This window comes from Streptomyces cacaoi (genome assembly GCF_006539165.1).
Classification (GTDB): Bacteria; Actinomycetota; Actinomycetes; order Streptomycetales; family Streptomycetaceae; genus Streptomyces; species Streptomyces cacaoi.
This window is the reverse complement of sequence record NZ_BJMM01000028.1, coordinates 1-55814: the sequence shown is the minus strand read 5'-3', so window position 1 is coordinate 55814 and position 55814 is coordinate 1. Positions and strand designations below refer to the sequence as shown.

The window sequence follows — 55814 nt, the reverse complement described above, 5'->3', positions numbered from 1 at the left end:
GGACGAGGGCGGCGCCTTCCGGCTGGTGTTCGAGTCGGATCTGACGAACGAGCCCGCGGTGCGCGAGCGGGTGGACAAGGTGAGCCTGGACTGCGCCCAGGCCGTCAGCGAGGTCATCGCGGAGGACACCAAGCTGCCGTCCGAGCAGTCGATGCTGCTGGCCGTCGGGCTGTGCGGCATGGCCCAGATCACGGCCCGGTACTGGCTGGGCGCCGGCCAGAAGATCCCCCGGGACGCCGCGGCGAAGCTGATCTCGTCGCTCTCCTGGCGCGGCATCGCCGGCTTCCCCCTCCAGTGACCGGGCGCCGCCCCGGCGTTGCCCGTCTGCCCCGGTGCACGGCACGGCCCGGCGCGGTGTTCGCTGCGGGCGTGGGAGCACGCCACCTCGGTGGGGCCCGGGCGGGCTAGGGTTGCTCCGTACGGCGCGGCTGGCCGCGCATCACACCCCGGCTTCGCCAGGGGAAACGCAGACGTCGGAGGGACATAGCCGTGGAGGTCAAGATCGGCGTGCAGCACGCGCCCCGCGAGATCGTCTTCGAGAGCAAGCAGGCTCCCGACGAGGTCGAGAACGCGGTGAGCGAGGCGCTGGGCCGTGGTTCCGGTGTGCTCAGCCTGGCCGACGAGCACGGTCGCAAGATCCTCGTTCCGGCCGACCGCATCGCCTATGTCGAGATCGGTGAGGTGTCCGGGCGCAAGGTCGGTTTCGGCACCATCTGACCGCGTCGGGCGCCTCTCGTCCGAACCCAGCGGCGGCTCCGGGTGATCCCGGGGCCGCCGCTTCGTATCTCCGGCCGCACACACCGGAACAGATCACTCCCTATCCGGCGGCGCCCGCCGTGCCCACCGTGTCCGCTGGATCCCGCAAGAGCGCCACGGAACGCGCCGTACCCCCTCTGAATACCCCCTCTGACCAGGTACGTCCCCGATTCGGGGCCGAAGGGTACCGGCGGAGGCACCCGGGTTGCGCCAGGAGCACCAACGCGCCCCCGGCACGGGCTCCGGCCGCGTTTCACCCCCCGTTCCGAGGGGGAGACCGGAAACGTCCGATTCGCACCGCGGCCGGGCCCCCGGCCCCGCACCCGACGAGGAGGCCCTCGTGTTCTGGGAGGCTCTCGGCTCCGCAGCCCTCGGCATCGCCCTCGCCCTCGTCGCCGACCGGCGCTTCTCCGGCCGGCTCCCCGACCGCAGGCTCGTCCTCGCGACGGGCCCCGTGGCGGCGCTCGTCGGCGGGCTCATCACCCACGTCGTCCTCGGCCCCGGGCACAGCCTGGTGGCGCTCGCCTGTGCGCTCGGAGTGAGCGCGGCGCTGCTGTCCCTGCTGCTCAGGGACGAGAAGCCGGCCCGCAGGCAGTGGCGGCAGGACCCGCTGCGCATCCCCTGACACCGGCGCCACCGACAGCATTCCGGCCGGGCTCCCGGCGGCTCACCACAGGCCGCCGGGGGCCCGGCCGTCGTCGTGCGGCGGAGCCGTCCGGCGCGCGGTCAGGCGGCGAGGCCGAGGGCGGCCATCCGCTTGGTGTGGGCCTCGGTGATCCGGGAGAACATCTTTCCGACCTCTGCCAGGTCGAAGCCGTCCGCGACGCCGCCGACGAGCATCGTCGAGAGCGCGTCCCGGTCGGCCACGACCCGCTGGGCCTGGGAGAGGGCCTCCCCCATCAGCCGCCGGGCCCACAGCGCCAGCCGGCCGCCGACCCGGGGGTCGGCCTCGATCGCGGCGCGCACCTTCTCCACGGCGAAGCTGGAGTGCCCGGTGTCGGCGAGGACGCCCAGCACGAGATCGCGGGTGTCGGAGTCCAGCCGGGCCGCGACCTCGCGGTAGAAGTCCGAGGCGATCGAGTCGCCGACGTACGCCTTGATCAGGCCCTCCAGCCAGTCCGAGGGCGCCGTCTGGCGGTGGAACTCGTCCAGGGCCGCGGCGAAGGGCTCCATGGCCGCGGTCGGCTCGGCGTCGATCCGGGCCAGCCGCTCACGCAGCTTCTCGAAGTGGTGGAACTCGGCCGAGGCCATCGAGGCCAGCTCGGCCTTGTCCGCGAGCGTCGGGGCGAGCTTGGCGTCCTCGGCCAGCCGCTCGAAGGCCGCCAGCTCCCCGTAGGCCAGCGCGCCCAGCAGGTCGATGACCGCCGCGCGGTAGGTGGGCTCGGCGGACGCCGTCTCCCAGTCCTGGGCGGCGATCCCGGTGGGCCCGGGCGCGGCCGCACCTTCTTCTGCGGCGGCCCCGTCTGCTGCGGCTGATCGGGCTGCTGCGGCGGCGGGCTTGTCAGACGTCTCCATACCTCGCACGATAGCTTTCGTCACCAGGCAGGGAAGCCCCCGGTTCCGGCAGCGCAGCCTGTACCGGGTGCTCCCGGGAAACTCGTACACAACAATCGCCCCGGTACACATGCGCGGATCCGGGGTACAGTGATATTGGGCCCGCCACATGAGTGGGCTCGTTCGAGATATGCGGATGCCCGGTCGGTGGCCCGATCGGCTCCGACCCGACAGCCTTTCGCCTGGCCCGTGCTCCCCGGCACGGGCCGCGTTGAGAGGGACCGCTCGCGCGAGTGGGGCGCTTCGAGCGAGAGCCAGAGGTCCCGCGCCGCCAGGCGGGCCGAGTACGGCGAGTGCATCGAGTACGGCGAGGACACCGTTCCTTCGAGTACATCGGGTGCATCGCGGACACGGCCTCCGCGGCGCGGTGGTGACCCTCTCCCGCTCCGCTGGACCGCCCGACGCCGGCGCCCAGGCTCGCGCGTCACACAGAAGAGGCAAGCATCCTGTCCACCACGTTTCGAGATCTCGGGATTCTCTCCGAGACGGCCGAGGCCCTGGAGGCCGTCGGCATCACCACACCGTTCCCGATCCAGGAGATGACGCTTCCGGTGGCCCTCGCGGGCACCGACGTCATCGGTCAGGCGAAGACCGGCACCGGCAAGACGCTGGGCTTCGGACTTCCGCTGCTGGAGTCGGTCACCGTCCCCGCCGATGCCGAGCTGGGCCGTGCGCGGCCCGAGGAGCTGACGGACGCGCCGCAGGCGCTGGTCGTCGTTCCGACCCGCGAGCTGTGCCAGCAGGTCACCAACGACCTGCTCACGGCCGGCAAGGTGCGCAATGTCCGGGTTCTGTCCATCTACGGCGGCCGTGCGTACGAGCCGCAGATCGAGGCGCTGAACAAGGGCGTCGACGTCGTCGTCGGCACGCCCGGCCGGCTGCTGGATCTCGCGGGCCAGAAGAAGCTGCGTCTGTCCGAGATCCGCACGCTCGTGCTGGACGAGGCGGACGAAATGCTCGACCTGGGCTTCCTGCCCGACGTCGAGAAGATCATCGAGATGCTGCCCACCCGCCGGCAGACGATGCTCTTCTCCGCGACGATGCCGGGCCAGGTGATCTCGCTCGCCCGCCGGTACATGAGCCAGCCCACGCACATCCGGGCCACCGCGCCGGACGACGAGGGCCAGACGGTGGCCAACACCGAGCAGCACGTCTACCGGGCGCACTCGCTCGACAAGCCGGAGATGGTCGCGCGCATCCTCCAGGCCGAGGGCCGCGGGCTCGCGATGATCTTCTGCCGGACGAAGCGCACCGCTGCCGATGTCGCCGAGCAGCTCTCCCGCCGCGGCTTCGCCGCCGGTGCCGTCCACGGCGACCTGGGCCAGGGGGCGCGCGAGCAGGCGCTGCGCGCCTTCCGTAACGGCAAGGTCGATGTGCTGGTGTGCACCGATGTGGCGGCCCGCGGTATCGACGTCGACGGCGTCACCCACGTGATCAACTACCAGACGCCCGAGGACGAGAAGACCTATCTGCACCGCATCGGCCGCACCGGCCGCGCGGGCGCCTCGGGTACCGCCGTCACGCTGGTCGACTGGGACGACGTCCCCCGCTGGCAGCTGATCAACAAGGCGCTGGAGCTGGACTTCAACGACCCGGAGGAGACGTACTCCACCTCGCCGCACCTCTTCGCCGAGCTGGGCATCCCGGAGGGCGCCAAGGGCACGCTGCCGCGTGCGGAGCGCACCCGGGCCGGACTGGCGGCCGAGGAGATCGAGGATCTCGGCGAGCCCGGCGCCCGGCAGCGCGGCAAGGGCGCGCGCACCGAGCGTGAGCGCCCGCAGCGCAAGCCGCGGCAGCGCCGGCGCACCCGGGGCGCGCTGCGCGAGCAGGACGCCGAGGGCACCGCACCGGCGGCGTCCGCGGGCGAGGGCTCGGCGGCGGCCGAGGAGGCGACCGCGACCGCCGAGGGCGCCGCACCGCGCAAGCCGCGGCGCCGGCGCACCCGCTCGGCCGGTTCCCACCCCGCGCGCCCGGAGAGCGCCGAGGCCGGATCCGCCCCCGCGGCCGAGGCCGCCGGCGGCGGCACGGCGGGCGAGGGCGAGGCCGCCGGTGAGGCGCGCAAGCCCCGCCGCCGCAGGACCCGTTCGCGCTCCCGCTCGGGCGGCGCGGCCGCGGCCGCCCCGGAGCAGCAGGAAGGCTGAGCCTCCGTGGGCCTCCGGGAGCCCCTGCGGGGGTTTCCCGTAGGGCCCGGCGGCCCCGCGTGACGTCCCGAAGGCCCCCACCCGTCGTGGGGGCCTTCGTCGTGCCACGGGTAGCGTCCTCGTATGAGCAGGCCGCCGTTCCTCACCCTGCCGCCGTGTGCCCGGGCGTACCGTCTGGCCACCGAGCGCGGCGAGTTCGCCGTCCACGACACGGGCGACGGGGGCGCCGCAGGCCCCGGGGCGCGGCCCGTGGCGCTGCTGCTGCCGGGGTTCACCGGGAGCAAGGAGGACTTCATCGGCCTGCTGGAGCCGCTGGACGCCGCCGGGTTCCGGGTGGTGGCGGTCGACGGGCGCGGCCAGTTCGAGTCGGGCGGGCCGCGGGCCGAGGCGGCCTACGCGCAGGAGGAGCTGGCCCGCGATGTGCGGGCGCTGGCGGCGGCCCTGGGCGCGGGGGCCGGCGGCCGGCCGGTGCATCTGCTGGGGCATTCGCTGGGCGGGCTGGTGGCGCGGGCCGCCGTACTGCTCGGTCCGGAGCCGTTCGCCTCGCTGACGGTGCTCAGCAGCGGCCCGGGCGCGGTCTCCGCGTCCCAGCAGCACCGGGTCGAACTGCTGCTGGGCGCGCTGTCGTCGATGGGCATGGCACAGGTCTGGGAGGCGATGCGGGCCCTGGACCAGTCGCCGGGTGCCGCGGGGCAGGCCCCGTACTCCGAGGCGGAGGCGGCGGGGACACCGGCCGAGGTGGAGGAGTTCCTGCGGCGCCGCTGGCTGAGCACGGTGCCCGAGCAACTCGTCGCCACGGGACGGCAGTTGCGCGAGGAGCCGGACCGGGTGACCGAACTCGCCGGGCTGGCCCTGCCGTTCCATGTGGTCTCGGGCGCGGAGGACGACGCATGGCCGGTTCCGCAGCTGGACGCGATGGCGCGGCGGCTGGGCGCGCGGCGCACCGTCGTGCCCGGCACCGGGCACTCCCCCAACGCCGAACGGCCCGGGGAGACGGCGCGCGCCCTGGCCGGGTTCTGGCGGACGGTCTCCGGCTGAGCACCCGCCCGGGCCGGCCGCGTCTCATCCCTCGCCGTGGATGAACCGGGTGATCCCGTTGGCGATCTGCTGGACGGCGATGGCGGACAGCAGCATGCCGGACAGCCGGGTGACCAGCACCACGCCGCCGTCCTTGATGACGCGGATGATCAGCAGCGAGTAGCGCATGGCCAGCCACAGCACCACGTGCATGGCGGCGATCGCGGACCACACCGACAGCTGCCCGCCCCAGCCGTGCGCGTGCTGGACGGCGAGGATGACGGAGACGATGGCGCCCGGCCCGGCCAGCAGCGGCATGCCCAGCGGGACGAGGGCGACGTTGACGTCCTTGGTCTGGGTCGGTTCGTCGTTCTTGCCGGTGAGCAGGTCCAGGGCGACGAGCAGGAGCAGCAGCCCGCCCGCGACCATCAGCGCGGGGACGGAGACGTGCAGATAGTCGAGGATCTGTTTGCCGCAGATCCCGAACAGGGTGATCACGCCGAGCGCGACAGCCGGGGCCTGCCAGGCCATCCGGCGCTGCACTTTGGCGGGACGCCCGGAGGTCAGCCCGAGGAAGATCGGCGTCATTCCGGGCGGGTCCATGATCACGAACAGGGTGAGGAAGACGGAGCCGAAGAGGGCGAAGTCGAACACGGTGGTGCCTTGCTGGGGTTCGGGGTGGGTGGGGGAAGGGCGGGACGGAACGGACGGAGGGATCCGGCCGGGGCCGGGCGGCTGCGTCCGGGCCCGCCCGGCCCGCTCCGTCCGGCGACGGGCGATCGACAAGTCGACAGGTCGTCACGGACGGGTCGGCCGGGGCTCATGGGCGGCGGATGGCGCGGGCGTTCTCCTGCGCACCGCGCGACGCACCCGCCCGGCGTGTGCCGGACGGGTGCCGTGGGTCAGTGGGGGCTCAGGCGCTCACTGCCCCGCCTCGCCGGCTGTGACGGGCCGGGCGCCGGAGCCGCGCGCCGCGATCTCGGCGTAGACGTCGGGCGCCGTGGTGAAGGCGCCGAGCCGGACCTCCTTGCGGCTGCCGTGGTAGTCGCTGGAGCCGGTCACCAGCAGGCCGAGGTCGGCGGCGATGCCGTGCACCCGGGCGCGGGTGGCGGGGTCGTGGTCGGTGTGGTCGGCCTCCAGGCCGTCCAGTCCGGCGGCGGCCAGCTCCCCCAGGACGCTCTCGGGCACGCACTGGCCGCGCTTGACGGCCAGCGGGTGGGCGAAGACGGCGACGCCGCCGGCCCCCTTGATCAGCCGGAGCGCCTCGAAGGGGTCCAGTTCGTGCTTGTCGACGTAGGCCCGGCCGTCGTTGGCGAGCCACTGGTCGGTGAAGGCGTCGGAGACGGTCTCGACGACGCCGCTCTCCACCATGGCGGCGGCGATGTGCGGGCGTCCCACCGAGCCGTCTCCCGCGATGCGTTCGACCTGCTCCCAGGTGACCGGGACGCCGAGTTCCTGAAGCTTGCCGACCATGGCGCGGGCGCGCGGCAGCCGGTCGTCGCGCACGAGTTCGCGCTCGCGGGCCAGTTCGGGCTCGTCCGGGTCGAAGAGGTAGGCCAGCATGTGCAGGCTCACCTCCCCGAACCGGCACGACAGCTCCGCGCCGGGGACGAGCGTCAGCCCCGCGGGCAGCGCGGCGGCGGCCTCGGCGTGGCCGGCGACGGTGTCGTGGTCGGTGAGCGCCACCACGTCCAGGCCCGCCGCCGCGGCGTTGTGCACCAGTTGGGCGGGGGTGTCCGTGCCGTCCGACGCGGTGGAGTGGGTGTGCAGGTCGATGCGCACGGCGGCGGACTCTCCCTCTGCGTGGACTCTCGGGCGGACGGTCGGCGCGAGCGGTTCGCTGATGTGTGACGGGCCCAGGATAGCCGCCGTCCGGGTGACGGGCTCCGGCCGCTCGGCGGCGGCGGGCGACCTCAGGTGAGCAGCCGCGGGCAGAGCGCACCGCAGGGCAGGAGGTCGACCTCGGCGCCGGCGTCGCGCAGATCGGTGAGGACGAGGTCGTCGTGGAGCAGGAGTCCGGCCTCCTGGGGCCAGACGATCGCCCACAGCCACAGCCCGCGGGCCTCGCCGGCGAACACGGCGCGGTCCTCGGGCACTCCGCCGACCTGCCACAGCGGCGTGGGCCGTCCGGCAGCGAGGACCTTGACCGGGGGCGGGGTGTCCACGCGCATGCCGGGGCCGGGGTCGGGGCCCTCGACGCCGGCGTAGCGCGCGCCGAGGCCGACGCCGAGTTCCTCGGCCACCAGGAGCAGTTCGCCGGGGCCGCCGAGCGGTCCGGGTCCGGAGCAGGCGACGACGGTGCCGCGCCCTCCGCTGCGGTCGTCGCCCGCGCAGGCGACGCCGGTGAACAGCCAGTTCACCGGCAGCGGCCAGGGCATCCACACGGGCACCCGGGTGCGTCCGACGACGACGGCCAGCGCCTCGACGCTGGGCGGGATCACGGGCTGCAACGGATGGACGGCGCCGTGCACGCCGCACTGCCAGGTGTCGGCGAAGAGGCCGGGCGCCCGGACCCGGCCACCGCACTTCGGGCAACTGGGTTCGCCCCTCATGGGCCTCACGGTCCTACCGGGCCGCCGTCCCGTCAAGGACGATCACTCGCCTTCGGCCCGCGGAACGACGGGCCGTAGGACCGCCGGGACACGGCGCCGCAGGTGGGGCGCGGGATGCGCCGGAGATATAGATGTAACTTGCAGTAGTTAGCCTCTCTAACTTATCGTGTGCATACACCAACGACTTTCCGGGACCGCAGCGAAGGAGCGACAGGCATGAGTGGCGATCCGTTCGACGACTCAGGAGGGGGCAAGGCGGGCCTCCTGCGCCAGCCGAAGGCCGTGTGGGCCACAGCGGGAGCCTCCGTCGTGGCGTTCATGGGAATCGGTCTGGTCGACCCGATCCTCCCGTCCATCGCCGAGGGACTGAAGGCCACACCGAGCCAGGTCTCCCTCCTGTTCACCTCGTACTTCCTGATCACCGCGCTGGCGATGCTGGTCACCGGCTTCGTCTCCAGCCGGATCGGCGGCCGCAAGACGCTGCTGCTCGGCCTCGCGCTCGTGGTGGTCTTCGCGGGGCTGTCCGGCACCTCCGGCTCGGTCGGCGAGCTGGTCGGCTTCCGGGCCGGCTGGGGCCTCGGCAACGCGCTGTTCGTCTCGACCTCGCTGGCCGTGATCGTCGGTGCGGCGGCCGGCGGCAGCGCCGCCGCCATCCTGATGTACGAATCCGCGCTCGGCCTCGGCATGGCCTGCGGCCCGCTGCTGGGCGCCGTGCTCGGCGACGCCAGCTGGCGCTTCCCCTTCTTCGGCACCGCGGCGCTGATGGCGATCGGCTTCCTGGCCATCACCACGCTGCTGAAGGAACAGCCCAAGCCCGCCCGGAAGACCTCGCTGCTCGACCCCGTCAAGGCCCTGGGGCACGGCGGGCTCGCCTCGGCGGCCGGTTCGGCGTTCTTCTACAACTACGCCTTCTTCACCGTGCTGGCCTTCACACCGTTCGTGCTGAACATGTCGCCGTACCGCTCCGGCGCCGTCTTCTTCGCCTGGGGCGTGCTGCTCGCCGTCTTCTCGGTGCTGGTCGCGCCCCGGCTCCAGGAGCGGTTCGGCTCGCTGAAGGTGCTGGGGGCCTCGCTGGTGCTGATGGGCATCGACCTGGCCGTCCTCGGCTACGGCAACCACACCACGGCCATCGTCTGCACCATCGTCTCCGGCGCCTTCATCGGCCTGAACAACACCGTCTACACCGAGCTGGCGCTGGGCGTCTCGGACGCTCCCCGGCCGGTCGCCAGCGCCGGGTACAACTTCGTGCGCTGGTTCGCCGCCGCTGCCGCGCCCTATCTGGCACCGAAGATCGAGGAGTGGACGGACATCCACACCCCGTTCGTGGTCGCGGCCCTCGCCGCGCTCGCCGGCGCCGGCATCGTCGCCGTCCGCCGCAGGGCCCTCACCATGGAGGCCGAGGAACTGCTGCCCGTGCACGAGCGCGAGGACGCCGGCGGGACGGCGGCCGAGCCCGCCCCCGCGAACTGACGCACCCCTCCCTCCCCGGCCGCGAGCCGGGGGGCGCCCGACGGCGGCCCGCCCCGCGGTCCGTCCCGGCGCTCCGGCTCAGTCGGCGAGCCGGACGCTCCTTCGGGCCGGGTCCCGCAGATCGGTGCCGAAGCGCAGCCACCGCTCCTGGAGTGCGTCCGCGCCGTGCACCCGCTTCCAGGCCGCCTCGTTGTCCGTCATCGGCAGCACGGGCAGGAACCGGACGGGCTCGCGCGGCGCCTCCAGCTCCAGATCGGGGACGAGCCCGCCCGGCTCGGCCACCAGGACGGCGCCGAACGGCGCGCCGGGCCACAGCGGTTCACCGGTGTCCAGGGAGCTTCCGGGCGCGACGACGACACCCTCGACCTGCGGGGAGGCCGCGAGCACGGCGAGCGGGCGCAGCACCTTGTCGGTGTCGGCGATCCCGGCCCGCACGGTGAGCAACAGCTCGGCGCGCGGCCCCCGTTCGGGGTCGGCGAACGGGTCGGCGGGGTCGGTCATGGGCGCGGCGGCCATCCCGAGTGTGGCGTACCGCACGGTGCCGGCCGACGCGTCCACGAAGCGGAGCACCTCGATGCGTTCGGTGCCCAGGAAGGTCACCGAGGCCCGTGCGTCCGGCTCGCCCAGCGTCCCGGTCAACCGGTCCTCGACCTGTGTCAGTACGTCAGCCATCCCGCGAGCATAGAGCGCGCCCCCACGCCCTCCGGCAGGCGGCGGGAGCCGGCCGCTCCGGCCGCTGGGTGAGCCGCGCGACGACGGGTGGGCGGTACCACAGGGACGCGACACGTGCGCGCTCATTCCAGTGATACCGTTGACTGCCGGTCAAGGCATGTTCACGACGTCCCCCACGGGGGCCCGGCCGGAGGAGGTGGGACTCATGGATCCGAGTCGACCGTGCAGTACCAGCCGCTCTTCCGTTCCCGCCGCGGCTCGTCGGCGCTGCCATCCCTGACGGACCGTTTCCCGCACACCTGCCGGTGACCCCGTACCGGCTCGTATCGGCCCACCGGCCGTCCCGGGCGGGCACCCCGGTCCCCCGGGTGTGTACGACGGAAGAGCGTTCCGGTTCCGCATCCTGCACGTTCACTGCTTTCCGTCCCCGCATGCCGTCACCGCGGCTCGTGCGTGGTGCCCGCTTTGCGGACCTCCGGCCGGCTCGCCGGCTTCCGTAGGTCCTCGTTCCGGGCAGCACGGCGCCCGCACCCGGCGGCGTGACACGGCACCCCGGGAGGGGCCTCATGTCGATGATCCGAGAACTGCGTGCAGCCGTCCGTCCGGCGCTGCGCAAGGACGCCCGGCACGGATACGAGGGCGCCGGCACCGTCGCCTGCTCCGCGAGCAGCGCCGTCGTCGACTGCGGCGTCTACGTCGAGGGCCGCCGCCAGACCCGCCATGTGAGCCCGGGCGAGGCCCTGCGCAGGGTGCGCTCGGGCGAGGGCCGCGACCACGGGGCCTTCGTCTGGATCGGGCTGCACGAGCCCACCGAGGAGGAATTCGCCGGTATCGCCCAGGAGTTCGGGCTGCATCCGCTCGCCGTGGAGGACGCGGTGCACGCACACCAGCGGCCCAAGCTGGAGCGGTACGACGAGAGCCTGTTCACCGTCTTCAAGACGATCCACTACGTCGAGCACGCCGAACTCACCGCCACCAGCGAGGTGGTGGAGACCGGCGAGGTGATGTGCTTCACCGGCCGGGACTACATCATCACCGTCCGGCACGGCGGCCAGGGCTCCCTGCGCGCCCTGCGGCACCGGCTGGAGGACGACCCGGAGCTGCTGGGCAAGGGCCCGTCCGCCGTGCTGCACGCGATCGCCGACCAGACCGTCGACGGCTATCTGGCCGTGGCCGACGCCGTGCAGGACGACATCGACGAGGTGGAGATCGAGGTCTTCTCCGACGAGCCGGGCAAGGCGCGGCGCGGCGGCGACGCGGGCCGCATCTACCAACTCAAGCGCGAGGTACTGGAGTTCAAGCGGGCGGTCTCCCCGCTGCTGCGGCCCATGCAGCAGCTCAGCGAGCGCCCGGTGCGGCTCATCGACCCGGACATCCAGAAGTACTTCCGCGATGTGGCCGACCATCTCACCCGCGTCAACGAACAGGTCCTCGGCTTCGACGATCTGCTCAACTCGATCCTCCAGGCCAACCTCGCGCAGGCGACCGTGACGCAGAACGAGGACATGCGCAAGATCACCGCCTGGGCGGCGATCTTCGCGGTGCCGACGATGATCGCCGGTATCTACGGCATGAACTTCGAGTACATGCCGGAGCTGAAGTGGAAGTACGCCTACCCGGCCGTTCTCCTGCTCATCCTCGTCATCTGTTACGGCATCCACCGCGGCTTCAAGCGCAACGGCTGGCTCTGAATCCGCGCCGGTGCCGCCCCGGTCCGGCACAGGTGCGGTGCCGGTCGGGTGCCCGTCGGGTGCCGGCTCGGCGCCCGTTCGGCACGGGATCCGCGCCGGACGGGAGCCGCACCGGCGCGCTCCCGCCGCGGGCGCGCGGGTAGCCTGCTGCGCATGAGCGTGACGCCGGACAGCCCGCGGCCCACCCCCCGAGCCGGATCCGCGGCGCGGCAGGAGGCCGCGCCCGGCGCCGGGCAACAGCCGCTCGACCGGGCGCTGATCGAGGAGACGGCCAAGAAGTCGGGGCTGGTGTGGGTGCGCGGCCCGGCCGGGCCCTCCCGCGCGCTGTGGCACGTGTGGCACGAGGGTGCCGTGTGCCTGGTGGGGGACGGGTCGCTGGAGCAGCCGCTGGCGGACCTCGGGCTGGCCGACGGCGGCAGCGCCACCGTGACCGTCCGCAGCAAGGACAAGGGCGCCCGGCTCGTCACCTGGCGGGCCCGGGTGCGCGAGCTGGCCCCGGACGGCGAGGAGTGGACGGCGGCAGCGGCGGAGCTGAAGGGCAAGCGGCTCAACGCACCCGACGCGGAGACGATGACCGGGCGCTGGGCCCGCGAGAGCCGCGTCCTGCGGCTCGAACCGGAGGGCGCCCCGCTGGAGAAGCCGGGCGCGCAGTCCGACGCCTCCCACGCCGCGGCCCCCGTGCCGACCTGGGCGACGACCCGCCGCCCGGCGCCCGCCGGGCTGCCCCGGCTGCTGTTCGGACGGCGCCGCCGCCGGTAGCGCGGTCACCGGGGCCCGCGGCGGGCCGGGCCTCAGCCCTCCGGGGAGATCTTGTGCCCGTAGTCGACCGTCTCGTTCTTGGCCGGCGCCTTGAGCGGGACGCTGCTGTTCCAGCCGGTGAGCCGGACGGTGCCGGTGTCGCCGCCCCGCTTGATCCGCAGCGGGTAGGGCGTGCCCTTGAGGGAGACGTCCATGGTGCCGCCGCGGCCCTTGTCGGCCAGCACACGGATCGTCCTGGTGCCGCCCAGCTCGCCGCGCTCGCCCGTCTCCCGGCTGCCGTCCATGGCCAGCAGCCCGTCGAGCAGCACCCGCATGTCCGTGAAGCCGCTGAACTGCTGGTAGGCCGGGTCGTCGTGCGGCACCTTGACGTACTTGCCGTCCAGCTTCCCCGCCGCGGCCGTGTCGCTCTTGCCGGGCTTCCCGCCGTCCTTGCCCTGGCTGGCCCAGAAGTCCGTGCCGGCCTTGAGGTAGAGGTCCTTGCGCACCCGCAGCAGCTCGAAGGTGGAGCCGCCCCGGGAGGAGACCTCGCCGGTGCCGCCGTCCTCGGTGAGCTGCATGGTGAGCCGGTAGCTGCGGCCCTTGCTGACGACGTTCCCGGAGACCTTCACCGACCGGGCGCCGTCCGCCGCCGCCCGCGCCTTCTTCTCGATCTTCGCGGCGGACAGCTTGCCCACGCCGTTGGTGCCCGCGTCCGGATCCTCGCCACCGCACGCGCTGAGCACGGTGGTCGCTGAGGCACAGACGACCGCGAACAGCGCGGCACTCCGGGGTGCGCGGGCGCGTCCAGTCACGGGGGGATCCTCCTGTGGTCGGCGGCAGGACCGCACCATATCGGGGCTCGTCCCCCGCCACGGAAGGCAGCCGTCCGGACCACCTCGCAGGGCGTGCGTGAGGCGGGTCACGTTAGGCTGAACCCGTCAAACGGCAGAAAGCACCCATTCCCCGCAGGGGGCTACGAGCAGGTGCTTTCCGCCGTGTACGACGTACGGCGCAGCGGCACGGTGCGGCCGGCGCCCGACGAGGAGGGCGGATGGCAGCGGGCGCTTCCCGGGTGTTCGTCTCCCACCTGGCCGGAGTCGCCGTCTTCGACCCGGTCGGCGACCAGGTCGGGCGCGTGCGCGACGTGGTCGCGCTGCTGGGCGGCCGGCGGCGGCTGCCCAGCGTCCTCGGGCTGGTGGTGGAGGTCGTCAGCCGGCGCCGGGTCTTCCTGCCCATGACGCGGGTGACGGGCGTGGAGTCGGGCCAGGTCATCACGACGGGCGTGCTCAACATGCGGCGCTTCGAGCAGCGCCCCAACGAGCACCTCGTCCTCGGCGAACTGCTGGACCGCCGGGTCGAACTGGTCGACGGCGACGACCGCGGCGAGGAGGTCACCGTCCTGGACGTGGGCCTCGCCCGGCTGCCGGCCCGGCGCGAGTGGGAGATCGACCGGCTGTTCGTCCGCCGGGGCCGCAAGGGCGGCGGGCTGCGCAAGCGGCGCGGCGAGACGTTCACCGTCGACTGGGACTCCGTCACCGGTTTCGCGCTGGAGGAGGCCGAGCAGGGCACCGCCAATCTGCTCGCCACCTTCGAACAGCTGCGCCCCGCCGATCTGGCCAATGTGCTGCACCATCTCTCCGTCAAGCGCAGGGCCGAGGTCGCCGCCGCGCTCCACGACGAGCGGCTGGCGGACGTGCTGGAGGAGCTGCCGGACGACGACCAGGTCGAGATCCTCGGCACCCTCCAGGACGAACGGGCCGCCGTCGTACTGGAGTCCATGGACCCGGACGACGCCGCCGATCTGCTCGGGGAGCTGCCCGAGGACGAGAAGGACCGGCTGCTCGACCTGATGCAGCCGCAGGAGGCCGCCCCCGTGCGCCGGCTGCTCTCCTACGAGGAGGGCACGGCGGGCGGCATGATGACGACCGAACCGATCGTGCTGCGGCCGGACGCGAGCGTCGCCGAGGCGCTGGCCCGCGTCCGCCAGGAGGATCTGCCCGCACCGCTGGCCGCGCAGGTGTACGTCTGCCGGCCGCCGGACGAGACCCCCACCGGCAAGTACCTCGGCGTCGTGCACTTCCAACGACTGCTGCGCGAGCCGCCGTTCACCCTGCTCGGGCAGCTCGTCGACACCGATCTGCGGCCGCTGCCGCCCGGCACCGCGCTGCCGGCGCTGGCCGGCTATCTGGCCGCCTACAACATCGTCTCGGCGCCCGTCGTGGACGAGGGCCGGCATCTGCTCGGCGCCGTCACGGTCGACGACGTGCTCGACCATCTGCTGCCCGACGACTGGCGCGAGGAGGCCGCCGCCGAGGGACTGCCCGGCCTCGCCCGGGACGGCGCGACCGCGCCGCCGGGCGCCCCGGGCACGGCTGCGGCGGCCGGCGCCCGGAGCGCGGACGGGAACACGACGGACGGGGAGGCGGTGCGCGATGGCTGAGCGGGAAGGGCCCCGGCTGGACGTCCCCCGGGCGCCCCGCCGGAGCCTGCTGCCGGAGTACGACCCCGACGTCTTCGGCCGGGCGTCCGAGCGGATCGCCCGGTTCCTGGGCACGGGCAGATTCCTGGTGTGGATGACGGTCGTGATCGTCATCTGGATCGGCTGGAACATCGTCGTCCCCGACCAACTGCGCTTCGACCGCTACCCGTTCATCTTCCTCACGCTCGCCCTGTCCCTCCAGGCGTCCTACGCGGCCCCGCTCATCCTGCTCGCCCAGAACCGCCAGGACGACCGCGACCGGGTCAACCTGGAGCAGGACCGCAGCCGCAACGAACGCAGCATCGCCGACACCGAGTTCCTCACCCGGGAGATCGCCGCCCTGCGCACGGGCCTGGGCGAGGTCGCCACCCGGGACTGGATCCGCTCCGAGCTCCAGGAACTCGTGCGGGAGCTGGAGGAGCACCGCGAGCGGGAGCACGGGCCGGAGGGCGGGTGAGCCGGGCCGCGCCCGGCCCGGCGCGCGCGGGACCGCCCCTGCCCCGCCCCTTGTCCGTCCCGCTCCGCACCGCCGTACCATCGAGTCATGGCTACCGAGACCCAGGACTTCACCCCCACCGAGGACGCGGTGCGCGAGGCGCTCGCGACGGTGGACGATCCGGAGATCCACCGGCCGATCACCGACCTGGGGATGGTCAAGTCCATCGCCATCTCGCCGGACGGCGCCGTGGACGTCGGGGTGTATCTGACGGTCTCCGGCTGCCCGCTGCGCGACACCATCACCTCCCGTGTGACCGAGGCGGTCCGCCGCGTCCCCGGCGTCACCGGCGTCAGCGTCGAGCTGGACGTGATGAGCGACGAGCAGCGCCGCGAGCTGGCGGCCTCCCTGCGGGGCGGCAAGGCCGAGCGGGAGATCCCGTTCGCCCAGCCCGGCTCGCTCACCCGGGTCTACTGCGTGGCCTCCGGCAAGGGCGGCGTCGGCAAGTCCTCGGTGACGGTCAACCTGGCGGCCGCGCTGGCGGCCCAGGGCCTGAAGGTCGGCGTCGTCGACGCGGACATCTACGGGCACTCCGTGCCCCGCATGCTGGGCGCCGACGGCCGCCCCACCCAGGTCGAGGACATGATCATGCCGCCGTCCTCGTTCGGCGTGAAGGTCATCTCGATCGGGATGTTCACCCCGGGCAACTCCCCCGTCGTCTGGCGCGGCCCCATGCTGCACCGCGCCCTCCAGCAGTTCCTCGCGGACGTCTACTGGGGCGACCTGGACGTCCTCCTGCTCGACCTGCCGCCCGGCACCGGCGACATCGCCATCTCGGTGGCCCAGCTGATCCCGAACGCGGAGATCCTCGTCGTCACGACGCCGCAGCAGGCCGCCGCCGAGGTCGCCGAGCGGGCCGGCTCGATCGCCGTCCAGACGCACCAGAAGATCGTCGGCGTCATCGAGAACATGTCCGGAATGCCGTGTCCGCACTGCGACGAGATGGTCGACGTGTTCGGCACCGGCGGCGGCAAGCAGGTCGCCGAGGGGCTGACGCGGACCACCGGCGCCGAGGTCCCCGTCCTGGGCGGCATCCCCATCGACATCCGGATGCGCGAGGGCGGCGACGAGGGCAAGCCCGTGGTCCTCAGCGACCCGGACTCCCCCGCCGGCGCCGCCCTGCACAAGATCGCGAGCAAGCTCGGTGAGCGCCAGCGCGGCCTCTCGGGCATGTCCCTGGGCCTGACCCCGAGCAACAAGTTCTGACGGCCTCCCCGAGGCAGCCGAAGGGCCCCGTACGCCGATGTGTGCGTACGGGGCCCTTCGGCTGCGGTGCGGCGGGCCGGGCCCGAGCCCGGTCAGCGCTCGTAGGCGGTGAGGTCGTCGACGACGGAGAAGCCCAGGCCGTAGGCGCTCATACCGCGGCCGTAGGCGCCGAGGTGCACCCCGTCCCGCGCGGGCCCCGCGAGCACCCAGCCGTACTCCGACTCGCGGTAGTGGAAGTCCGCCGGCTCGCCGTCCACGGGCAGCGAGAGGGTGCGCCAGCCGGGCCCCTCCAGATCGTCCGCCAGCTCCCAGGCGACGCCGGTCTGCTGGTCCAGCCAGTCCTGGCGCAGCGTGTGGTCCATCTCCATCGGGAAGGTGCAGGACAGCAGCCCCGAACCGGCCAGCCAGGCGGCCGTGGAGACGGAGGTCGCCTCCAGGGTTCCCGTGCCGTCCGCGCTGCGCCGCACCGGGCGGCTCGCGACCGTCACCACGACCGCGAAGCTCTGTTCGTCCGGGCTGGCCTCCACCCGGAGGGAAGGCTCGTCGCCGTGCCCCGTGGACCCGTGTTCGACCGTCCCGTCGGCCGCCGTACCGACCTGGAGCAGCCAGCGCGGCCCGGTGAAGGCCGCGTCCAGGCCGTACCAGGGAAAGGCGGCCATCAGAAAGCCGTCCACCGCCCGCCGCGCGCCGGGCACCCCCTGCGCGGCGGGCCCGGATTCCCCGGCTAGCCGACTCGTCGTCTCCATCTGTGCGACGCCTCCTCATTGCCCTGTGTCATGGGCAGCCGAATCTCTCGTGGAGGGCTTCCCCGGACACAGGGAGGATAGCCACAGGGATGTGCGGCGGCGGGCATGGCTGTGGCATCGCACCCCTATGCGGGGGCGAGATGGACGGCAAACGCCTCAGATGTCCCAGGTCGTGGACGGCCGGGAAGGGGCACACCCGTACGGGCTGACACGCCCTCAGGTGGCGTCGGCGTCGAACGGCGGCGGGTCGGCGGGGCGCTGCGCGGCCGGGCCCGAGCCCTCACCCGCACCACCGGAGCCGTTCTTCTTCTTGGACATGTCGATCTTCGTGCTCGGGGCGGGGGCGCCCTTGGACAGGCTCAGCTTGCCCTCGTCCGTCCCCTCGGACCCGGAGCGCTCGGTGCCGTTGACGGCGTCCGTGACCTCGCCCAGCTCCTTGCGCAGATCGAAGCTGTTGCGGATCTCCTTGATGCCCAGGTCGTCGTTGTTCATCAGGTGCTTGCGCGCGAAGGTCTTCGGGTTCAGATCCTCGAACTCGAAGTCCTTGAACTCCGGCCCCAGCTCCGAGCGGATGTCTTCCTTGGCGTTGTCGGAGAAGGCCCGCACCTTGCGGATGAAGGCCGCGACGTCCTGGATCACCTTGGGCAGCTTGTCCGGGCCGAAGATGAGCACGGCGAGGACGATGAGCGTGACCAGCTCCAGCGGTCCTATGTCGAAGAACACCGTGCAGCTCCCTCACTCCGTCCTCAGCCCTTGCGGCCAGATGTCACGGTACCCGCCCGTGCCCCGTGAGCGGGACCCCGCCCTCGCACCCCGGTGCCCGAGGAGCGCGGAAAGCGGCCACGACGGCGCGTCGCCGCCTCATCCGGTGGCCGAGCCCAGCCGCACCGTCATCGCACGTTCCTTGCCGCCCCGGCGGACGGTCACCTCCAGTTCGTCGCCCGGACGGTGACTGCGGATCCGGACGATCAGCTCCTCGGCGTCGTGCACCGGCCTGCCGCCCGCCTCGGTCACCACATCGCCGTCCCTGAGCCCCGCCTCGTCCGCCGGTCCGTCCTCCGCGACCCCGCGGCGGCCGCCGGCGGGCGCGGCGATCCGCGCGCCCTCACCGCCGTACCCGGTGTCCAGGGTGATGCCCATCACCGGGTGGGTGGCCCGGCCGTCGTTGATCAGCTCTTCGGCCACCCGCCGCCCCTGGTTCACCGGGATCGCGAAGCCGACGCCGATGCTCCCGCCGCTCTCCTCACCCGGCAGGCCCGAACCGCCCCCGGGCGCCTTCATCGCGCTGTTGATGCCGATCACCCGGCCCCGCGCGTCGACCAGCGGCCCGCCCGAGTTGCCCGGATTGATCGGCGCGTCCGTCTGGAGCGCGTCGACGTAGCTCATCTCGCTGCCCGGCTCCTCGCCGCCCGCCGTGATCGGCCGCTCCTTCGCGCTCACGATGCCGGTGGTGACGGTGCCGTCCAGGTCGTACGGCGCACCGATCGCCACGACCGGATCGCCCACCCGCACCGCGTCGGAATCCCCCAGCGGCAGCGGCTTGAGCCCGCCGACGCCGGAGACCTTCACCACGGCCAGGTCGTAGCCCCCGTCCTGTCCGACGACCCGGCCGGGTGCCGACCGGCCGCCGTTGAACGTGACCTGGACCGAACCGTCGGGCTCCGCACCGGCCACCACATGGTTGTTGGTGAGGATGTGGCCGCGCTCGTCCAGCACGAAGCCGGTGCCCGTGGCCTCGCCCTCCCGGCTCTCGGCGTGCAGGGTGACGACGCCGGGCAGCGCGGCACGGGCGATGCCCGCGATGCTGTCCCGGGAGCGCTTGCCCTCCGTGCCCGGCTCCGCCGACACCTGCGGCAGCCGTACGTCCCCGAAACCGCCGTTGCGCTCCAGCTGCGCCCCGACCAGCCCGCCCACTCCCCCGGCCACCAGCGCCAGCACCACCGCGCCGAGCACCAGCCGGGACCGGCGGCGCCCACCGTGCCCCGGACGGCCGGTGGCCGTGCCCGCCGGCGGCAGCGGTCCACCGGGCCCCTCCGGGCCGAGCGGGGCGGTCCCGCCGCCTCCGGGCGCCCCCGCGACCGGCAGCGCGGCAGGCAGCGGCGCGGGCGCCCCCGGGGCCGGGAGCGGACCGGCGGCCGGCTCCCGGTGTGCGGGAGCCTGCGCCGCCCAGGGCTCGTAGCGCGGCCCCGTCGGCCCCGTCGGCCCGGTGGGCACGCCGTACGGCGGGGTGGTCGTCACCGGCGGCAGCGGGACCCCGTGGGCGGGCGTGGTGTGCGGCAGTTGCACGGGCGGCGCGGGCGCCCAGGGGCCCGGCCCGCCGTACGGGGGCGTCGCATACGGGTCCTCCCCGTGCAGCGGCCGCTCCCGCGGCGGCGGCACGGACGCCCCGGCACCCCGCCCGGACGCTTCGAGATCCGGCCCGGCGGCCTCGGAGCCCGGGCCGGACGGCTTCGTGGCCCGGCCGTACGGCTCCGGGGCCCGGCCGTCTTCAGCCTCGGCGGCTCCGGTACCGGCCCCGGGCCGGGGTCCGGCTCCGGCACCTGGTGCGGCTCCCCCTCCCGCTCCGGACGGCCGCTCGGGCGTGGATGCCTCGGCCCCGGGCGCGGAAGCGGCCTCCCCCGGCGCGGCCGTGAAGGGCGGCAGGGGGCCGGGGCCGGGTGTGGTCGGTGTGCTGGAACTCGCGTACCGCGGGGGCGAATTCACACCTTCCGGGGAACGTCCGTCCCGCTGTGGGGCGGACGCGGCAGCGTCGGCCTCCCGCGCGGGCCCGGCCGCGGACGAGCCGGAGCCGGGCCGGGGGCTGTCGGCGCGCTCCGGCAGGGCGCTCTCCGGTGCGGTGTGCTGCGCTGCGGCCTCGTCCGGTGCGGTGTGGCCGGTCCCTGGCCGCGGGCCCGGCTGTCTGCCCAGCGCCCTGCGTGGACGGCTCCACCACTTGGGCGCCTGCTTGCCGGCCTTCCCCTCGTCCATGCTCTCCCCACTGTTCACCCGCACTGCTCGCCCGGGCACCGCGTGCGCGCCGGGCGACCGTTGCCGGACAGTGATTCAACCAGGTGCGGGCGGAGCCGCACAGCGGCGCCGGGGGCTCAGCCGCCGGCCGGGGGGCCGGGGAACCGGGGGCTGCCGGAGGCGGACACCGCGGCGGCGGAGGAGAGGGGCGCCGGGTCCTGCCGGGCACGCGGCGGCGCCGGGTCCTGCGTGCTGAGGGCGCTGGGGGCGCGGTACGGGCGGGGTGTCAGCAGGCTGTGGCCGCCGGTGAGGGACGGGGCGGCGGCCAGGCCGGGCGGCGACGAGGAGAGGGTGAGCCCCTGCGGCGCGGGGCCGCGGCCGAGTGCCGTGGTGAGGGAGGCGTCGACGGGACGCTGGAGGGGGCCGCGGGGCGGGGCGTCGACGAGGGACAGCAGCGAGGGCGTGGCCGTCTCGACGCCGTACCGGCTGCCGGGCCGGGAGATGCCGCGGACGGCCCCGGCGGCGAGCGCGGAGGCGGACAGGGAGCGCAGCGCGCCGTCGTCCTCGCCCGCGCTGCCGCGGGTCTCGTCGGTGCCGCGGCGCCGGGTGTCGCGGGAGCTGCCGCCGCCGTTGGAGGAGGCGGAGCGCACGGGGCCGGCGGAGGCGCCCGAGCCGTCCCCCTGCGCGACGGTGGAGGTGCCGGCCCCGGAGGCCAGGGTGCCGCCGAGGGCGAGGGCGGCGAGCGAGAAGGCACCGGCCGCGGCGAAGGCGAAGCGCCGGCCGCGGGACGCGGAGCGCTCCGCCCGCTCGGCGCGGGCCGGTTCATGTATCCGGAAGCCGCGCTGCGGGGTGAGCGGACTGCGCCCCCGCCCGCCGGTGGGGAAGCCGCCGCCGGCCGGCGGGCCGAACGCCCAGGGCGCGCCGTCGGGCGTGCGGATGCCGGACGTCTCCAGGAGCGCGGGCTCGGCCGGGCCGGCGGAGGAGCCGGGGCCGTCGCCGGGTGATCCGGGCCCGTCCCCGTCCTCGGACCCGCCCGGCAGCAGATCGCCTCCGGCGGGCAGGCCCTGGAGACGCGCGAGCAGCCCCGCCGAGGGAGGTGGCGGGGCTGTCCCGGCGAAGACGTCCTTGAGACGGCGTTGTTCGTCGGCCTCGGCCTTGCAGCCGGCGCAGGTCGCCAGATGCGCGAGGACGCGTTCGCGGGCGTCGTGCCCCAGCTCGCCGTCGACGAGCGCCGCCAGTCGGTCTCCGAGATGGTGCTCGGCAGGCGTCACTCCGCTCCCACCTCCCCGGTACGGGCCGCAGGCACCATCGCGCTCAGGGCGCGCTGCTGCTCGGCGCGGGCGGCCGGCGAACGGTGCTGGAGGGACTTGCGCAGATGCGAGCGCCCGCGGTGGATCCGGCTGCGGACGGTGCCGAGCTTGACGCCCAGGGTCGCGGCGATCTCCTCGTAGGAGAGGCCCTCGATGTCGCAGAGGACGACGGCGGCGCGGAATTCGGGCGCCAGCGTGTCCAGCGCCTGCTGCACATCGGCGTCGAAGTGCGTGTCGTTGAAGTGCTGTTGCGGGGTGGGCTCACGGCTGGGCAGCCGCTCGGCGGCGTCGTCGGCGAGGGCGTCGAAGCGGATGCGCTGCTTGCGCCGGACCGTGTCCAGGAACAGGTTGGTGGTGATCCGGTGCAGCCAGCCCTCGAACGTGCCGGGCGTGTAGGTGGACAGCGAGCGGAAGACGCGGACGAAGACCTCCTGTGTGAGGTCCTCGGCGTCGTGCTGGTTGCCCGTCAGGCGGTAGGCGAGGCGGTAGACCCGTGCGCTGTGCGTGCTGACGATCTCCTCCCAGGACGGAGGGGTCCACGCCTGCGCATCCGCATCGGTGTCGAAAGTCGCCGTGGTCGCGGAGTCGGCGGTGCGGGCCTGGTCAGCAGTGTTGTTCACGGATTTCGGCTGCCCCAGCGTTCTGCGCAGTCGTGCGACGACCGAGCGGTCCTGGATCGCAGCCGCACCTCCCCTGTCGGCTCTGGTGGTGTCCAGTGGAGCCCCTACCATAGCCACTACTCCTGTTAGCTCGGGATAAGCAATTTTGCCCGGCCTTTACGAACCCCGGATCCTCACCGGCGTTCCCGCCGCGCACCGGTCCGACCAGGGCGGCCGACCGTCCGTTTCCGTCTCACCCCCGCTCAACGCACGGTCCCATCAGCGGGTTCCCGGGGCAACGGATACAGTCACGATTGCGTGAAGGACGGGGACAGGAGAGGGCCATTACCGGCAACCGGCAGACGAGCTGGGAGTTCGCCGACGCGTACGGCGACGAGCTGGCCGGCGACGCCGAGGGCGCCGCGCTGCACTGGGCCCGCGAGCGGGCCCGTCAGGCGGGCCTGCGCTCGGTCTCTCCCGGAACCGGTGCGGCCCTGCGGATGCTGACGGCCACCGTGGAGGCGAAGGCGGTGGCGGAGATCGGCACCGGCACCGGCGTCTCCGGGATACACCTCCTCGCCGGCATGCGGCCCGACGGCGTCCTCACGACCGTCGACACCGAGCCCGAGCGCCAGCAGTTCGCCCGCGAGGCGTTCCGCGCCGCCGGCTTCCTGCACAACGGCGGCAACGGCGGGGGCACCGGCGGCGGTACGGGCGCGGCCGGCGGCGGCAGCGGCGCCGGGAACGTCAGCAGCATGGGCAACATCGGCAACCGTGTGCGGTTCATCCCCGGCCGCGCCCTGGATGTGCTGCCGCGGCTGGCCGACGGCGGGTACGACCTCGTCTTCTGCGACGGCGACCGCGCCGAGTGCCTGGCGTATCTGGACGAGGCCCTGCGGCTGCTGCGGCCGGGCGGACTGGTCTGTTTCGCCGGGGTCTTCGCGGAGACGGCGGGCGCGACGGCGCAGCCGTCCGAAGTGCTCAGGCTGCGCGAGCTGTTGCGCACCGTGCGGGAGAGCACGGTGCTGCTGCCCTCGCTGCTGCCGGTCGGTGACGGGCTGCTGTGCGCCGTCAAACGGGGCTGAGGGCCCGGTGGTCGGGGCAGGGCGGCGGGCCGAGCGCGGGCGCGCGCGGCAGCAACGAAGCGGCCCCGGGACGCACACCGCAGGGGGTGCTTCCCGGGGCAGGCGCGCCGCACCGGATGCGGGGGCGCACGAGGTCACGGCATCGACAGCGTCAGCCGCAGACCTTCTTCAGCTCCTCGCCGAGTGCCGTCGCCTCGTCCGGTGTCAGCTCGACGACGAGTCGCCCACCGCCTTCGAGCGGAACGCGCATGACGATGCCCCGCCCCTCTTTGGTCACCTCGAGCGGGCCGTCGCCCGTCCGCGGCTTCATGGCCGCCATGCTCGTTCCCCTTCCTGAAACCAGCTGAACGCAGCCGGCGGCCCGCAAGCAGGCACAGTCTCACCGGCATCGAACACATTGCTTCCTGGCCATTATCCCGCATGCCAGGACCCGATGACCAACATCGGTCCGTATCTCTTGCGGTCCCGGAACGCCCAAAACCGCCCAATGCGGGGATCAGCCTGCGATACTGCCCCGCCGGCCGTGCCCGGCCGTCCCGCACCGATTTGACGCAGGTCACACCGGCCGGGCCCGCGGGGCGGGACGCGCCCCCTGTCCGGGCCGTGGGTTGTGGGCCATCCTGTGCGCATGTCCGACACCGTGCGTTACGAAGTCACCGACGGTCTCGCCACCGTCACGCTCAACCGTCCCGACGCCATGAACGCCCTCGACGTCGAACTCAAGGTCGCCCTGCGGGACACCCTGCGGGAGGCGGCGGCCGACGAGGGCGTCCGGGCCGTGCTGCTCACCGGCAGCGGGCGCGCGTTCTGTGTGGGCCAGGACCTCAAGGAGCACACCGGCGCGCTCCAGCAGGGCGGCGGCAGCGCCCTGCGCACGGTCGAGGAGCACTACAACCCGATCACGCTGGCGCTCGCGACGATGCCCAAGCCGGTGGTGGCCGGGGTGAACGGGGTGGCCGCCGGTGCGGGGGCCGGCTTCGCGTTCGCGGCGGACCACCGGGTGATGGCGGACACCGCCGCGTTCAACACCTCGTTCACCGGGGTCGCGCTGAGCGCCGACTCCGGCGTCTCGTGGACGCTGCCGCGCCTGGTGGGCCCGGGCCGGGCGGCGGATCTGCTGCTGTTCCCGCGCACCGTGCAGGCGGACGAGGCGCTCCAGCTCGGCCTGACGAACCGGGTGGTGCCGGCGGACGCGCTCGCCGAGGAGGCGGCGGCCGTGGCGCGCAGGCTCGCGCAGGGGCCGACGGCGGCCTACGCGGCGCTGAAGGAGTCGCTGGCCTACGGGGCGGCGCACTCGCTGGCCGACACCCTGGCCAAGGAGGCCGAACTCCAGGTGCGCGCGGGCGCTTCGGAGGACCACCGGATCGCCGTCGACGCGTTCGTCCGCAAGGAGAAGCCGCGCTTCACGGGCCGCTGACGGGCCGCTCACCGAACCGCTCACCGGGCCGCTGCGGACCACCGACCGGCCGCCGACCGGGCCGCGCAGGGCCCGGCCGGGGCGGCTCAGCGGCACCAGCAGTCCGCCAGATGGTCGTTGACCAGGCCGCACGCCTGCATCAGCGCGTAGACGGTGGTCGGCCCGACGAAGCGGAATCCGCGCTTCTTGAGGGCCTTGGCCAGGGCCGTGGACTCGGGTGTGATCGCCGGGACGTCCGCGAAGACGCGCGGGACGGGGCGGCCGGCCGCTTCCGGCGCGTAGGACCACACCAGGGCGTCCAGCTCGCCCGGCGGCCACTCGGCGGCGACCCGGGCGTTGTGCAGCGCGGCAGAGATCTTGGCGCGGTTGCGGACGATGCCGCTGTCGGCCAGCAGCCGCTGCTCGTCCTCCTCGGCGAAGGCGGCGACGGCCGGGATGTGGAAGCCGGCGAACGCGGCGCGGAACGCCTCGCGCTTGCGCAGGATCGTCAGCCAGGAGAGCCCGGACTGGAAGCCCTCCAGGCACAGCCGTTCGTAGAGCGCGTCGTCGCCGTGCACCGGGCGGCCCCACTCGGTGTCGTGGTACTCCGCGTAGTCCGGTGCCGTCGTCCCCCAGGGGCAGCGCAGCCGGCCGTCCGGGCCCGGCCGGGCGCCGTCGGGCACGGCTGCGGGTTCGGGTGCCGGTGCGGTCATCGCGCTGTGCCTCCCTGTTCACCGGGGGCGTCGGCGGGCCCGGCCTCCCGGGGTGCTTCCTGTCCGCCCTGCCCGTCCTGCCCGGTCTGCCCGGCCTGCCCGCCTTCCTGCCGGCCGCCGGGGCGTTCGCCGGAGCCCGCCTCGTGGTGCATGGCGACGGCCTGCGCACCCGCCAGGGCCGACTCCAGCTCGGCGATGCGGGAGTCCCGCTCGGCCAGTTCGGCGCCGAGCCGGTCGAGCACGTCGTCCACCTGCTGCATGCGGTAGCCGCGGACCCCGACGGGCAGCCGCAGCGCGGCGACGTCGGCGTGGCCGACCGGGCGGTCCGGCGGCAGCGGCTCGTCCAGCAGATCGGGCGGGGCTCCGGCGAGGCCGCCGCTCGCTCCGCGGTCCGCGGAGTCACCGCTGCCGATGACGGCGAGCGTGACCGCGGCCACGACCACGACGAGGGCGATCAGCAGGAACACGAACACGGACGACTCCCGGGCGTAATCCGACGGTGCGGACCCCGATCGTGCCACGGGCCGCCGACAGCTAGGGTCGTGCCCGGTAGCAGGGAGAGGATGGCTGATGCTGCGCCTGGGCACGCATGAGTTCGGGGCCGACGAGCCGGTGATCATGGCGATCGTGAACCGGACACCGGATTCCTTCTACGACCGGGGGGCCACCTTCCGGGACGAGCCCGCGCTCGCCCGGGTCGAGCAGGCGGTCGCCGAGGGCGCCGCCGTCATCGACATCGGCGGGGTGAAGGCGGGCCCGGGCGACGAGGTCACCGCCGAGGAGGAGGCGCGCCGCACGGTCGGGTTCGTCGCCGAGGTGCGGCGGCGCTGGCCGGATGTGGTGATCAGCGTGGACACCTGGCGGCACGAGGTCGGCGAGGCCGCGTGCGAGGCGGGCGCCGATCTGCTCAACGACGCCTGGGGCGGGGTGGATCCGCTGCTGGCCGAGGTCGCGGCGCGGCACGGCGCCGGGCTGGTGTGCACACACGCGGGGGGCGTGCGCCCGCGCACCCGTCCGCACCGGATCTCCTACACGCCGGCGGACGACGCACCGGACACCTCGGGCGTGGTGGACGACATCCTCCAGACGGTGCTGGGGCTCGCGGACCGCGCCGTCCGGCTCGGGGTGCGGCCCGACGGCATCCTCATCGACCCCGGGCACGACTTCGGCAAGTCGACGCGGCACTCGCTCCAGGCGACGCGGGAGCTGGGGCGGCTCGCGGAGACGGGCTGGCCGGTGCTGGTGTCGCTGTCGAACAAGGACTTCGTCGGGGAGACCCTGGACCGGCCGGTCGACGAGCGGCTGGTCGGCACCCTGGCGACCACCGCGGTCTCGGCCTGGCTCGGCGCGCGGATGTACCGCGTGCACGAGGTGGCCGAGACCAGGCAGGTGGTGGACATGGTCGCCTCGATCGCCGGGCACCGTCCGCCCGCGGTGGCCCGCCGCGGCCTGGCCTGAGCGGCCGGCCGGTCCGCAGGGCCCGGGAACGGCCGCGGTGCGCGGGCAGCGGGCGCGGGCCCGGAGCGGGCGCGGGTGTCAGATGCCGACTTCCTTGGTGACGAGCGCGACCGCCTCGTCGACGTCGTCGGTGACGTGGAAGAGGTCCATGTCCCGCTCGGACGCCTTGCCCTCGGCGACGACGGAGCCGCGCACCCAGTCGACGAGGCCCTTCCAGTAGTCGGAGCCGACCAGCACGATCGGGAAGCGCGTCACCTTGCGGGTCTGCACGAGGGTGAGCGCCTCGAACAGCTCGTCCATGGTGCCGAGCCCGCCGGGCAGGACGACGAAGCCGGAGGCGTACTTGACGAACATCGTCTTGCGCACGAAGAAGTAGCGGAAGTTCACACCGATGTCGACATAGCGGTTCATCCCCTGCTCGAAGGGCAGCTCGATACCGAGCCCCACGGAGGTGCCGCCGGCCTCCAGCGCGCCCTTGTTCGCCGCCTCCATGGCGCCGGGGCCGCCGCCGGTGATCACCGCGAGCCCGGCCTCGGCCAGCGCGCGGCCGATGCGCACGCCCTTGTCGTACTCCGGCGAGTCGGCGGGCGTCCGGGCGGAGCCGAACACGCTGATGGCCGGGCCGAGTTCGGCCAGGGCACCGAAGCCCTCGACGAACTCCGACTGGATGCGCATCACCCGCCAGGGGTCCTGGTGGATGAAGTCGGACGGGCCCGCGGTGTCCAGCAGCCGCTGGTCGGTGGTGCCGGGCTGCACCTGCCCGCGCCTGCGGACCACCGGCCCCAGCCGCTGTTCCTTCGGCTCGTCGCCGGACTTGCCGGTCATACAGTGCTCTCCCTCCGCCTACGATCTTTCCGCTCAGGGTACGCACGAGCGGCCGGACTCCGACGGGGATTCCCGCCACCGATGGGCACGGCCGTACGAAACGGTGAGCGGCCGGAGAACACCGGCGGCGGGCCGGGAAAACGCCCGGTGGGAGCCCGGTGGCGGCCCGGTGACGGCGGGAGGACCCGGACGCTCAGCTCGTCAGCCAGGCCCGCAGCCGCTCCTCGCAGCGCAGGATGAGCGCCGTGTCCACCCGCTCGTCCCGCCGGTGCGCGAAGTTGGGGTCGCCGGGGCCGTAGTTGACCGCGGGGACGCCCAGGGCGCTGAACCGGGAGACGTCCGTCCAGCCGAACTTGGGCCGCGGCTCGCCGCCGACGGCCGTGACGAACGCCTGGGCGGCGGGGTGCGAGAGGCCGGGCAGCGCGCCGGGCGAGCTGTCGTCGACGGTGATCTCCTCGACGCCGCAGTCGGCGAAGACCTCGCGCACGTGGTCGAGCGCCTCCTGCTCGCTGCGGTCGGGCGCATAGCGGAAGTTGACCGTGACGGTGCAGGCGTCCGGGATCACGTTGCCGGCGATACCGCCCTCGATGCGCACGGCGTTGAGTCCCTCGTGGTACTCCAGCCCGTCGATCACCGGGCGGCGCGGCTCGTAGGCGGCCAGCCGGGCGAGCACGGGCCCGGCGGCGTGGACGGCGTTGCTGCCCATCCAGCCGCGCGCGGAGTGCGCCCGTACACCCGCGGTGCGCAGCAGCACCCGCAGCGTGCCCTGGCAGCCGCCCTCGACCTGGGCGTTGGAGCCCTCCAGCAGAACGGCGAAGTCGCCCTCCAGCCACTCCGGGTGGGCCGCCGCGACGTGCCCGAGGCCGTTGAGCTGCGCGGCGACCTCCTCGTTGTCGTAGAAGACGAACGTCACGTCGCGGTTGGGCTCCGGCACGGTGGCGGCGATGCGCAGCTGGACGGCGACGCCGGACTTCATGTCGGTGGTGCCGCAGCCCCACAGCATCCCGTCCTCGTCCAGCCGGGAGGGCACGTTGTCCGCGATGGGCACGGTGTCGAGATGCCCGGCGAGGATGACGCGTTCGGGACGGCCGAGCCGGGTGCGCGCCACGACGTTGTTGCCGTACCGGTCCACGCTCAGGTGCGGCAGCGCACGCAGCGCGGCCTCGACGGCGTCCGCGAGCGGCTTCTCGGTGCCGCTCTCGGAGGGGATGTCGACGAGCTGCGCGGTGAGCCGCGCCGCGTCCTGGTGCAGGTCGAGTGGGAGATCGAGTGCGCTGTCGGCCATGGCGCCAGCCTACGGGGCCGCCGGGTCCCCCGTACCGGAGGGCGGGCGCGGGACGGCTACCTTGGAGCCGTGCCCCAGCAGAGCCAGGACACCTCCGGCGCCCCTCGCGCACCGTTCTCCGAATCCGAACTTCCCAGCGTTCCCGGCGTTCCCGGCGTTCCCGGCGATCCCGGTGATCCAGGCGGCCCCGGTGCTCCCGGCGGCCCCGGTACTCCCGGCGGTTCCGGCCGCCCCGGCGTTCCCGGCCCCCGCAGGCGGCACGGCAGGGTGCTCAGATCGGCCCTGGCGTGCCTCGTGCTGCTCGGGGTCGTCACCTACGCGCTGGTGGTGAAGCTGACCGAGGACGAGCGTGCGCACTGCACGGTGCGCGCCGGAGACGGCCGCGACGAAGCGGACCGGACGCTCGGTCCCGACCAGGCCGCCAACGCCGCGACCATCGCCGCCGTCGCCGCCCGGCGCGGGCTGCCGGAACGGGCCGTGACCATAGCCCTGGCGACTGCCATGCAGGAGTCGCAACTGCGCAACATCGGCCACGGGGACCGGGATTCGCTCGGCCTGTTCCAGCAGCGCCCCACCCAGGGCTGGGGCACGGCCGACCAGATCCGCGACCCGGTGTACTCGGCCGGACGGTTCTACGACCACCTGGTGAAGATCCCCGGCTATTCGCGGCTGCCGCTGACGGTCGCCGCACAGCGGGTGCAACGCAGCGGCTACCCGCAGGCGTACGCCAAGCACGAGGCGGACGCCGCCGCGCTGACGGCCGCGCTCACCGGGCGCAGGGCCGCGGCGCTGTCCTGCACCCCGGAGCCGGTCGGCACCCGGCACTCCGGGGACCCGGAGCGGGTACGCGCCCAGCTGGTACGGGAGTTCGGCTCCAGGATGCTCGGCGGGGAGCCGGACGCCGCGCCGTCGGAAGCCGCCCGGGAGACGGCGTCCGGGCGGGGCGCCTCCCGGACCGCCGTGACGGTTCCGGCGCCGGGCGAGCGGCGCGGCTGGGAGCTGGCGCACTGGGCGGTCGCGCACGCCGGGGAGCTGGACATCGACCGGGTGCGGTACGGCAGCCGGGAGTGGCGGGCCGACCGCGGACGGGAGGGCTGGCGCGCCGTCGGGGGCACCGCGGCGGCCGGCGCGCAGGGTACCGGCGCCGGCGGCGGAGGCGGCCGCGTGGTGCTGCGCGTCGGCACCGGTCACTAGTACGCCCCGTCCTCCGCACGCGTCACACCGGTCCACTCGCGCACGCTCCCGTCGCCCGCCCGGCTGACGGCGCCACGCGGTGCAAGTGCGCTGGGTGCGGCGGGTGCGACTCCTCGGGTACAGGTCAACCGGCGCACGGAATGCCCAGTTTGCGGGCGCCGGGCCCCGGGTCGCGTTACCGATCCTTTACCTTCCTCTCCCGCAACCTGTGCGGCGCCCCGCCCGATAGGCACGGCGGTCCGGCCGGACACCGGCCGGACCACTCCACGAACCTCTCTCCGTCTAAGGAGCACCATGCTGACCGGGAAGTCCTTCCCCCGCCGGATCGCCAGGACCGCGCTGCTGACGGCCGTGGGCGCCGCCTCCGTCGTCGGCGCCGCCGCGGGCGCCGCGAGCGCCGCCGAGCAGCCCAAGAACCCCGTGGGCGGGCTGAGCAACCTGGACGGCAAGGGCGTCGGCAACACCCTGGACAAGGCGTCCCGGCACGCCACGGGGCTGGCCGGGCGGGTCGGCGGCAACGCCGTCGAGAGCACCGTCCCGGGCGCCGGCAAGACCCTCGGCAAGACCGCCAAGACCGCCACCCCGGCCGCCCAGGAGGTGGCGGGCGGCGCGGCCGGCCAGGCAGGCGAACTGCTGGGCGACACCGCGGCCTCCGCGACCAAGGACGGCCTCCCGGTCGGCGGCCTCTCGCTCGGCTGACCCGGGCAGGCGCTCCGGACGCCGACAGGGGACGCCGACAGAGGACACCGACAACGGAACCGGCGGGGCGGCCGGCACCGGCCGCCCCCGGCAGACACGAGGCAGGCGACGACAGGCAGACACAGGACGCAGACATACGGAAGGGCCCGGACCGGGGCGGTCCGGGCCCTTCCCCTGTGCTCTCCCCGCGGGTCCCCTGCGCGCGGCGCAGGGGTGCGTCAGGGCGCCAGCCGGCGGACGGCGGCGGAGACCCGCTCGTCGGACGCGGTCAGCGCGACGCGGACGAAGCGGTCACCGGCCGGCCCGTAGAAGTCGCCGGGCGCCACCAGGATGCCCAGTTCGGCCAGCTTGCCGACGGTGTCCCAGCAGGGCTCGTCACGGGTCGCCCACAGATAGAGCGACGCCTCGCTGTGCTCGATGCGGAACCCGGCCGACTCCAGCGCGCCGCGCAGCGCCGTGCGCCGGGCAAGATAGCGCTCGCGCTGCTCGGCCACATGGGCGTCGTCGTCCAGCGCGACGGCCGCGGCGGCCTGGACGGGCGCCGGCGTCATCATGCCGCCGTGCTTGCGGATGCCCAGCAGCTCGCCGAGCACCTCGGCGTCGCCGGCGATGAACGCCGCGCGGTAGCCCGCCAGGTTGGAGCGCTTGGAGAGCGAGTGCACGGCCACGACGCCCTCGTAGCTGCCGCCGCACACCTCCGGGTGCAGGACGGAGACCGGCTCGGCCTCCCAGCCCAGCTCCAGGTAGCACTCGTCGCTGAGGACGAGCACGCCGTGCTCCCGCGCCCAGGCCACCGTCTCGCGCAGCTTCTCCTTGTCCAGGACCTGACCGGTCGGGTTGGACGGGGAGTTGAGCCACAGCAGCCGCAGCCCCGTGGGGTCGAGCGCGGTGGGATCGTCGTAGACGGTGTAGGAGGCTCCGGCGAGCCGGGCGCCCACCTCGTAGGTCGGGTAGGCGAGCCGCGGGTAGGCCACCGTGTCCCCCGCGCCGAGACCGAGCTGGGTCGGCAGCCAGGCCACCAGCTCCTTGGAGCCGACGACCGGCAGCACGTTGCGGTGCTCGATGCCCTGGGCGCCCAGCCGCCGTTCGCACCAGCCGGTGATCGCGTCCCGCAGCCGGGCGGTGCCCCACACCGTGGGATAGCCGGGGCTGTCGGCGGCCTCGGCCAGCGCCGCGCGGATCCGCTCGGGCACCGGGTCGACGGGGGTGCCGACGGACAGGTCGACGATGCCGTCGGGGTGCGCGGCGGCGGTGGACTTGTACGGGTCGAGCCGGTCCCAGGGGAAGACGGGGAGCCGGTCGGAGACGGCAGACACAGCGGGCTCGCTTTCTTCACATGCGCGGTGGGCGCGGGCAACGGGTGCGGACCGGACATCCGCAAACGCCGCGGTCCCGTACGGCGGTTCTCGGACAGCCGTACGGGACCGCGGCGGAAGTGCTGCCGGGGCCGGCCGGTGGCCGGCCGGCCCTCGGTGGGTCAGGAGCGCGGGCTCACTCGTCGTGCTCCTGCGGGGGGAGCGCGGCGATCAGGGGGTGGTCCTTCTCGATCAGGCCGAGCTTGCTGGCGCCACCGGGCGAACCGAGGTCGTCGAAGAACTCGACGTTCGCCTTGTAGTAGTCCTTCCACTCCTCAGGGGTGTCGTCCTCGTAGAAGATGGCCTCGACCGGGCAGACCGGCTCGCAGGCTCCACAGTCGACGCACTCGTCCGGGTGGATGTACAAGGACCGCTGGCCCTCGTAGATGCAGTCGACCGGGCACTCCTCGATGCAGGCCTTGTCCTTCAGGTCGACACAAGGCTCCGCGATGACGTAAGTCACGCTGTCGTTCCTCCTCGATTGGGCCGGCGGGCCGGTGTCCGACTCCGCCGCGGGCGCGCGGGAGCGCTGCTTCACCTCGGACGGCGGCTATGCCCACACCTAGTATCTCCGTTCCGGGTCACTGGACGCACAGGAGGGGCAGCTAGAGCTGTGGGATTCACCACGAGCGGACGGCTCGAAGTCCGCATCACAGGGTCCGACGTGGGAAAACGCGTCTCGATACGGTCTTTGACGACCGGTGGCGAGCGGTCGGAGCGGTTCACGGACACGGTCGGCATTCTCACATCGTGGACGGCCGGGACGCTCACCGTCACCCGACGGGACGGCCGGCACGTCGAGATCGACGAGGCCGCCCTGGTCGCGGGGAAGGTCGTGCCGCCCGCTCCGGCCCGCCGCCGGGGCGCACCGTCGGCGAGCGTACGGGAACTCACCACGGTGGCGGCCCGCGGCTGGCCCGCCGTGGAGACCGCCTCGCTGGGCGGCTGGACGCTGCGCGCCTCCGCCGGCTTCACCTCCCGCGCCAACTCCGTCCTGCCGCTCGGTGACCCCTCGCTCCCGCTGCCCGAGGCGCTGGCGCATGTGGAGCGCTGGTACGGGGAGCGTGGGCTGGCCCCGCTCGTACAGGTGGCGCCCGAGGAGAACGCCGTACTGGCCCGGGAGTTGGAGCAGCGCGGCTGGACGGCGCTCCGGCACGCCCTGATGCGCACGGGCGCCCTCGCCCCGCTCGCCGACCGCGCCCCCGACGACCGCGTCCGGCTGCACCGCGCACCCGACGCCGCCTGGGTCTCGCTCTACCACCGGGCCGCCGACGCGCTGCCCGAGGAGGGGCTGCGGGTGCTCGCCGGCGGGCCCTCCGTGTGGTTCGCGACCGTGCCGGGACCGGATTCCGAGGCTCCGCCGGCCGCGATCGGCCGGTGCGTGGTGGACGGCCGGTGGGCCGGGTTCGCCGCGCTCGAAGTCGCCCCCGCGCACCGCAGGCAGGGGCTGGCGACGGCGGTGATGGCCGAACTCGCCCGCGCCGCACTGCGGGAGGGCGCCTCCGCCGCGTACCTCCAGGTGGAGACCGGCAACAGCGGTGCGCTCGCCCTCTACGACGGGCTCGGCTTCGCCGACCACCACGCCTACCACTACCTGCGCGCCCCCGGAGCCTGACCGATGGACGGTGACACCGACGAGGGGAGCAGCCCCTCGGCCAACCGCCGCCGGTTCGCCGAGGCCGCCCGCGAGGAGCGGCCCGACCTGGCGCTGCTGTGCCTGCTGATCTGCGTCGAGGCCGCGCAGTCGCCGGGCCCCGCCGCCGGCCTGTCCCCGGGGCGGTCCCGGCCCGGGACTCCCCCGGCACGGACGGCGGACGGCGCCGGGGAAACGGCCACCGAAGGCACGGAGGCAACGGAAAGCACAGGGGCCACAGGAGCCGCGGAGGGCATCGGCGGCGGTGGCGGCGCCGATCCCGGGGCGCGGCTCGTGGACACCGCGCAGGCCGAACTCGACCGGCTCTCCGGCCTGTTGCCCTACCAGCGCGGCAGGAGCCCGCGGCAGTGGGCCGAGGCCCTGCGGCACCTGCTCGGCACCCGGCTCGGCTTCCACGGCACCGCGGCCGACTACCGGCGGCTCGACGCCTCCCTCCTCGACGCCGTCCTGCGGCGCCGGCGGGGGCTGCCCATCCTGCTGTCCGTCGTCTGGACGGAGGTCGCCCGGCGGGCCGGTGCGCCGGTGTACGGGGTGGCCCTGCCCGGGCACTTCGTCGTCGGCTTCGGCGACCCGTCCGGGGACCATGTGCTCGCCGACCCGTTCGACGGCGGCAGCACGCTGTCCGACAGCGGCCTCGACGCGCTCGTCGCCGGGGCGACCGGCGGGCGGGGCCGGGTCTCGGCGGCCTCGCTCCAGCCTGCCGGGCCGCTGGAGACCGTGCTGCGGGTGCTCAACAACATCCGGGCCTGGGCCGGGGGGCGGCCCGAGCAGTCCGCCACCCATCTGTGGGCCGTCGAGCTGTCGCTGCTGCTGCCGCACCATCCGGGACGGTTGCGGTACGAGCGGGCCCAGTTGCTCGTCGAGCGCGGGGAATTCCTGCGCGGGGCCCGGGAGATGGAGGAGTACGCGGAGGTGGTGGCCGCGATGGAGCCGAACGCGGCCGAGACCATGCGCAGAGCCGCCCGCGCGGCCCGCGCCCGGCTCAACTGAGCCTCCGCCTGCGCGGTTTCGCCGCCCGCCACCGTCGGGGGCCGTCGCGCGTCGCCCGGACGACAGGGGAGAGCGCTACAGCCAGCCCTTCTCATGAGCGATGCGTACGGCCTCGGTCCGGTTGCGGGCGCCGGTCTTCTGCATGGCGGTGGACAGATAGTTCCGCACCGTCCCGTGCGAGAGCCCCAACTCGGCGGCGACCTCCGCGTTCCCGGCCCCTCGCGCGGCCGCACCGAGGACGTCGCGCTCCCGGTCGGTGAGCGGACTCGCGCCCTCCGCGAGTGCGGCGGCGGCCAGGTCGGGGTCGATGACCCGCTCCCCGGCCAGCACCCGCCGTACCGCGTCGGCGAGCCGCGCGGCGGGCGCGTCCTTGACGAGGAAGGCGTCGGCGCCGGACTCCATGGCCCGGCGCAGATAGCCGGGCCGTCCGAAGGTGGTGAGGACGACGACCTTCAGCGACGGGTGCGCGGCACGCAGACCGGCCAGCGCGTCGAGCCCGGACAGCCCCGGCATCTCGATGTCGAGCAGGGCCACATCGGGACGGTGCCGGGTGACCGCGTCGAGCACCTCGTCGCCCCTGCCCACCTGGGCGGCGATCTCGATGTCCGGCTCCAGTCCCAGCAGCGCGGCGAGCGCCTCGCGGACCATCACCTGGTCCTCGGCGAGCAGCAGCTTGATCACGGGGTCAGGGTACTGAGGGGACGGTGGCGCGCAGCGTGAAGCCCCCGCGTTCGCCGGCCGAGGTCTCCAGCGTGCCGCCGGCGCCGGTGAGCCGCTCGCGCAGGCCGTCGAGCCCGCTGCCGTGACCGGTGCCGGCCGGGCCGCTCCCGTCGTCACGGACGGTCAGGGTGACGGCGCCGGATCCCTCGCCGGCTCCCTCGGCGCGGGCGTCGGCGGGTGCCGGGTCCAGGGTGACGGTGCAGCGGGAGGCGCCGCTGTGTCGCACGACGTTGGTGACCGCCTCCCGCAACGCCCAGGCCAGCGCGGCCTCCTGCTCGGCCGGCAGCCGCTCCCACGGCCGGGGCCCGGCGGGCGCCGAGTCGTGTGCCGGGAGGTCGGCGGCGATACCGGCGGCGGCCAACGCGGTGCGTGCCCCGGCGAGTTCGACGGGGAGCGTGGGCCGCCGGTAGCCGCTGACGGCCTCACGGACGTCCACCAGGGCCTGCCGGCTGACCTGTTCGATGTCCGCGACCTGTTCCGCCGCCCGGCCGGGATCCCCGGGCAGCATCCGGCCGGCCAGCTCGCTCTTGAGGGTGATGACCGACAGTGAGTGGCCGAGGAGATCGTGCAGATCCCGGGCCAGGCGCAGCCGTTCCTCGTTGGCCGCGAGCCGGGCCACGGCGGCCCGCGCCTCGCGCAGCTCACGCAGGGTGCGCACCGTCCGGCGGGCGGACATCAGCGCGTACCCGCCCAGGACCACGGGGATGATGAACGAGGTCCACACCCCCCACCAGGGCCGTGCGCCGAAATCCGTGCCGACCGCGGCGAGGGCCACGACCACCCCGATCACGACCGATACCGCCTGCCGGACGGGCAGCACGGCGCCCGCGGCCACGGCGACGTAGACGAACAGCACCAGCCAGGCATCACCCAGCGTCAGCGACAGCAGCAGCCCGAGCCCGTACAGCGTGCCCAGCAGCGTCGCGACACTGCGCGGGGGCAGCGGGACGGCGGTGTGCCGGAAGACCAGCGCCATGTAGCCGACGACGAACGCGAGCAGCCCGGCGACGCCCCCGGCCACGGCGGCGCCCGAGTGGTCGCCGGCGCCCAGATCGCGCACCGGGGCCCCGAGGAAGACCATCCACACGCTGATCAGCGCGGCCTTGGCCAGCTTCTGCTTCCGGGTCTCGGGCGGCTGGGCGATGACCGGCAGCCCCTCCCTGCCGGGTACGCCCGGGCCCCGTCCGGCCTCCGGCGCGGCGCCGCTCCGCCTGTCCGTCATGGCTCTCCTGGACTCCTGCCGTGCTGCTGTGCTGTGGCGCTGTGCTGCTGTGGCGCTGTACTGCCGTGCTGCGTGCCGTGTTGCCGGTCGCTGCCGTGCCGTCCCGCGTGTCCGTGCGCGCGGCGCGCGCCGGGCGTCACGTCGTACGGGTGTCCTTGCGGTAGAGCCAGGCGGCGGCCCCGGCGAACAGGACGAGGTAGCCCGCCAGCAGGCCCACGTCGCCCGCGTGCGGAGCCTGGCCCCTCTCGACGGCCCGGCCGAGCGCCGTGTAGGCGTGGGTGGGCAGCCAGTCGCCGATGTGCTGCACCCAGTCCGGCATGACCACCGAGGGCATCAGCAGACCGCCGCCGAAGGCCAGCGCGAAGTAGACGAGCATCGCGATGGGGCGTACGGCGTCACCCGTCGCAAGGTAGCCGATGGCGACACCGAGCGCGGCGAACACGAAGCTCCCGGCCCAGGAGCACAGGGCGAGGGCGACCCACTGCCAGGCGTCCAGCCGGACGCCCATCACCCCGGCGCCGGTGAGCAGTACCAGCACGATGGACGGCAGGCTGAGGGTGGCGGCTGAGGCGACCTTGGCGCCGACGTAGCCGCGCCCGGGCAGTGCCGTCAGCCGCAGCTGCCGCACCCAGCCCAGCTCGCGCTCCTTGGCGATGCGTTCGCTGTTGCCGAGCACGACCGCGGTCATCGCGCCGAAGGCGGCCATCGCGACCATGTAGTAGAGCGACATGCTGACGTCGAGCCCGGGGAGCACGGCGTCGGCGTTCCGGCCCGCGATCAGCAGATAGAGGAGCGGCGGGTAGATCACCGAGAAGAACATGAACTTCTTGTTGCGCAGTGCGCGCAGGATCTCCAGCTTGACCAGGTGCTTCATCAGACGTTCGCCTTCTCGTGCGCGGGACGGGCGGAGGGTGCGGGCCGGGCGTGGCCGGAAGGTGCGGCGTCGGGTCCGTCCTGTGCCTCGGCACGGTCGGTGAGCGTAAGGAACGCCTGTTCGAGGCCGAGGCCGGCCACCTCCAGGTCGCGGGGGTAGAGGCCGAGCCCGTAGAGCGCGTGCACGGTCGCGTCCGGGTCCTCGGAGCGCATCCGCACCGAACTCCCGGCCAGCTGCACCCGGGTGAGCCCGGGCAGCCCGCGCAGCGCGGTTTCCAGCCGGCCGTCGGGCACGGCGTCCAGCGTGAAGGCGATCCGGCGGGCGCCTGCCATGGCCTTGATCTCGGCGGCGCTGCCGTCCGCCAGCAGCTGCCCGCGGTGCAGGACGAGGACCCGGTCGGCGACCTCGTCGGCCTCCTCCAGGTAGTGGGTGGCGAACAGGACGGTGCGGCCGGCCGCTGCCTGGTCGCGCATGGCGGCCCAGAACGTCTGCCGGGAGGCGACGTCCATGCCGGTGGTGGGCTCGTCCAGCACGAGCAGGTCGCTCGCCCCCGCCGTCGCCAGGGCGAACCGGACGCGCTGTGCCTGGCCGCCGGAGAGCTTGTCCACCCTGCGGTCGGCGATCTCCGTCAGCCCGGCGGTCGCCAGCACCTGCTCGGGCGGGTAGCCGCGCGGGTGCAGCGAGCAGCCGAGGGCGACCAGTTCACGGACGCGCACGCCTTCCATCAGCCCGCCGGACTGGAGCACGGCGCCCACCCGCCCGTCGGTGACGGCCTGCCGGGGTGTGGTGCCGAACAGCCGCACGGTGCCGCCGGGGTCCGGGGTGCGCAGCCCCAGCAGCAGATCGAGGGTGGTGGACTTGCCCGCTCCGTTGGGGCCGAGCAGCGCGACCGTCTCGCCCGCTTCCAGACGGACGCTGAGGCCGCTCAGCGCCCGCACCGAACCGTAGGTCTTGCTGGCGTCGGTGAACTCCACGGCCGATGCCGTGGCCTGCGTCGATGTCATGCCTTCAGCATGGCCGGGGCGGGGGTACGGGCGGCAGTGCCGCCGGTCGTGACCTGGAGCTGACAGATGTCATACGCCGGACGTGATGTCCGTCCGGAAGGCGCCGTAGGCAGGACGCCGTAGGCAGGACGCCGTAGGCCGTAGGGAAAGCGCCGTAAGGAAGGCGCCGTAAGGGAGGCGCGGTACGGGGGGTGCCGTACGGCCTGGTGAGCCCGGCGGCGGACACGGCGACGGGCGCCCCGCCACTGCGGCGGAGCGCCCGTCCGTCCGTCTGTCCGTCCCGCTCAGGCCGGGGACGGGGGCGCGGCGCGCTCACTGGGAGCGGGCGCCCGGTACCTCGGCGACGCGCTGGCCCGGCTCGGGCGGCGCCTTCTCCCGCAGCGCCTGCATCATCGCGGCGGCGGCGTGCCGCGGGGTCATCTTGACCGTCCCGGCGCCGCCCTCGATCACGACGTTGTCGAAGGCGTTGCCGTAGGTCGCCTTGAGCTTCCGGGTGTCGATGTGCGGCTGGAGCTTGCCGCCCCCGTCGACCATGGTGAGGAACGTGCCGATCGTCTTCTGGCTGAACGGCACCTTGACATCGCCTGCCTTCAGCCAGACCCAGCCGGACATCGCCGTGCGCCCGAAGCCGTTCACCGCCTGCTGGAGTTCGGCGTCGCTGAACTTCGGCTGCTGCCGCCCGCTGACGGGCAGCTCCACCGGCTCGTTCTTCCCGGTGGTGGCGCGCTTCCTGAACGCCTCCTCCAGCGCGGCGGGCGCCTTGTCCATGTCGACGCTCTGATGCGGCTTGCCCTTGACCGCCCGGGCCTTGCCGCCCTTGAAGGTCACCATGCCGTCGCCGCCGTCCCCGCTCTGCGCGACGGCGGTCCGCAGGGCGGAGCGCATCTTCGCCTCGTCGACCTTGACGGCCGGTTCGGCCTTCCGCTCCTGGCCGAAGAGCGAGCCGATGACGGAGACGGGGTTGTAGTCCCGTCCTGCGGCGTTCCGCACGGTGGCGTCCGTGTCGAAGGTGAGCCCGGCCACGCTCGGCTTGAGCTGCGCCTTCTGGCCCGTCGCCACCACGGTGAACGGCTCGGTCGTCCGCGCGCCGAGGCCGTCCTTGAGCTTGTTGGTGGCCTCGTGCTTGCTCAGGCCGCCGATGTCGACACCGAGCACCGTGGTGCCCTTGGGCACGTCGGCGTGGTCGAGCAGCAGCCCGGTGCCGTAGGCGACGCCGACGATGCCGACGACGGCCGCACCGGCGAGCACGAGCTTGTTGCGCCCGCCCTTGCCCTTCTTGGCCGCGGGCGGCGCCGGTGCCGGCGGGGCGGGCGACGGCGCGGCGGCCGGGGTGCCCGGTCCGGCGGGGGCGCCGGAACCGGCCGGTGCGTCGGGGGCGCCGCCGCTGGGGACGCCGCTGACCATCGTCTTCCCGGAGGCCGGCGCTCCGGTGCCGCCGGGCGCTCCCGGTGCCGCCGTGCCGCCGTCCGGCCCGTCGTCGCCGTACAGCGCCGTGCCGGGCCCGTCGGGCGCGAACGGCGCGGGGCCGGTGCCGAGCCCGAGGGTCGAACCGGCCGGTGCGTCCCCGCGGCCCGCGGCCGCCTCCGGCACGGCGGGCGTGCCCGCGGCCGGGGTGCTGCCCGGCCCGTCCGGCGCGGCGAGCGGACCGGGGACGCCGCCGGAGCCGGGGACGGAGCCGTCGGGGCCGCCGTCCGCCGTGCCGGGGACGGGCGGCACGTTCATGTCACCGGTGGCCGGGCCCGTCGTGGGCCCGTCGGGGCCCCCGCCGAAACCGACGGAGGGATCGAGCAACGGCAGCGCGCCGGTGGCCTCCTGCTGCCCGGCGGCACCGAACGGGCCGCCGCCGAACGGGGTTTCACCGGTCGTGCCCGCGGCGGACCCGTCGGCGTCCACCGCGGGCATCTGCGCGGTCTCCTCGGGGCCGCGGCCGGCCCCGGCCGGTACCGACGCCCCGGAAGAACCGGAGGAACCGGAGGAACCGCCCGGCGAGGAGGCGCCCGAGGACGCCGAGGAGCCCGAGCTCCTGGGGGGCTTGCGCGGTGCGAACCAGTCGCTGGTCCCCTGCGAGAACTGCTCGCCCTTGCCGGAAGTCCCGCCCCCGCCCTGGCCGTTGCCGCGCCCCGAGGACGCGGAAGCCGAGGGGGACGAGGGCGCCGAGGACCCCGACGGGGACGAAGCGCCCGCGGACCCTGGAGCCCCCGTGGAGGCCGAAGCGCGGAGGCCGTCGCCGACCGTCCCGCCCCCGGCCGGGGCACCGGACCCGGCCGTCGCCGCGGCGCCCTCCCTGAGGGACGCCGGGGAGACCGACGACGCCCGCGCGGACCGGCCCGCCGCCGCGCTCCCGGCGCCGGAACCGGAATCGGCGTCCGCCGCCCCGTTCTTGCTCTTCTCCTTGTCCTCGCCCTTGTCGTCGTCGGACACGGGCGTGCGCATCACGACGGGCGGAATGGGCCGCGAGCCGGGGATGTTGATCCGGATACGCGTGGTGAGCGTCGTCTCGGTCTTCGGCTCGTCCGGCTTCGCGCCGGCCGCCGGGTCGGTCCCCTGGTCGGCCTGGTCCACGCCCGCGCCGGAGGCGCCGTACGGCTCGGTTCCCGAGGGGTACGCGGAACCGCCGCGCCTGTGCGGCCCGGAGGACGAACTGTCAGTTTCACGACTCAATGCAGGTACTCCCGGATGGATGCGCCGTCTTCACTGAGTGCCCGAAGGCGGCTCGCCGGCGGCACCACAATACTGGGGGTGCGGAACGCCGGGTCCCGGGCCGCCGAATCCCCCCGAAGGGCTTGCGCGGGACGCCTGTTCAGCGACGCCGGTCCGCCGCCACGGGCGGCGCGGGCAGCGCGAGCGTGGTACACATCACAGCCGCCAGGATCCCGCCGAACAGATAGATGTACGAGGCGATTCCGGCGGCGAACACGAAGTCGCCCTCCGGCCGCGTGGTCGTCATCGCCAGCACCGTGAGCGTCCAGGCCGCGCCCGGCACCCCGGCCCCGGCCTTCGTCCGGCACAGCGTGGCGCCGCCGTGGAACAGGCCGACGGCGGCGGCCAGCCCGAGCAGCAGCCCGAGCGGGAACCAGGCGGCCTGGAACAGCGCGCCGGCCGCACCGGTCAGCACGCCCAGCACGGCGAGGCCGGCATAGACCAGGAACCGGAGGCTCCGCGCGGCCGGGAAGACCGTGCGTCCCGCCGGCTGCCCCGCGGGCGCGCCCGACGGCGCCCCGGTGCCGCCGACGCGGCGCGGGCCGCCGCGTTCCGGCCGGTCGCCGCCGCCGGGCTGCGCCTGTGCCGCGCTCATGCCGCCACCCCCGCGAACAGATCCGTCAGCCCGCCGCCGGTGCCCGTGCGGGCGCCGTCCGCTCTGCGGAAGTACTCGATGCCGCTCAGGGGCTGGCCGAGACCGTTGGAGAGGGCGAAGAACGTGCCGCCGGGGCCGGTGCGCACGGACACCTGGGTGGCGTGCGCCGCCATGGCCGCCGCCTTGGCCCGGGTGTACTCCTCGGCGTGCACCGTGACATCGACGTCGGCGAGGCTCTCGACGACCCCCGGCACGTCGTCGGGCGCGGCGAACCCGGTGTCGCCGGTGAAGCCGGGGAACGGGAAGACCTCCCCGTCGGCGGCGGCAGCACGCAGCTGTGCGAAGCCCTCCTCCAGCACGGGGCGCGGCACACAGTTCCAGTAGACGCGCTCGACGTGGTGCGCCGCACCGCCGGGGCCGGGCTCCCGGGCGTGTTCGACGGCGCGCATGGCCACCCGGTGGGCCTGGATGTGGTCGGGGTGGCCGTAGCCGCCGTCGGGGTCGTAGGTGACGAGGACCTGGGGGCGCACCTCGCGGACGATCCCGGCCAGCAGCCCGGCGGCCTCGTCCACGTCGGCCTGCCAGAAGCAGCCGGGGCGGTCGTTCTGCGGGGCGCCCATCATGCCGGAGTCGCGGTAGCGGCCCGGGCCGCCGAGGAAGCGGTGGTCGGTCACACCCAGCTCCCGCATGGCGTCGGCCAGTTCACCGATCCGGTGGGGGCCGAGCGCATCGTCCCGGTCGGGCGCGAGGTGCGCGAGAGCGGCCGGGATGACCTCGCCCTCCTCACCCAGGGTGCAGGTGACGAGGGTGACATGGGCCCCCTCGGCCGCGTACTTGGCCATGGTGGCGCCCGTGGTGATCGACTCGTCGTCGGGGTGCGCGTGCACCAGCAGCAGGCGACGGCCGGAAGCCGCCGCACCGGGCGAGGTGCCCGGCACCGTGTCCGGCGAGGCCGCCGAAGACGTGGGGCGGGCGGGATCCGCGGGGGGCACTGCGCTCATGCCCCGAGCCTACGATGTCGCACGACCCCCGGCGGAACGCCCGGCACTGCGGGGACCGTGGCCCACGAGCGGCCCACGAGCGGCCCCACGAGCGGCGCCGTCAGAACTTGAGGTCGCCGATCATCCCCGCGACGTTCGAGGTCACCTCGCTGATCGTGGGAGCGATGGACGAACTGGCGAGGTAGAACCCCAGCAGCATGCAGATCAGCGCATGGCCTGCCTTCAGCCCGGATTTCCTGACCAGCAGGATGACGATGATCGCCAGCAGCACCACCGCCGAAATCGAGAGTGCCACGGCGGTTCACCTCCAAGTACGCGCGGTCGGGACAGGATCGGTCATGCGGACAACAGGAACCGCTCGGAACTACGACGAACCAAGACGTACAGCAGCGAGCCCGGACGAGCAACAGCGCAGGTAGTACAACGACGACATCGGCGACAACCACGGCAGGAACGACAGGGACGGCAACGACGACTGGGACGACACGGACGACAGGGACATGACGGCTCGGCTCCGCAGGAGGGGGCCACCGGCTTCATACCCAGCCCCCGCCATGCGCAACGGATCATAATTATCCGTGCGACCGCACGGGTCGGTGCACAGGTGCAGAGGAGGGGCGCATATGCAGTTCCAGCCACCTGTGGCCCTCTTGCGTGACGCCCGGCTCCGGGGCAGCACAGCGGCCGGGGCCCGGGCGCCGGCCCGGGCCGGCGAAGTACGGTCGGCCGCATGGCTTCGACTTTCCCGCAACAGCGTGCGCGTACCCACCGGTTCACACTCGGGGCGCCGCGCTCGTTCACCGTCTCCCCGGACGGCTCACGCGTCGCGTTCCTCCGCTCGCGCCACGGCACCGACCTGGCACATCTCCTGTGGGTGAAGGACCTGGACGACGGCACCGAGCGGCCGGTGGCCGATCCGGCCGTCCTGCTGGAGGGGGCCGCCGAGGAGCTGTCGCCCGAGGAGCGGGCCCGGCGCGAGCGGAGCCGTGAGGGCACCGCGGGGGTGGTCGGATATGCCACGGACAGTTCCGTGGAGTTGGCCGCTTTCGCTCTTTCGGGCCGTCTGTTCGCCGTGGAACTGCGCGCCGGCACCGCGCGCGAACTGCCCACGCCCACCCCGGTGGTGGACCCGCGCCCCTCCCCCGACGGACGCCACATCGCCTACGTCGCCGGCGGCGAACTGCGGGTGGTGGCGGTGTCGGGAGACGCCGGAGCAGTCGGGGAGGCCGGGGAAGCCGGGCAGCACAGCGGGGAGGCGGGCACCGACCGCTGCCTCGCGGCGCCCGAGGCGCCCACCGTCACCTGGGGGCTCGCGGAGTTCATCGCGGCCGAGGAGATGTCCCGGCACCGCGGCCACTGGTGGTCGCCGGACTCCGACCGGCTGCTGGTCGCGCGGGTGGACGACGCGCCCGTCGACCGCTGGTGCATCGCGGACCCGGCGCGGCCGGAGGCGGAGCCCGCCCGGGTCGCCTACCCGGCGGCGGGCACTCCGAACGCCGAGGTGACGCTGCACCTGGTGGATCTCGCCGACGGCGCCCGCACCCCGGTCGAGTGGGACCGGGAGCGTTTCCCCTATCTGGCCCGGGTGCACTGGTCGGCTGACGGGCCGCCGCTGCTGCTGGTGCAGTCCAGGGACCAGCGCAGGGCCCGTTATCTGACAGTTGACACCGAGACGGGTGCGACGACCGTCACACAGGAGGAAGAAGATCGAATCTGGCTGGAACTCTTCGGCGGAGTCCCGGCCTGGGCGCCCGACGGAAGCCTCGTCCGCATCGTGGACCGCACGGGTTCCGAGGACGCCGGTGACGGGGCCGAGGACGCCGAACAGGCGGGCGCACGTGTGCTCATGGCGGGCGCACGGCAGCTCACCTCGGCGCGGCTGCATGTGCGCGCGGTGCTCGACATCGGCCCGGAGGACATCCTCTTCTCCGCCTCGGAGGGCGAGGCGGACGGCCGCCGCACCCCCGGTGACATCGGCGTCCACCGGGTGCCGCTGACCGGCGGCGAGCCGGAGCGGATCGCCGCCGAGCCGGGGGCGCACATCGCCTCGGCGGTGCGCGGTGGCAGCACGCTCGTCCTCAGCCGGGCGACGCCGGAGCGGCCGGGTGCGACCGTCACGGTGCTGAAGTGCCCGGCGGGCGGCGGTTCCTGGGAGCCCGCCGGGGTGATCGCCTCGTACGCCGAGACGCCGGTGCTCACCACCGCGCCCCGGCTGCTGCACACCGGGGACCGCCGTATCCCGGCCGCCGTGGTGCTGCCGCACGGGTACCAGGAGTCGGACGGTCCGCTTCCGGTGCTGATGGACCCGTACGGCGGGCCGCACGGGCAGCGGGTCGTCGCCGCGCACAACGCACATCTGGAAGCCCAGTGGTTCGCCGACCAGGGCTTCGCCGTCGTCACCGCCGACGGCCGGGGCACACCAGGGTACAGCCCCGGCTGGGAGAAGGCCGTCCACCGGCGGATCGCCGAGGTCACCCTGGACGACCAGGTGGCCGCGCTCCACTCGCTGGCCGGCGAGTTCCCGCTCGATCTGACCCGGGTCGGCATCCGCGGCTGGTCCTACGGCGGTTACCTCGCGGCGCTGGCCGTGCTGCGCCGGCCCGATGTCTTCCACGCCGCCGTCGCGGGGGCGCCCGTCACCGACTGGCGGCTGTACGACACGCACTACACCGAGCGGTACTGCGGGACGCCGCAGGACGACCCCGAGGTGTACGCGCGCACCTCGCTGCTGACCGACGCGGGGCTCTCCGGCGTCGAACCCTCCTTCGAGCAGCGGCCGTTGATGCTGATCCACGGGCTGGCCGACGACAACGTGGTCGTCGCGCACTCCCTGCGGCTGTCCTCCGCGCTGTTGGCCGCGGGGCGGGCACACGAGGTGCTGCCGCTGTCCGGGATCACCCACATGGCGAACGACGCACAGGTCGCGGAGAATCTCCTGCTGCTCCAAGTGGGCTTCCTGAAGCGGGGGTTGGGAGTGAGCTGAGGTGCTCGCCGGGGTGTGCGGGCTTCACCTCGTGGCGCCGCGCAGCGAGGTGTCGAGGACGATGTCCTCCTTGCGGGCCGCGGCGGAGAGGGTGGGCTCCTCCGGGTAGTGGCAGGCCGTCAGATGGCCTTCGGAGCTGCCAGGGATGCGGACCAGGGGCGGCTCCTGGGTGGCGCACCTGTCCCGGGCCTTCCAGCAGCGGGTGCGGAAGCGGCAGCCGGAGGGCGGGTCGATGGGTGAGGGGACGTCCCCGGCGAGCCGGATGCGCTCCTTGGCCCCGCGGCCCGCCGCGCCCTTCTCGGTCTCCGCTGCCCCCTCCTCGTCGTCGTCCCGCAGCACGGCCTCGGGGACGGCGGACAGCAGGGCATGGGTGTAGGGGTGCCGGGGGCGCTCGTAGATGTCCCGGCGGTCGCCGGTCTCGACGATCTTGCCGAGGTACATCACGGCCACCCGCTCGGAGAAGTGGCGGACGACCGCGAGGTCGTGGGCGATGAAGACGAAGGCGATGCCCAACTCCCGCTGCACGTGCTGGAGGAGGTTGACCACCTGGGCCTGGATGGAGACGTCCAGCGCGGAGACGGGCTCGTCCGCGACGATCAGCCGGGGCTCCAGCGCCAGCGCGCGGGCGACGCCGATGCGCTGGCGCTGGCCTCCGGAGAACTCGTGCGGAAACCGGTTGTAGTGCTCGGGGTTGAGGCCGACGGTCTCCAGGAGTTCCCTGATGCGCTTCTCCCGGCCGCCGGGCGGGGCGATGCCGTTGACCTCCATGGGACCGCCGATGATCGTGCCGACCGTCTGCCGCGGGTTGAGCGACGAGTAGGGGTCCTGGAAGATCATCTGGATCTCGGAGCGGATGGGCGCCAGCTGTTTGCGGGTGGCGTGTGTGATGTCCCGCCCGGCGTAGGTGATGCGGCCGGCGGAGGGCTCCAGCAGCCGGGTCAGCAGCCGGCCCGTCGTCGACTTGCCGCAGCCGGACTCGCCGACGAGGCCGAAGCTCTCGCCGTGGTGCACCGCCAGGTCGATGCCGGAGACCGCCTGCACCTCGCCGACCTTCCGTTTGAACGGGAAGCCGCCCATGATCGGGAAGTGCTTGCCGAGGTTCTCGGCCCGCAGCAGCGGCTCACCGTCCCGGCCGGGCACCGCGTCGCGCGGCGCCCCGGTCCCAGCCGTCCGCGCTGTTCCCGGCGCCTGTGCCGCTGCCGCCGCTTCCGCTGTGTGCCGCTCCGCCAGGGTGGGGTCCTCGCTCATCGGTGTCTGTCTCCCTGTCCTAGCTGAGCCTGGGCTTGATCTGCTCGGTGAAGAAGGTGTGTTTCTGCTCGGCCGTCAGATGGCAGGCGGCACCCCGGCCGGCGGGCGGTGCGGGGCGGTCCCGGTGGCAGGAGCGGTCGCCGGCGACCTCGTCGGTGAAGGCGCAGCGCGGATGGAAGGGGCAGCCGGGCGGCGGGGCGAGCAGGCTGGGCGGGGTGCCGTGGATCGGCGACAGCTCCTCGCCGACATCGCCGGTCAGCCGCGGCATGGACGTCAACAGCCCCCAGGTGTAGGGGTGCTGGGGCGCGCGCAGCACCTCGCGAACCGCGCCGCGTTCGACGGCCCGCCCGCTGTACATCACGAGGATGTCGTCGGCGATGTCCGCGATGACGCCGAGGTCGTGGGTGATGAAGACGATCGCGGAGCCGAACTCCTGCTGGAGGTCCTTGAGCAGGTCGAGGATCTGGGCCTGGACGGTGACGTCGAGCGCGGTGGTCGGCTCGTCCGCGATCAGCAGGTCCGGGTCGCACACCAGCGCCATGGCGATCATGGCGCGCTGGCGCATGCCGCCGGAGAACTGGTGCGGATAGTCGTCGACCCGGGACTGCGGGTGGGGGATGCCGACCTTGTCGAGCATCTCGATCGCACGCAGGCGCGCCTCGCGCTTGGAGGCCCCCGTGTGCTTGCGGAAGGGCTCGGCGATCTGCCGGCCCACCGTGTAGTACGGCGACAGCGCGGTCAGCGGATCCTGGAAGATCATCGCCATCTTGTTGCCGCGCAGCGTCTCCAGCGTCTTCTCCCGCGCGCCGATCAACTGCTGCCCGTCCAGCAGGATCTCGCCCGCCACCTCGGTGGAGCGCGGGTTGTGCAGCCCGAGCACGGCGAGGTTGGTGACGGATTTGCCGGAGCCGGATTCGCCGACGATGCCGAGGGTGCGCCCGCGTGCGACATCGAAGGACAGCCCGTCGACGGCCTTGACGGTGCCGTCCTCGGTGGCGAAGTGCACATACAGATCGCGCACCGAGAGAAAGGCGTCACCGTCGCCCGGCCGGTCCGGGCCCGGGGCGTCCGCTTCCGTGGTCAGGGTGGTCATGCGCAGGGCTCCTAGGACAGGCGTACGCGCGGATCGATGAACGCGTAGGCGGCGTCCACGAGGATGTTGAAGAGGATGATGAACGTGGCCGCGAAGAGCATCACGCCCATCACCATGGGCAGATCGGTGTTGCGTACCGAGTCCACGGCGAGCGTGCCGAGCCCCGGCAGCGAGAACGTCCACTCGGTGATCATGGCGCCGCCGAACAGCGAGCCGAGGTCGACGCCGAAGATGGTGACGATCGGGATGAGCGAGCCGCGCCAGGCGTAGCGGAAGAACACGAACCGGCCCGACATGCCCTTGGCCCGGGCCGTGCGCACATGGTCCTCCTGGAGCTGTTCGATCAGCGAGGAGCGGGACAGCCGGGTGTAGTTGGCGGTGAAGATGATCTGCACCACGAGCCAGGGGATCAGCAGGCCCAGGAACCAGCCGGCCGGATCCTCGGTGAGCGGCACGTACTTGGGCTGGTCGAGCAGGTCCAGTTGGTAGACGACGAGCGCGAGGACGAGCGGGCCGACGAAATAGATCTGCATCGAGGAGAGCACGAGCGAGGCGGAGCTGAAGACCTTGTCGACGACCGTGCCCCGCTTCCAGGCCGCGATCATGCCGGCGCCCAGCCCCACGACGAGGAAGACGACGGCGCCGCCGAGGGTGAGCGAGACGGTGGTGGGGAACCGGTCGAGGATGGTCTGCCACACCGGGTCCTGGGTGGCGAACGAGTAGCCGAAGCACGGTGCGGGGCAGGCGCCCTGGGCGAAGTCGCGTCCGGCGAAGATGCCGACCATGAAGTGCCAGTACTGGACCGGTACCGGCTCGTCGATGCCCATGTTCTTGCGGATGACCGCGAGCGCGTCCGGCGTGCAGTTCTTGCCGCAGGCCAGCATCGCCGGGTCCCGTGGGACGGCGTAGAAGAGGAAGAAGGTGACGGCGCTGATGACCAGCAGGATCACCAGGGCGCCGAGTGACCTGCGGAGAAGGAATCGCAGCATGACCGATACGCAGCTCTCGTGCGACAGCGGAGGAGGACGGGGAGCGGAGGGGCCGGGCGGCTCCGGCGTGCGCGGGTGCCAAGGCGGCGCCGGAGCCGTCCGGGACGTGCCGGAGGTCCTGGAGACCCTCGCTACTTCTTCACGTACAGCGAGGTCGGCATGAGGTCGTGCAGGGATTCGTCGAAGTAGGCCCCGCCGATCTTCGAGCCGTGCAGCTGGATGGTCTTGTAGTACTGGAGCGGCACGGCGGGGACCTCCGCCTTGAGAATCCTGTCCGCGAGCTTCATCCACTCCGCGGCGGCCTTGTCCGGATCGGTGATCTTCCTGATCCGGTCCATCTCCTGCTGGAACTTCTCGTTCTTCAGATGCGCGTAGTTGGCGGCGCCGTCCTGCACCTGCCGGCCGTCGAAGAGATTCGGCACGACCGTCGAGGCGCTCGGCCAGTCGGCACCCCAGGAGTGGTGGTAGATGTCGAAGCCGTTCTTGATCTTGCCGATCTGGTCGTAATAGGTGTCCGCGATGATGTCCTTCTTCTGGACGTCGAAGCCGGCCTTCTTCAGGTTCTGGGTGGCCGCGACCGAGAACTGCTGCCATTCCGGGGCGTTCTGGTAGGCGAAGGTGAGCTTCATCCCGCTCTTTCCGGACGCCTTCAGCAGCTTCTTGGCCTTCTTCACATCGCCCTGCGGGTTCTTGATCTTCCCGAACGGGTCGGTCGGCTTGTGCCCCACCAGCGTCGGGCTGATGTAGTTGCCCGCCATTTCCGCCGCCCCGGTGCCGCCGAACGCGCCGACGAGCGAGTCGGCCGGCAGCGCGTAGGCGATGGCCTGACGGACCCGCTTGTCCGTGATCCGGTCGGTGTTGATGGCCATGTAGCCCACATAGCTCTGGTAGCCGCTGACCGAGCGCTTCTCGACCTCCGGATTGCTGCGGACCTTCTGCATGCTGGAGGCGTCCACGCTGTTGGTGAACGACGTCGCCGTCCGGTTCTCACCCGAGTCGGAGATCAGCCGCTTCGTGGAGTCCTCGAAGGAGACGCCGAACTGGACGTCGAAGGCGTCCGGGTACTGGTGGCGCTGCGCGTCCGTCTTCGGGTCCCACTCGGTGTTGCGCACCAGCTTCATGCTCTTGCCGGACTTGAACGAGGCGATCTTGTACGGGCCGGAGCACAGCGGCTTCTTGTCGTACTTCTCCTTGGTGTCCTTCTTCGCGGAGACCACGCCGTAGCCGGACATCGCCAGCGCGTAGGGCACCTCGGCCTGCGGCTGCTTGAAGTGGAAGACGATCGTCTTGTCGTCCGGTGTCTCCAGCATGCTGTCCGGCAGATGGTCGCCCTTGTACGGCCCGTCGGGCAGCGACTTGCGGGCCTCGGTGCCGCCCTTACCGGTCATCCACTCCTGGAGGAAGGTGGGCCCCTCGGTGATGAACGGGGCGAAGGTCCGCTCGATGGTGTGCCGGATGTCCTTGGAGGTGATCTCGGATCCGTCCTCGAACCGGATCCCGTCCTTCAGCTTGTACGTCCAGGTCTTCCCGCCGTCCGACTTCTTGCCGCTGTCGGTGGCCAGATCGCCGACGACCGAGTACGAACCGTCCTTGTTCCTCTTGTAGTTGGTCAGCCGGCGGTGTATCAGCGTGGACAGCGAGATCTCGTCGCTGACATATATCTGCGCGGGGTCGAGGTGGGAGAACGTGTCCCGCTGGAGCATCTTGATCGTGCCGCCCTCGCGTGCGCCCTCCACCTCGGGCGCCGGGCCCTTGGAGGCCGCCGCGTCGGCGAAGCTGTAGGAGATGTCCTTGCCCTGCTTCTTCGCCTCGGTCTCGCTCTGTTCGTCACCGCCGCCACCGCTGCTGCATCCGGTGAGGAACAGGACGCCGGCGGCGAGAGCCGCGAGAGCGGACCTCGCCGTGCGTGTGCTCACTGCGCTCATGGTGATGGTGCACCTGCCTGTCGGTTGTCCGTAGCTGCCTGACTGATGCGGTACGGGGGATGCGCCGCGGCCCCGCGGAGCCCGGCCGCACCCCGCCGCGCGGTCGGTGGTGCTCAGCGGCCCGTCTTCGGATCGAAGGCGTCCCTGACCGAGTCGCCGAGCAGGTTGAAGGCGAGGATGAAGATCACCATCGCGCCGCCCGGGAAGAACATGTAGGTGAGGTCGCTTTGGTAGACCTCGGCGCCCTTGGCGAACATCCGCCCCCAGTCCGGGGTGGGTTCGAGCATGCCGACGCCGAGGAAGGACAGCCCCGCGATGGCGGTGACGTTGTTCGGCAGCATGTAGGTGGCCTGCACCAGGATCGGTGTGACCAGGTTGGGCAGCAGCTCCTTGCGGATGATCCGGGCCGGGGGCGTGCCCGCCACCTTGGCCGCCTCGACGAACTCCCGCTCGCGCAGCGAGAGCGTCTGGCCGCGCAGCAGCCGGGCCAGCGTCATCCAGCCCAGCAGCCACATGACGTAGACGAGCACACAGGCCCGCATCCAGGTGGGCATCTCGTCCTGCGGGTTCACGAACAGGGCCATCACCACGGGCGTGAACGCGATGAAGAACAGCTGGTTCGGGAAGGACATCATGAGGTCGGTCAGCCGGCCCAGCAGATAGTCCGTCCGGCCGCCGAAGTAGCCCCCGGCCACGCCGATGACGATCGCGGTGAGCACCGACAGCAGGGTGATGGCGACCGCGAGCGAGAGCGAGGTGCGGATCCCGTAGACGAGCTGTGTGAACACATCGCGGCCGAGCCCGGGTTCCAGCCCGAACCAGAATTCGCCGTCGATACCGCCGTTGGGTTTGATCGGGTACTTGTTCTCGTTGAGCAGGCCGGGGCGGATCTCCCCGTACCGGGTGTACGGATCCTTGCCGTACAGCCAGGAGATCACCGGCGCCAGCGCGGCAATCAGAAAGAACGCGAGCACGATGCAGGCCGATACGACCCCGGTGCGGTCGCGCTTGAAACGCACCCACATCAGCCGTCCCGGAGAGCGCCCCACGAGTTCCTTCTGGGGGTCCTTCACCGGTGGCGCGAAACTCGGATCGGATTTCTCGGGGCCGGGGCTTCCGGCCCCCGGCACCGCGGCCGGGGAAGTACTCGTCATCGCTTTGTGCTCCCGCGCTCACGTATCGCCGGAGCCCGAATCGTTGGGCGATGCGGGCAGGGATGAGCGGACTTTGGCAAGCGCTTTACGGCCGAGTCAAGAGGTGGTCGGAGCACTCGGCCGGGCCGTGCGCTTTCTTGAGCGAAGATTGCGCAGATCGAGGTGCACACGTGCTTGACACCTCGCCCGGCGAGGCCGCACAGCACCACAAAGCAGCACCAACTGCCGCCCCACCCGGGCGACTTGGGCGGAAGGCCGCCCGATATCCGAAGCCGGCGCCCTGAAGTGCGTACGGCCCGGCGGCCCCGCCGGCGGTTCACCACCCGCGGCTTCCGCCGAGCGCGGGGCGGCCACCCGGCCCGCCCGGGTGCTCCGCGCGCCGCATACCGGAACGTGCCGGTCCCATGGGCGGCGGGTGGAAACCGTGCAACGATGACGCGCACGGTCGCAGGTTCGTCACTCTCGAAGCGGACGGCTTGCTGGACGGCGACGATCACGCGTAGACCTGAACCGCACGCGTGATCGACCTGAACAGCACGCACCGTCGTGCACACGCGTCACGGAGCGAACGGACCGCGACACGGCACCCACGGGGGGACCTTCAGGCCATGGGCCAGGACAGCACACTCGCGCGCGGTGCGCGCGTCTTCGGAGCAGCGCTGATCACCGCCCTCGCGCTGGTCAGCCTGGGCTGGATCATCCGCGACTTCGCCACGGCCGAGGCCGTCACCGACGTCTGGTGGAACTGGACCGGCCGGCTCGCCCGCTCCGAGGACGGCGTGTGGACGACCTCGTACATGGAGCCGACGCTGCTGCTGCTCTACGCCGTCGCCGCGACGACCGTCGTCCGCTCCTCCTCGGCCGCCGGGATCCTCACCGGCACCGGCCTGCTCACCGTGGTGCTGCGCGCGCCCGGGCTGTGGAACCTCAACGCCGACTGGATCCAGGGCGTGCCGGACGGGCTGCTGAGCAAGGCGCTGTTCACCACCATCGGCACCGTGGTGGCCGGCGTCGTCCTCGTCGTCACCGCCGTCGCCGGCCGCCGCACCGGGGTGCTGGAGACGCCCCCGCCCCCGGGCTGGGGCCCGGCGGCCCGGACGGAGCCCGAGGAGCCGCCGGCCGGGCCCACCCGCGGCGGGGCCGTCGCGGCCTTTCTGCTGCTGGGCGCCGGCGCGGTGGTCATGGCCGCCTGGGAGATCCGGGACGCCCAGCAGGCCGGCTGGGAGCGCTACCGGAACCTGCTCACCGGTGAGCGCTCCATCGTGGGGCTGCTGGACGTGCCCTCGGGCTGGGCGACCTGGACCGCCGTCGTGCTCGCGCTGGTCGTCGCGGTCGGCGCCCTCTCCTCCGCGGCGTTCTCCCGCCCCCTCGGCCTGATCACGGCGGCGCCCGTGGCCGCCTTCGGTGTCTTCTCCACGGCGTACGCGGTGAAGATGAAGCTGTGGGAGAACTTCGGCAGCCTCGGCATGGAGGGCCAACTGCGGCTGCTGACCGGCCTGTTCGAGATCGTCGTCGGGCTCGGTGTGCTGCTGGCGCTGGCCCGCGGCGAGCGGCAGGCACCGCGTGCGCTGCCCCGCCTCCACTCCGGCGGCGTGCCCCAGGGGGCGCCCCCGGCCCGGTAGCACCGGCCCGGGGAGGCGAGCGGACGGGGCAGCGACGGCAGACGGGGCCGGCAAGGGCAGGGGCGGGACAGCCGGAGCCGACTAGACCGCCGGAGACAGCAGCGGCCCGCCGGGGATCAGCCGCTGACGCCCGGCGGCACCACGGCGGCACGCTCGGCGGCGAAGTGGCAGGCCGAGGGGTGGTGGACGGCCTCGCCGGGGCGCGAGTCGGCGAAGTTCTCCGGCACCGCCAGCAGCGGTTCCTCCACGACGCAGCGGTGCTGGGCCTTCCAGCAGCGGGTGCGGAAGTGGCAGCCGGAGGGCGGGTTGGCCGGCGAGGGCACATCGCCCTCCAGCACGATCCGCTCGCGTTCCTGCTCCGCCTCCGGATCGGGCACCGGGACGGCGGACAGCAGCGCCTGCGTGTACGGGTGCGTGGGGTGCTCGTAGATCTGTTCCTCGCTGCCGATCTCCACGATCTTGCCCAGGTACATCACGCCGACCCGGTCGGAGATGTGCCGGACAACGGACAGATCGTGCGCGATGAAGACATAGCTCAGCTCGAACTCGTCCTGGAGCCGCTCCATCAGATTGATCACCTGGGCCTGGACGGAGACGTCCAGCGCGGAGACCGGCTCGTCGGCCACGATGATCTCCGGCCGCAGGGCCAGCCCCCGGGCGATCCCGATGCGCTGGCGCTGACCGCCGGAGAACTGGTGCGGATACCGGTTGATGTACTCCGGGTTCAGCCCGACCACGTCCAGCAGCTCCTGCACCCGGCGCCGCCGGTCGCCCTTCGGCGCCACGTCCGGATGGATGTCGAACGGCTCCCCCACGATGTCGCCGACCGTCATCCGCGGGTTCAGCGACGTGTACGGGTCCTGGAACACCATCTGGATGTTGCGGCGCACGGCCTTCAGCGCCCGGCCGGAGAGGCGGGTGATGTCCTCGCCCTTGTACCGGAGGGTCCCGGCCGTGGGCTCCTCCAGGTGCGTGATCAGCTTGGCGACGGTCGACTTGCCGCAGCCCGACTCCCCCACCAGGCCCAGCGTCTCGCCCCGGTGCAGATCGAAGGAGACCCCGTCGACCGCCTTGACCGCGCCGACCTGCCGTTTGAAGACGATGCCCTGGGTGAGCGGAAAGTGCTTCACCAGATCCCGGACCTGGAGGATCGGCTCCCCCGCCGCATACGAGGTCTCCGCGTGCGCCCGGGCCATCAGATGCTCGGCGGCCTGCCCCTCCTCCCGGGCCTCCCGGCGTCCCGAGTGGTCAGCGTGCATCGAACATCTCCTTCCAGAAGTGGCACGCGCTGGCCCGCTCCTCGCTGACGGTGTACAGCGGCGGCTCGTCCTTGCGGCACACCGGCCGCGCCATGGGGCAGCGCGGATGGAAGGCGCAGCCCGGCGGGATGGCCAGCAGGCTGGGCGGCAGCCCCTTGATGGCGTCGAGTTCGTGCCCCTTCTGGTCCACCCGCGGGATGGAGTCCAGCAGCCCCCGGGTGTACGGGTGGGCGGGCGCCGCGTACAGCTGCTTGACCGGGGCCGTCTCCACGATCCGGCCCGCGTACATCACCGCGATCCTGTCGGCGACGTCGGCCACCACGCCGAGATCGTGCGTGATGAGCACCAGCCCCATCGTGTACTCGCGCTGGAGATCGGCGAGCAGCTCCATCACCTGT

The 55814-nt window shown here is 73.4% G+C and carries 53 protein-coding genes (1 of these 53 running past the window's edge); 20 read left to right on the top strand and 33 right to left on the bottom strand.

Annotated elements, in window-relative coordinates:
• From SCA03_RS23365 to SCA03_RS23355, 3 genes are all read left to right on the top strand, one after another.
• A protein-coding gene (locus tag SCA03_RS23365; RefSeq protein ID WP_030883373.1) for a TetR/AcrR family transcriptional regulator crosses the window boundary here: on the top strand, positions 1–298 show its 3' end. The gene continues 326 nt to the left of window position 1, outside the view; 298 of the gene's 624 nt are visible here — the last part of the coding sequence; its start codon lies off the left edge, out of view; its stop codon occupies positions 296–298.
• Positions 299–489: 191 nt separating this feature from the next.
• Positions 490–717 carry a DUF3107 domain-containing protein gene (locus tag SCA03_RS23360; protein ID WP_030883374.1) on the top strand — a complete coding sequence of 76 codons (228 nt, stop codon included), beginning with the start codon at positions 490–492 and terminating at the stop codon, positions 715–717.
• 379 nt (positions 718–1096) lie between these two features.
• Positions 1097–1381, top strand: coding sequence for a hypothetical protein (locus SCA03_RS23355; RefSeq protein ID WP_030883377.1), 285 nt, complete (start codon positions 1097–1099; stop codon positions 1379–1381).
• Between the two features lie 101 nt (positions 1382–1482).
• Here SCA03_RS23355 and SCA03_RS23350 read toward each other — a convergent pair whose 3' ends face one another.
• A complete protein-coding gene (locus SCA03_RS23350; RefSeq protein WP_030883378.1) occupies positions 1483–2271 on the bottom strand; it encodes a ferritin-like fold-containing protein in 789 nt (262 codons plus the stop codon).
• A gap of 578 nt (positions 2272–2849) precedes the next feature.
• On the opposite strand from SCA03_RS23350, the gene SCA03_RS23345 reads away from it, so the two are divergent.
• Positions 2850–4451 (top strand): DEAD/DEAH box helicase, encoded by a 1602-nt coding sequence (locus SCA03_RS23345; protein WP_230988866.1) that lies wholly within the window; start codon positions 2850–2852, stop codon positions 4449–4451.
• Positions 4452–4574: 123 nt separating this feature from the next.
• Positions 4575–5489, top strand: coding sequence for an alpha/beta fold hydrolase (locus SCA03_RS23340; RefSeq protein ID WP_086817964.1), 915 nt, complete (start codon positions 4575–4577; stop codon positions 5487–5489).
• Between the two features lie 24 nt (positions 5490–5513).
• Here SCA03_RS23340 and SCA03_RS23335 read toward each other — a convergent pair whose 3' ends face one another.
• From SCA03_RS23335 to SCA03_RS23325, 3 genes are all read right to left on the bottom strand, one after another.
• A complete protein-coding gene (locus tag SCA03_RS23335) occupies positions 5514–6122 on the bottom strand; it encodes a MarC family protein (RefSeq protein ID WP_030883385.1) in 609 nt (202 codons plus the stop codon).
• Positions 6123–6389: 267 nt separating this feature from the next.
• Positions 6390–7250: a PHP domain-containing protein gene (locus SCA03_RS23330; protein WP_141275631.1), complete on the bottom strand. Its 861-nt coding sequence runs from the start codon at positions 7248–7250 to the stop codon at positions 6390–6392.
• A gap of 131 nt (positions 7251–7381) precedes the next feature.
• Positions 7382–8020: a DUF6758 family protein gene (locus SCA03_RS23325; protein WP_030883387.1), complete on the bottom strand. Its 639-nt coding sequence runs from the start codon at positions 8018–8020 to the stop codon at positions 7382–7384.
• 216 nt (positions 8021–8236) lie between these two features.
• Here SCA03_RS23325 and SCA03_RS23320 point away from each other — a divergent pair, with 216 nt between their 5' ends.
• The gene (locus SCA03_RS23320; protein WP_086816952.1) at positions 8237–9490 is read left to right on the top strand and encodes an MFS transporter; all 1254 of its coding nucleotides are present in this window, start codon (positions 8237–8239) and stop codon (positions 9488–9490) included.
• A 78-nt stretch (positions 9491–9568) separates the two neighbouring features.
• On the opposite strand, the gene SCA03_RS23315 is transcribed toward SCA03_RS23320, so the two are convergent.
• On the bottom strand, positions 9569–10162 hold the full coding sequence (locus tag SCA03_RS23315; protein WP_030883389.1) for a suppressor of fused domain protein: 594 nt from the start codon (positions 10160–10162) through the stop codon (positions 9569–9571).
• Positions 10163–10728: 566 nt separating this feature from the next.
• Here SCA03_RS23315 and SCA03_RS23310 point away from each other — a divergent pair.
• The gene (locus SCA03_RS23310; protein WP_030883390.1) at positions 10729–11853 is read left to right on the top strand and encodes a magnesium and cobalt transport protein CorA; all 1125 of its coding nucleotides are present in this window, start codon (positions 10729–10731) and stop codon (positions 11851–11853) included.
• A 153-nt stretch (positions 11854–12006) separates the two neighbouring features.
• Positions 12007–12612 carry a hypothetical protein gene (locus SCA03_RS23305; RefSeq protein WP_230988865.1) on the top strand — a complete coding sequence of 202 codons (606 nt, stop codon included), beginning with the start codon at positions 12007–12009 and terminating at the stop codon, positions 12610–12612.
• Positions 12613–12644: 32 nt separating this feature from the next.
• Here SCA03_RS23305 and SCA03_RS23300 read toward each other — a convergent pair whose 3' ends face one another.
• Positions 12645–13403 carry a hypothetical protein gene (locus SCA03_RS23300; RefSeq protein WP_030883392.1) on the bottom strand — a complete coding sequence of 253 codons (759 nt, stop codon included), beginning with the start codon at positions 13401–13403 and terminating at the stop codon, positions 12645–12647.
• A gap of 239 nt (positions 13404–13642) precedes the next feature.
• On the opposite strand from SCA03_RS23300, the gene SCA03_RS23295 reads away from it, so the two are divergent.
• From SCA03_RS23295 to SCA03_RS23285, 3 genes are all read left to right on the top strand, one after another.
• On the top strand, positions 13643–15031 hold the full coding sequence (locus SCA03_RS23295; RefSeq protein ID WP_086816954.1) for a magnesium transporter MgtE N-terminal domain-containing protein: 1389 nt from the start codon (positions 13643–13645) through the stop codon (positions 15029–15031).
• Positions 15024–15527 carry a DUF1003 domain-containing protein gene (locus SCA03_RS23290; RefSeq protein WP_078873414.1) on the top strand — a complete coding sequence of 168 codons (504 nt, stop codon included), beginning with the start codon at positions 15024–15026 and terminating at the stop codon, positions 15525–15527. The genes SCA03_RS23295 and SCA03_RS23290 overlap by 8 nt, the downstream gene beginning before the upstream one ends.
• Before the next feature lie 87 nt (positions 15528–15614).
• Positions 15615–16772 carry an Mrp/NBP35 family ATP-binding protein gene (locus tag SCA03_RS23285; RefSeq protein WP_030883398.1) on the top strand — a complete coding sequence of 386 codons (1158 nt, stop codon included), beginning with the start codon at positions 15615–15617 and terminating at the stop codon, positions 16770–16772.
• 92 nt (positions 16773–16864) lie between these two features.
• Here SCA03_RS23285 and SCA03_RS23280 read toward each other — a convergent pair whose 3' ends face one another.
• The 5 genes from SCA03_RS23280 to sigE all read right to left on the bottom strand — a co-directional run bounded on the left by SCA03_RS23280 (position 16865) and on the right by sigE (position 22505).
• Positions 16865–17518: a hypothetical protein gene (locus SCA03_RS23280; protein WP_030883401.1), complete on the bottom strand. Its 654-nt coding sequence runs from the start codon at positions 17516–17518 to the stop codon at positions 16865–16867.
• Between the two features lie 216 nt (positions 17519–17734).
• Positions 17735–18241, bottom strand: coding sequence for a sec-independent translocase (locus SCA03_RS23275; RefSeq protein WP_086816956.1), 507 nt, complete (start codon positions 18239–18241; stop codon positions 17735–17737).
• A gap of 138 nt (positions 18242–18379) precedes the next feature.
• Positions 18380–19897: a S1C family serine protease gene (locus SCA03_RS23270; protein WP_443098232.1), complete on the bottom strand. Its 1518-nt coding sequence runs from the start codon at positions 19895–19897 to the stop codon at positions 18380–18382.
• A gap of 704 nt (positions 19898–20601) precedes the next feature.
• Positions 20602–21735: an anti-sigma factor family protein gene (locus SCA03_RS23265; RefSeq protein WP_030883407.1), complete on the bottom strand. Its 1134-nt coding sequence runs from the start codon at positions 21733–21735 to the stop codon at positions 20602–20604.
• Entirely contained in the window at positions 21732–22505 is a 774-nt protein-coding gene (gene sigE, locus SCA03_RS23260; RefSeq protein WP_170298047.1) for an RNA polymerase sigma factor SigE, read from the bottom strand. The genes SCA03_RS23265 and sigE overlap by 4 nt, the downstream gene beginning before the upstream one ends.
• 182 nt (positions 22506–22687) lie before the next feature.
• Here sigE and SCA03_RS23255 point away from each other — a divergent pair, with 182 nt between their 5' ends.
• On the top strand, positions 22688–23458 hold the full coding sequence (locus SCA03_RS23255; protein ID WP_030883410.1) for an O-methyltransferase: 771 nt from the start codon (positions 22688–22690) through the stop codon (positions 23456–23458).
• A 151-nt stretch (positions 23459–23609) separates the two neighbouring features.
• Here the strand turns inward: SCA03_RS23255 and SCA03_RS23250 are convergent, their stop codons facing one another.
• On the bottom strand, positions 23610–23777 hold the full coding sequence (locus SCA03_RS23250) for a DUF3117 domain-containing protein (RefSeq protein WP_016469583.1): 168 nt from the start codon (positions 23775–23777) through the stop codon (positions 23610–23612).
• A 309-nt stretch (positions 23778–24086) separates the two neighbouring features.
• Here SCA03_RS23250 and SCA03_RS23245 point away from each other — a divergent pair, with 309 nt between their 5' ends.
• Positions 24087–24875: an enoyl-CoA hydratase-related protein gene (locus SCA03_RS23245; protein ID WP_030883412.1), complete on the top strand. Its 789-nt coding sequence runs from the start codon at positions 24087–24089 to the stop codon at positions 24873–24875.
• A gap of 86 nt (positions 24876–24961) precedes the next feature.
• On the opposite strand, the gene SCA03_RS23240 is transcribed toward SCA03_RS23245, so the two are convergent.
• Entirely contained in the window at positions 24962–25567 is a 606-nt protein-coding gene (locus SCA03_RS23240; protein WP_086815685.1) for a DNA-3-methyladenine glycosylase I, read from the bottom strand.
• The gene (locus SCA03_RS23235; protein WP_107429016.1) at positions 25564–26040 is read right to left on the bottom strand and encodes a DivIVA domain-containing protein; all 477 of its coding nucleotides are present in this window, start codon (positions 26038–26040) and stop codon (positions 25564–25566) included. The genes SCA03_RS23240 and SCA03_RS23235 overlap by 4 nt, the downstream gene beginning before the upstream one ends.
• 97 nt (positions 26041–26137) lie before the next feature.
• Between SCA03_RS23235 and folP the strand changes: the two genes are divergently transcribed.
• Positions 26138–27025, top strand: coding sequence for a dihydropteroate synthase (gene folP, locus SCA03_RS23230; protein ID WP_086815683.1), 888 nt, complete (start codon positions 26138–26140; stop codon positions 27023–27025).
• Between the two features lie 78 nt (positions 27026–27103).
• Here folP and SCA03_RS23225 read toward each other — a convergent pair whose 3' ends face one another.
• Entirely contained in the window at positions 27104–27850 is a 747-nt protein-coding gene (locus tag SCA03_RS23225; RefSeq protein WP_030883420.1) for an LOG family protein, read from the bottom strand.
• Positions 27851–28043: 193 nt separating this feature from the next.
• Positions 28044–29135, bottom strand: coding sequence for a succinyl-diaminopimelate desuccinylase (gene dapE / locus SCA03_RS23220; RefSeq protein WP_086815680.1), 1092 nt, complete (start codon positions 29133–29135; stop codon positions 28044–28046).
• 267 nt (positions 29136–29402) lie between these two features.
• Between dapE and SCA03_RS23215 the strand changes: the two genes are divergently transcribed.
• Together SCA03_RS23215 and SCA03_RS23210 are read left to right on the top strand one after the other, a co-directional pair.
• Complete coding sequence (locus tag SCA03_RS23215) at positions 29403–30329, top strand: VldE C-terminal domain-containing protein (protein WP_086815678.1); 927 nt, start codon at positions 29403–29405, stop codon at positions 30327–30329.
• Positions 30330–30623: 294 nt separating this feature from the next.
• Entirely contained in the window at positions 30624–31028 is a 405-nt protein-coding gene (locus tag SCA03_RS23210; protein ID WP_030883426.1) for a hypothetical protein, read from the top strand.
• 218 nt (positions 31029–31246) lie between these two features.
• Here the strand turns inward: SCA03_RS23210 and dapC are convergent, their stop codons facing one another.
• A complete protein-coding gene (gene dapC, locus SCA03_RS23205) occupies positions 31247–32344 on the bottom strand; it encodes a succinyldiaminopimelate transaminase (protein ID WP_030892211.1) in 1098 nt (365 codons plus the stop codon).
• 175 nt (positions 32345–32519) lie between these two features.
• A complete protein-coding gene (gene fdxA / locus SCA03_RS23200) occupies positions 32520–32846 on the bottom strand; it encodes a ferredoxin (RefSeq protein WP_016469573.1) in 327 nt (108 codons plus the stop codon).
• Positions 32847–32996: 150 nt separating this feature from the next.
• Here fdxA and SCA03_RS23195 point away from each other — a divergent pair, with 150 nt between their 5' ends.
• Both SCA03_RS23195 and SCA03_RS23190 read left to right on the top strand, forming a co-directional pair.
• Positions 32997–33998, top strand: a complete 1002-nt coding sequence (locus SCA03_RS23195; RefSeq protein WP_086815676.1) for a GNAT family N-acetyltransferase — start codon at positions 32997–32999, stop codon at positions 33996–33998.
• Between the two features lie 3 nt (positions 33999–34001).
• Positions 34002–35027: a transglutaminase-like and tetratricopeptide repeat-containing protein gene (locus tag SCA03_RS23190; RefSeq protein WP_086815674.1), complete on the top strand. Its 1026-nt coding sequence runs from the start codon at positions 34002–34004 to the stop codon at positions 35025–35027.
• Between the two features lie 75 nt (positions 35028–35102).
• Here the strand turns inward: SCA03_RS23190 and SCA03_RS23185 are convergent, their stop codons facing one another.
• The 8 genes from SCA03_RS23185 to SCA03_RS23150 form a co-directional block, all read right to left on the bottom strand.
• Entirely contained in the window at positions 35103–35675 is a 573-nt protein-coding gene (locus SCA03_RS23185) for a response regulator transcription factor (RefSeq protein WP_051856763.1), read from the bottom strand.
• Between the two features lie 37 nt (positions 35676–35712).
• Positions 35713–36969 carry a sensor histidine kinase gene (locus SCA03_RS23180; RefSeq protein WP_086815672.1) on the bottom strand — a complete coding sequence of 419 codons (1257 nt, stop codon included), beginning with the start codon at positions 36967–36969 and terminating at the stop codon, positions 35713–35715.
• Between the two features lie 136 nt (positions 36970–37105).
• Positions 37106–37843, bottom strand: coding sequence for an ABC transporter permease (locus SCA03_RS23175; RefSeq protein WP_030883434.1), 738 nt, complete (start codon positions 37841–37843; stop codon positions 37106–37108).
• Entirely contained in the window at positions 37843–38847 is a 1005-nt protein-coding gene (locus SCA03_RS23170) for an ABC transporter ATP-binding protein (RefSeq protein ID WP_086815669.1), read from the bottom strand. The genes SCA03_RS23175 and SCA03_RS23170 overlap by 1 nt, the downstream gene beginning before the upstream one ends.
• A gap of 312 nt (positions 38848–39159) precedes the next feature.
• Positions 39160–41508: a hypothetical protein gene (locus SCA03_RS23165; protein WP_086815667.1), complete on the bottom strand. Its 2349-nt coding sequence runs from the start codon at positions 41506–41508 to the stop codon at positions 39160–39162.
• Between the two features lie 139 nt (positions 41509–41647).
• Positions 41648–42142 carry a DUF6113 family protein gene (locus tag SCA03_RS23160; protein WP_223123992.1) on the bottom strand — a complete coding sequence of 165 codons (495 nt, stop codon included), beginning with the start codon at positions 42140–42142 and terminating at the stop codon, positions 41648–41650.
• Positions 42139–43143 carry an N-acetyl-1-D-myo-inositol-2-amino-2-deoxy-alpha-D-glucopyranoside deacetylase gene (mshB, locus tag SCA03_RS23155; RefSeq protein ID WP_141275630.1) on the bottom strand — a complete coding sequence of 335 codons (1005 nt, stop codon included), beginning with the start codon at positions 43141–43143 and terminating at the stop codon, positions 42139–42141. The genes SCA03_RS23160 and mshB overlap by 4 nt, the downstream gene beginning before the upstream one ends.
• A gap of 100 nt (positions 43144–43243) precedes the next feature.
• Complete coding sequence (locus SCA03_RS23150; protein ID WP_030883441.1) at positions 43244–43438, bottom strand: DUF2304 family protein; 195 nt, start codon at positions 43436–43438, stop codon at positions 43244–43246.
• A 435-nt stretch (positions 43439–43873) separates the two neighbouring features.
• Between SCA03_RS23150 and SCA03_RS23140 the strand changes: the two genes are divergently transcribed.
• Positions 43874–46126 carry a S9 family peptidase gene (locus tag SCA03_RS23140; RefSeq protein WP_086814516.1) on the top strand — a complete coding sequence of 751 codons (2253 nt, stop codon included), beginning with the start codon at positions 43874–43876 and terminating at the stop codon, positions 46124–46126.
• Between the two features lie 24 nt (positions 46127–46150).
• Here the strand turns inward: SCA03_RS23140 and SCA03_RS23135 are convergent, their stop codons facing one another.
• The 5 genes from SCA03_RS23135 to SCA03_RS23115 form a co-directional block, all read right to left on the bottom strand.
• A complete protein-coding gene (locus SCA03_RS23135) occupies positions 46151–47374 on the bottom strand; it encodes an ABC transporter ATP-binding protein (RefSeq protein ID WP_086814517.1) in 1224 nt (407 codons plus the stop codon).
• Positions 47375–47393: 19 nt separating this feature from the next.
• Entirely contained in the window at positions 47394–48467 is a 1074-nt protein-coding gene (locus tag SCA03_RS23130) for an ABC transporter ATP-binding protein (RefSeq protein WP_086814518.1), read from the bottom strand.
• Positions 48468–48478: 11 nt separating this feature from the next.
• Positions 48479–49456, bottom strand: a complete 978-nt coding sequence (locus SCA03_RS23125; protein WP_030883447.1) for an ABC transporter permease — start codon at positions 49454–49456, stop codon at positions 48479–48481.
• 131 nt (positions 49457–49587) lie between these two features.
• Positions 49588–51381 (bottom strand): ABC transporter substrate-binding protein, encoded by a 1794-nt coding sequence (locus SCA03_RS23120; protein ID WP_030883449.1) that lies wholly within the window; start codon positions 51379–51381, stop codon positions 49588–49590.
• Positions 51382–51494: 113 nt separating this feature from the next.
• Positions 51495–52535, bottom strand: a complete 1041-nt coding sequence (locus SCA03_RS23115) for an ABC transporter permease (protein WP_086814519.1) — start codon at positions 52533–52535, stop codon at positions 51495–51497.
• 608 nt (positions 52536–53143) lie between these two features.
• Here SCA03_RS23115 and SCA03_RS23110 point away from each other — a divergent pair.
• Positions 53144–54157, top strand: coding sequence for a hypothetical protein (locus tag SCA03_RS23110; protein ID WP_086814520.1), 1014 nt, complete (start codon positions 53144–53146; stop codon positions 54155–54157).
• A gap of 116 nt (positions 54158–54273) precedes the next feature.
• Here the strand turns inward: SCA03_RS23110 and SCA03_RS23105 are convergent, their stop codons facing one another.
• Both SCA03_RS23105 and SCA03_RS23100 read right to left on the bottom strand, forming a co-directional pair.
• A complete protein-coding gene (locus tag SCA03_RS23105; protein WP_030892246.1) occupies positions 54274–55416 on the bottom strand; it encodes an ABC transporter ATP-binding protein in 1143 nt (380 codons plus the stop codon).
• The coding region (locus SCA03_RS23100; RefSeq protein WP_141275629.1) for an oligopeptide/dipeptide ABC transporter ATP-binding protein at positions 55406–55814 on the bottom strand (409 nt) is incomplete at its 5' end. The genes SCA03_RS23100 and SCA03_RS23105, both read right to left, overlap by 11 nt.

What these genes read in the sequence shown, in the direction of transcription:
- SCA03_RS23350 (WP_030883378.1), bottom strand. Translation starts at nt 2,271, where the DNA reads ATGGAGACGTCTGACAAGCCCGCCGCCGCAGCAGCCCGATCAGCCGCA.
- SCA03_RS23345 (WP_230988866.1), top strand. Translation starts at nt 2,850, where the DNA reads ATGACGCTTCCGGTGGCCCTCGCGGGCACCGACGTCATCGGTCAGGCG.
- SCA03_RS23340 (WP_086817964.1), top strand. Translation starts at nt 4,575, where the DNA reads ATGAGCAGGCCGCCGTTCCTCACCCTGCCGCCGTGTGCCCGGGCGTAC.
- SCA03_RS23325 (WP_030883387.1), bottom strand. Translation starts at nt 8,020, where the DNA reads ATGAGGGGCGAACCCAGTTGCCCGAAGTGCGGTGGCCGGGTCCGGGCG.
- SCA03_RS23320 (WP_086816952.1), top strand. Translation starts at nt 8,237, where the DNA reads ATGAGTGGCGATCCGTTCGACGACTCAGGAGGGGGCAAGGCGGGCCTC.
- SCA03_RS23315 (WP_030883389.1), bottom strand. Translation starts at nt 10,162, where the DNA reads ATGGCTGACGTACTGACACAGGTCGAGGACCGGTTGACCGGGACGCTG.
- SCA03_RS23310 (WP_030883390.1), top strand. Translation starts at nt 10,729, where the DNA reads ATGTCGATGATCCGAGAACTGCGTGCAGCCGTCCGTCCGGCGCTGCGC.
- SCA03_RS23305 (WP_230988865.1), top strand. Translation starts at nt 12,007, where the DNA reads ATGAGCGTGACGCCGGACAGCCCGCGGCCCACCCCCCGAGCCGGATCC.
- SCA03_RS23295 (WP_086816954.1), top strand. Translation starts at nt 13,643, where the DNA reads ATGGCAGCGGGCGCTTCCCGGGTGTTCGTCTCCCACCTGGCCGGAGTC.
- SCA03_RS23290 (WP_078873414.1), top strand. Translation starts at nt 15,024, where the DNA reads ATGGCTGAGCGGGAAGGGCCCCGGCTGGACGTCCCCCGGGCGCCCCGC.
- SCA03_RS23285 (WP_030883398.1), top strand. Translation starts at nt 15,615, where the DNA reads ATGGCTACCGAGACCCAGGACTTCACCCCCACCGAGGACGCGGTGCGC.
- SCA03_RS23280 (WP_030883401.1), bottom strand. Translation starts at nt 17,518, where the DNA reads ATGGAGACGACGAGTCGGCTAGCCGGGGAATCCGGGCCCGCCGCGCAG.
- sigE (WP_170298047.1), bottom strand. Translation starts at nt 22,505, where the DNA reads ATGGTAGGGGCTCCACTGGACACCACCAGAGCCGACAGGGGAGGTGCG.
- SCA03_RS23250 (WP_016469583.1), bottom strand. Translation starts at nt 23,777, where the DNA reads ATGGCGGCCATGAAGCCGCGGACGGGCGACGGCCCGCTCGAGGTGACC.
- SCA03_RS23245 (WP_030883412.1), top strand. Translation starts at nt 24,087, where the DNA reads ATGTCCGACACCGTGCGTTACGAAGTCACCGACGGTCTCGCCACCGTC.
- SCA03_RS23240 (WP_086815685.1), bottom strand. Translation starts at nt 25,567, where the DNA reads ATGACCGCACCGGCACCCGAACCCGCAGCCGTGCCCGACGGCGCCCGG.
- folP (WP_086815683.1), top strand. Translation starts at nt 26,138, where the DNA reads ATGCTGCGCCTGGGCACGCATGAGTTCGGGGCCGACGAGCCGGTGATC.
- SCA03_RS23225 (WP_030883420.1), bottom strand. Translation starts at nt 27,850, where the DNA reads ATGACCGGCAAGTCCGGCGACGAGCCGAAGGAACAGCGGCTGGGGCCG.
- dapE (WP_086815680.1), bottom strand. Translation starts at nt 29,135, where the DNA reads ATGGCCGACAGCGCACTCGATCTCCCACTCGACCTGCACCAGGACGCG.
- SCA03_RS23210 (WP_030883426.1), top strand. Translation starts at nt 30,624, where the DNA reads ATGCTGACCGGGAAGTCCTTCCCCCGCCGGATCGCCAGGACCGCGCTG.
- SCA03_RS23190 (WP_086815674.1), top strand. Translation starts at nt 34,002, where the DNA reads ATGGACGGTGACACCGACGAGGGGAGCAGCCCCTCGGCCAACCGCCGC.
- SCA03_RS23185 (WP_051856763.1), bottom strand. Translation starts at nt 35,675, where the DNA reads ATGGTCCGCGAGGCGCTCGCCGCGCTGCTGGGACTGGAGCCGGACATC.
- SCA03_RS23180 (WP_086815672.1), bottom strand. Translation starts at nt 36,969, where the DNA reads ATGACGGACAGGCGGAGCGGCGCCGCGCCGGAGGCCGGACGGGGCCCG.
- SCA03_RS23175 (WP_030883434.1), bottom strand. Translation starts at nt 37,843, where the DNA reads ATGAAGCACCTGGTCAAGCTGGAGATCCTGCGCGCACTGCGCAACAAG.
- SCA03_RS23170 (WP_086815669.1), bottom strand. Translation starts at nt 38,847, where the DNA reads ATGACATCGACGCAGGCCACGGCATCGGCCGTGGAGTTCACCGACGCC.
- SCA03_RS23160 (WP_223123992.1), bottom strand. Translation starts at nt 42,142, where the DNA reads ATGAGCGCGGCACAGGCGCAGCCCGGCGGCGGCGACCGGCCGGAACGC.
- mshB (WP_141275630.1), bottom strand. Translation starts at nt 43,143, where the DNA reads ATGAGCGCAGTGCCCCCCGCGGATCCCGCCCGCCCCACGTCTTCGGCG.
- SCA03_RS23140 (WP_086814516.1), top strand. Translation starts at nt 43,874, where the DNA reads ATGGCTTCGACTTTCCCGCAACAGCGTGCGCGTACCCACCGGTTCACA.
- SCA03_RS23135 (WP_086814517.1), bottom strand. Translation starts at nt 47,374, where the DNA reads ATGAGCGAGGACCCCACCCTGGCGGAGCGGCACACAGCGGAAGCGGCG.
- SCA03_RS23130 (WP_086814518.1), bottom strand. Translation starts at nt 48,467, where the DNA reads ATGACCACCCTGACCACGGAAGCGGACGCCCCGGGCCCGGACCGGCCG.
- SCA03_RS23125 (WP_030883447.1), bottom strand. Translation starts at nt 49,456, where the DNA reads ATGCTGCGATTCCTTCTCCGCAGGTCACTCGGCGCCCTGGTGATCCTG.
- SCA03_RS23120 (WP_030883449.1), bottom strand. Translation starts at nt 51,381, where the DNA reads ATGAGCGCAGTGAGCACACGCACGGCGAGGTCCGCTCTCGCGGCTCTC.
- SCA03_RS23115 (WP_086814519.1), bottom strand. Translation starts at nt 52,535, where the DNA reads ATGACGAGTACTTCCCCGGCCGCGGTGCCGGGGGCCGGAAGCCCCGGC.
- SCA03_RS23110 (WP_086814520.1), top strand. Translation starts at nt 53,144, where the DNA reads ATGGGCCAGGACAGCACACTCGCGCGCGGTGCGCGCGTCTTCGGAGCA.
- SCA03_RS23105 (WP_030892246.1), bottom strand. Translation starts at nt 55,416, where the DNA reads ATGCACGCTGACCACTCGGGACGCCGGGAGGCCCGGGAGGAGGGGCAG.